Genomic DNA, 56916 nt, shown 5'->3' with positions numbered 1-56916 from the left:
ATCTTCGGGAAAAGCTGGTAGCGTTCAACCCACCTTGCGCTGGTTCGCCTGCGGATCGGGGGGCGGCAGGGTCGACTTGATCGCCACCGCAGCGATGCGGCCATCCTCGTCAAGCCGCAGCGGCTGGGAGAATTCGACGCCCATGCGATCTTCGCTGGCCCAGCGGCAGGTGGCGGTGACGGTGTGACCATCCGAAAGCTGGATGCGGAAGATCGTGCCGGGCGGGACGTTCCAGAGCCCTTCGACCAGCGCGCCGGTGAGTGACATGTTGCGCACCGTGCCGTTGTAGCGATGCCCACCGTGATCGAGCACGACGCGGCGCAGCATGGCCTGCCGCGCGGCGCGGGCCGAGCGCGGGCCGCGGGCAATCGCCATGAGGCCGGTGGCGAGGCGCGTCTGCGTGGCCGGGGCCGAAAGCGGGCGTTCGTAGATATAGCCCTGCACATGGCTGCAGCCGAGCATGCGCACGAGATCGAGTTCGTCGAGCGTTTCGACGCCTTCCGCGGTCGTTTCCATGCCGAGCGCTTCGGCAAGGCTGACGATCGAGGCGATGATCGCGCCGTTGCGGCTGCCCGGCTGCGTCGCGCCGCGCACGAACGACTGGTCGATCTTGATCTTGTCGAACGGCGCGCGCTTCAGATAGCCGAGCGAGGAATAGCCGGTGCCGAAATCATCGAGCGCGAGGCGCACGCCAATGCCCTTGAGCGCGCGGAACATCGCCTCGGTCCCCGTATCGTCACCCAGGAACACGCTTTCAGTGATCTCGAGCTCGAGCCGGTCGGGCATGACACCCGCCGAAGCAAGCGCGCTGGTAACCATCGATGGGAGCGCCGGATTGGCAAACTGAAGCGGCGAGACGTTGACCGCGACGCGCACATCATCCGGCCACTGGGCAAGATCCTGGCAAGCGGTTCGCAGCGCCCATTCGCCGATCGAGACGATGAGGCCGGCGTCTTCGGCAATGGGCACGAACTTGGCGGGCGAGATGAAGCCGTGCTGCGGGTGGTTCCAGCGCAGCAGCGCCTCGAACCCGGTGATCCGCTCGGTCGCGGTTTGCACGACGGGCTGGTAATAGAGCTCGAGATTGCCCTGGGTGATCGCGTCGCGCAGGTCTTCCTCGAGCTGGCGGCGTTCCTCGGCATCGCTGTGAAGATCGGCGGCGTAGAAGTGGAAGCGGCCGCGCCCGGCGTCCTTGGCAGCATAGAGCGCAAGATCGGCGTTGCGAATCAGCGCTTCGCTGGTGACGCCGTCGTCGGGCGCGAGCGCGATGCCGAGCGAAGCGCCGATCATCACGCGGCTGCCGTCGATCGAATAGGCCTGCGAAAGCTGCTCGATGATGCGTTCGGCAAGGTGGGCAAGCTGCTCGCGCATGATCTTGCCGGCAAGGATGACCTGGAATTCGTCGCCGCCGAGACGCCCGACGCGGCCGACGGTGCCGATGACCCGCTCCAGCCGCTGCGCCACCTGCTTGAGCAACGCGTCGCCCGCCGGGTGGCCGAGCGTATCGTTGACCTGCTTGAAGCGGTCGAGATCGAGCAGGAACACGGCGCAGGCGCGGTTCTGCTCGTTGGGCGCGGTGAGGATCTTCTCCAGCGTCTGCGACATCTGGAAGCGATTGGAGAGACCGGTCAGCGAATCGAAGTGCGCAAGGCGCGAGGCGTGCTCCTGCGAGCGGCGCTTTTCAGTGAGATCGGTGCCCGAGCCGCGGAAACCCTGGAAGTTGTTGAAGGCGTCGTACGTCGGGCGGCCAGTGACCGACCACCAGCGTTCTTCATCATATACTGCCGCGCGCACCGCGAGTTCGGTGAAGCTGGAGCGGGCCGAGAGGTGGAACGCAAGCGTGCGCTCGCCCTCGCCCGATTGTTCGGACAGGTTGAACAGTTCGGCGAAGGGGCGACCGATGAACTCCTCCACCTTGCGGCCAAGAACTTGGGCCACGGGGCGCGAGATGTAGGTGATGAGGCCGCGCCGGTCGGTCTCCCAGAACCAGCCCTGCCCGGTTTCCTCGTAATCGGCGAGGATCTCCTCGGCGCGGGTCTGGATGCGGACGCCTTCCTCCACCGCAAGGCGCACCTTCAGGTCGATTTCGCGCTGGCGAAGGTAGGCCGCCACTGCGATCACCCCACCGATCGCGAGCGAGAGAATGCCGCCAGCAAAATGCGTGACCCAGGTGACGCCGGACCACATCGCGACTTCGGCGGTGAGCATACCGGCGAGACGGCCCGATTCGGTGACGGTGGCGAGCAGTGAGATGGTGACCAGCAAGGCCAGCGCCTGAACCCACGGCACCACGCCGCTATCGGCCCACATCCCGATCGCGAAACCATAGATAAACAGCGGAATGCCGATCGAGGCGCCCATCAGCGCCATGCGCACGGAGGTCGGGTGATCGCGGCTTTCCTCGTAGGTCGAGGTGAAGCGGGCGACGAACAGCAACGCAGAGGCCAGCAGCGCGAGGAGCGGCGCGATGATCGGGCGCACCGAGAAGTTCGCCAGCGCGAGGCCGGCCACGCCGAGCACCATCGGCAAAGCCATGTGCGGCCATTCGCGCGCGATCAGACCGCGGCCCGGCCCGGTGCCGAACAGGAACGCCGCGCCGGCGACATCGGCCCGGCTGACCGGCGCCGTCGGCACGCGATCGCGGCGTCGCTGCGTACGCGCGAAATCGCGCGCGGCGCGCGTCGGCTCCGCCTGCGTTGCGGCTTGGTCCCCGGTCAATTCACTCATCAATCGTCAATTGCGCTTAACTGCTTTGAGAAACCGTTAAACGAGCCCCCATTCCGGACCTTTTTTCCTCAGATTTCCCTAGGTTTGCTTTTGCTCGCCACGCCCCGGTGCTAGGGGCTGCGCCAAGCCGTTGTTTTACCTTGGACCTAAGGATTCCGCGTGGCCACGACCGCCAGTTTTTCGATGATCGGCGTTGCCGGACGCCGCCTGAGGGTGGGCCAATGGCCCGTTACGGGTGATGCCAAGGCACCTGCTCCACGCCCGCTGGTGATCCTGAGCGGCATCGGCATGAACATGGAAATGCTGGAACCGCTGGCCAGCCGCCTGCCGGACCGGCGGATCATCAGCTTCGATATGCCGGGCATCGGCCAGTCGCCCGATCCGATCTTCCCCTACACGATCCCGCACATGGCACTGACACTGGCCGCGCTGCTCGACAGGATGCGGATCGATGTGGTCGATCTCCTCGGCATCAGTTGGGGCGGTGCAGTTGTGCAGCAGTTCGCGTTCCAGCACCGCGCGCGCACCGGCAAGATGGTGCTCGCAGCGACATCGGCGGGCGGCACGATGATCCCCGGCAACACCTCAATGCTCAGCCAGATGCTTGATCCGATGGAGTATACGGTCGAGAAGGCGCTGCGCCGCAATCTGGCGATGTTCTACAACGGCGGGGGTGCGGACCGCGTTTCGCTCAATGCCGCCACGGCGCCCTCCCCGCTCGGCTGGAGCTGCCAGCTGGCGGCCTTTGCAGGCTGGAGCAGCGCCGCCTTCCTGCCGCTGCTAGGGATGCCGGTGATGGTGATGGGCGATGCGGACGACCAGTTGGTGCCGCCCGCAAACGCTCATTTCCTCCACAACGCCATTCCCGGCAGCAAGCTGGAGATGACCGAGGGCGGCGGGCACCTGTTCATGCTGGCGCAGCCCGACGCCTTTATCGGGAAGCTGACCGGGTTCCTCGATTCCTGAGCGTTGACCGCAAGGCGATCCTCTGACTTAATCGCCCAGTTAAACGCGATGGCGACCATCAATGAGTCGGCCGCGCGGGGATAGAGGAGCCGAGAGATGCCGACCTATGATTTGATCGTGCGGGGGGGAACCATCGTCGATGGCACCGGCCGTCCGCGCTTCACGGGCGATGTTGCCGTGCGGGACGGACTGATTGCGGCGGTCGGCAAGGTAACGGGAACGGCCAAGCGCGAGATCGACGCGGCCGGCAAGGTCGTCGCGCCTGGCTGGGTCGACATTCACACGCACTATGACGGGCAGGCGACCTGGGATCAGGAAATGGCCCCAAGCTCGTGGCACGGCGTGACCACGGTTGTCATGGGCAACTGCGGCGTGGGCTTCGCGCCCGCCGCGCCGGACCGGCACGAGTGGCTGATCGGGCTGATGGAAGGCGTCGAGGACATTCCGGGCACCGCGCTCGCCGAAGGGCTCAAGTGGGATTGGGAAAGCTTCCCAGAATACCTCGACGCGCTGGACCGCCTGCCGCGCAGTGTCGATGTCGCAACCCACGTGCCGCACGGCGCAGTGCGCGCCTACGTGCTGGGCGACCGCGAGAAGCCGGGCGCTGTGCCGACCGACGAAGATATCGAGAAAATGGCGCAGATCGTCGAGGACGGCGTGCGCGCAGGTGCGCTCGGCTTCTCGAGCAGCCGCACGATCATCCACAAGTCGATCGACGGCGAAGTGGTGCCGGGCACCACCGCGACCGCGGACGAACTGATCCGCATCGGCCGCGCGATGGGCCGCGTGGGCCACGGCGTGTTCGAGATCGCCAGCGACCTGAAGCGCGAGTGGGACGAGTTCGGCTGGATGGGCGCGCTGAGCCGCGAGACGGGCCTGCCGGTGACGTTCGCGGCGCTGCAATCCATCGCCAAGGAACTGCCGCTTTCGGAGCAGATCGCGGAAATGGACCGCCAGAATGCGGCTGGCGCCAACATCGTCGCGCAGATCGCGCTGCGCGGGAACGGCATCGTGATGAACTGGCGCGGGACGGTGCATCCGTTCCTGTTCCGCCCTTCGTGGGCGGCGATTGCGGCAATGCCGTGGGAAGACCAGCTCGCGCACCTCGCCGACCCGGTGTTCAAGAACATCCTGCTTTCGGAAAGCAACGTCTATCCCGATACGGACATCGTCCACCTCTACCGCGTGATTGGCGAAGGCTGGACAGGGCAGTTCGAAATGGACGGCGATTTCGATTACGAACCGCAGGCTGATGCGAGCATCGCCGCGCGGGCGGCAGCGGCCGGGGTTTCGCCGGAAAGCTATGCCTATGATCTGATGCTGGCCGATGGCGGCACCGGTTTCATCTACCTGCCGATCCTGAACTACGCCGATGGCAACCTCGATTTCCTCGAGGAACTACAATCGCGCGATGACTGCGTGAACTCGCTTTCGGACGGCGGCGCGCATTGCGGGACGATCTGCGATGCGGCCTCGCCCACCTTCATGCTCCAGCACTGGGTGCGGGACCGGAAGCGCGGCGGGCGTCTCAGCCTTGAGCAGGCGGTGAAGCGGCAGTGCCATGATACCGCGCGGCTCTATGGTATGAACGACCGCGGGGTGATCGCACCGGGCGCACTCGCCGATCTCAACGTGATCGACATGGAGGCGCTGAAGCTGGGCAAGCCCTGGCTGGCGTTCGATCTGCCGGCAGGCGGCAAGCGTCTGCTGCAGAAGGCGGAAGGCTATCTCTACACGATCAAATCGGGCGAAGTGACCTTCGAGAACGGCACCTGGACCGGCGCAGTGCCCGGCGTGCTGGTGCGCGGCCCGCAACAGGCCGAAATGCTGGAGGCAGCAGAATAATGAGCATTTCCGCGATCCGCATCGGCGCCCCGGCGACGCTCGACACTCTGCACCTCGATCACCTGCCGGACGTGGGCGATCCCGGCCCCGGCGAGATCCGCGTGCGGCTGCGCGCCTCCTCGCTCAATTTCCATGACTTCGCGGTGGTGACGGGCATGCTGCCCGGTGCCGCCGGGCGCATTCCGATGTCGGACGGCGCGGGCGAAGTCGTGGCAGTGGGCGATGGCGTGACGGCCTATGCGCCGGGCGACCTCGTTGTCTCGACGTTCTTCACCAACTGGGATGACGGCGTGCCGCCCGCGACTGCCTTCACGACAGTGCCGGGCGACGGCATCGACGGCTATGCGCGCGAGGAAATCGTCGCCCCGGCAAACTGGTTCACGCGGGTGCCCAAGGGCTATTCGGCGGCGGAGGCAGCAACGCTGACCTGCGCGGGTCTTACCGCATGGCGCGCGCTGTTCGCGGACGGTTCGGTCAAGCCCGGCTCGACCGTGCTGGTGCAGGGAACGGGCGGCGTTTCGGTCTTCGCGCTGCAGTTCGCCAAGGCGGCAGGTGCGCGGGTGATCGCGACGAGTTCATCCGATGCCAAGCTGGAACGCATGCGCTCGCTCGGGGCGGACGAGCTCATCAATTACAAGGAAGTGCCGGACTGGGGCGTCAAGGCGCTGGAACTGACCGGCGGCGCGGGGGTTGACTGCGTGGTCGAGATCGGCGGCGCCGGAACGCTCGACCAATCGATGACAGCGGCGCGCGTGGGCGGCCATGTCGCGCTCATCGGCGTGCTGGCGGGCTTTGCCGGGCCGGTGCAGACGGCGATGCTGATGTTCAAGAACCTGCGCGTCCAAGGGCTGACAGTGGGCAGCCGGGCCATGCAGCTCGACATGATTGCGGGCATCGAAGCCAACGGCATCCGCCCGGTGATCGACAGCCACTTCCCGCTGGCGGATCTGGCCGGAGCCTTCCGCCATCAGGCGAGCAACACCCACTTCGGCAAGATCGTCGTCGATATCTGAATGCGCTCAGGCAGCGTGGCGCGTCGGCACCACGCTGCCCTGACCTGCCCCTTGCAGCGCGAACCGGCCAACGGGGGCCTTGCCCACGTCCGGGAAGCGCGCCTTGTCGTCAGAGCCGATCGAAAAGAAGGCGAGTTTTCCTGCGATGTCGCGGCTGTCCATCGTCGTGATCCATCCGTTTTGTATCCGGATCGGATACATCAGAAGCAGTTCGCAAGATGAAGGGGACTGCTCTGTGTCACTGCCTCGCAGGTGACAAACAATCCGCACCCGCAGCGGACCGGTAAGCCCCGAAATTCCAGCATTCCAGCGTTGCGCCCGCCCGCGAGGCATCCATGCCGATGAGGGCAGGAACCCATGCGGGAGGCCCAAGGAGCCCCCCGCAGCCGGGATCAGACGCGCATCGGCATCAGGACATAGAGCGCGGCGGACTTGTCGTCCTTGCGGATCAAAGTCGGCGCGCCGGCATCGGCGAGGTGCAGTTCGACCATATCGCCGTCGATCTGGCTGAGGATGTCCTTCAGGTAATTGGCGTTGAAGCCGATCTCGAAGCCCGCAGCGCGGTATTCGGCGGCGATTTCTTCGGCCGCGGTGCCGTTTTCCGGGCTGGTGACCGAGAGCGTGACCTTGTCGTTCTCGAGCGCCATCTTGACCGCGCGGGTCTTCTCGGTGGCGATGGTGGCAACGCGGTCCACGCCTTCGAAGAAGCTGCGCGGATCGAGGCGGAGCAGCTTGTCGTTCCCGGTGGGAATGACGCGGCTGTAGTCCGGGAAGGTGCCGTCAATCAGCTTGCTGGTGAGCACGACGCCGTGTTCGCCGCCGAGCGTGAAGCGCACCTTGCTGGCGGAGAGATCGACGAGGACGGCGGTATCGAGCACGTCTTCGAGCAGCTTGCGCAGTTCGCCCACGCATTTGCGCGGGACGATCACGTCCGGCATGCCCTCGGCGCCATCGGGCCGGGCAATGGTATAGCGCGCGAGGCGGTGGCCGTCCGTCGCCGCTGCCTTGAGGACCGGCTGGGCTTCATCCGCCACGTGCAGGAAGATGCCGTTGAGGTAGTAGCGCGTTTCCTCGGTCGAAATCGCGAAGCGGGTGCGGTCGATCAGTTCGGCGAGAAGGCGAGCGGGGATCTCGAAGCTCGTCGGCAGATCGCCTTCGACGATCACCGGGAAATCATCGCGCGGCAGCGTGGGCAGCTGGAAGCGGCTGCGCCCGGCCTTGACGACCATGCGCCCTTCCGAAGCATCGAGGCTGACCTGGCTGCCATCGGGCAGCTTGCGCGCGATGTCGAACAGGAGGTGCGCCGAAACGGTGATGGCGCCGGGGCGCTCCACTTCGCGCGCGGGCATCGTCTCAATGATCTGGAGATCAAGGTCGGTTGCCATCACGCGCACCGAGCTATCGGGCGAAGCCTCGATCAGCACGTTCGAGAGGATCGGAATGGTGTTGCGGCGCTCCACCACCGATTGCACGTGGGACAGGCAGCGTAGCAAGGTCGCGCGTTCGATCGTGGCCTTCATTCTCGTCTCGTGTCCCCTACCCGGGCCGGTCCGCATGAAGGACCGTCAGGGCCGTCTAGCTGGCATCCCAGCGCGGACGGAATCGCCCGGCGAGATGGGTTGTTGCTGGACTATCTTCCTTAGCGAGCGCCCCAGCGCGGGCAAGCGCCAGCCGCCTCCGCAGCGGCGAAGCTGTGCATAAATGCAGCGAAAACGGCGGGTTTGCCCGTGCGGCTCAATCGAGGGCGCGAAGCGCGTCGAACATCTGCGCGGTGGCGGCGATCCACGCGGTGATGAGGCCCCAGCCGACCGGGGTCACCTTGGCTGGATCGTGCCCCGCTTCGGTGAGCGCGGTAGAGACGCGGCGGAGGTCTCCCTGCGTAACCTGCGTCGCCGGATTGTTGGCATTGCCAGGTCCGATATCGAGCGCCTTGTCGATCAGATCGGACGGAATCCCCTCGCGCTTCAGGCGCCCGTCGAGTCCGTCGCGCGCCATGCGGCCGAGCGCGTAGCCGAAGTAGGCTTCGCGCTCCTTGTCGTTCAGGAACTGATCGGCGGCACAGCGATCAACGAGGGTGTGCAGCGTATCGAGCGCGGGCTTGCTGCGTGTCTCGTCGAGCGTGAGCATGCCTTCGGCGAGCTGTGCATCAAGGCCTTCGGGCGCGGCGATCACCGCGCAGGCAAGCGCCTGGGGTGCCCGCGCCTCGGCCGAGAACGGCACGGCAGAGAGCGGTATGGCGGCAAGCGCCAGCAGGAGCAGCGCGCGCCGCATGGGCCTGCTCAGGACAGCATCGCCATGCCGCCGTTCACGTGCAGCGTCTGCCCGGTAACGTAGCCGGCATCGCGGCTGGCGAGATAGGCCACGGCCGCGCCGATATCCCCGCCCTCGCCCATGCGGCCCATCGGGATACGCGCGTTGAGCGCGTCCTTCTGGGCGTCGGGCAGCACGTCGGTCATCGCGGTGCGGATGAAGCCGGGGGCGACGCAGTTCACGGTGATGCCGCGCGTGGCAAGTTCCTGCGCGAGGCTCTTCGACATGCCGACAAGGCCGGCCTTTGCGGCGGCATAGTTGACCTGCCCCGGATTGCCGGTGGCGCCGACAACGCTGGTCACCGTGATGATGCGGCCAAAGCGCGCCTTCATCATCGGCTTGGAGGCGGCGCGCATCAGGCGGAAGGCGGCCTCAAGATTGACCTTGATGACGGCGTCCCATTCCTCGTCCTTCATCCGCATCGCGAGGTTGTCACGCGTGATGCCGGCGTTGTTGACGAGGATATCGATCTTGCCGAGCGTGTCGATCGCGGCGGGGACGAGATGCTCGACCTGCTCGGTGTTCGAGAGATCGCAGGTGATCTCGACGTGATCGTGACCGTACGTGTCGTTAAGCTCCTCACGGAACGCGCGCAGCTTCGCCGGATTGGTGCCCGAAAGCGCGAGGCGCGCGCCCTGCCTGGCGAGGGCATGGGAGATGGCGGAACCGATCCCGCCGGCAGCGCCGGTGACGAGGGCGGTCATGCCGGTCAGATCGAAGAGGCGGTGTTCCATGGCTTAGAGCTCCTTCGCGAAGGCTTCGATATCGGCCATGCCGACCACGCTGGCAACTGCAACGTCTGCCACGGAGCGGCCGATCATCGGGCCGACGACCTTGCCGCCGAGTTCGGCGAAATGCGTGACGCCTGCAGCACCCAGCGCAATCATGCTTTCGCGCCAGCGCACGCGGCCCGTGACCTGCTCGACGAGGAGGCGGCGGACTTCGGCGGGATCGGTTACCGGCGCGGCGGTGACGTTGGCCATCAGGGTGACGCGCAGCGCCCCCGGGGGCGTGCGCTCAAGCGCCTCGGCCATCGCATCGGCGGCGGGCTGCATCAGCGGGCAGTGGAATGGGGCGGAGACGGGGAGCGCGATGCCGCGCTTGATGCCGTGATCCTTCACTTGCGCGATGGCGCGCTCGATCGCGGCCTTGTGACCAGAAAGGACGACTTGCCCCGGATCGTTATCGTTGGCGACGGTGCAGACTTCACCTTCCGCAGCAGCGGCAGCGAGCGCGGTGGCCTTTTCGATATCGGCGCCAAGCAGCGCGCACATTGCGCCGACGCCGACCGGCACGGCGGCCTGCATCGCGGAGCCGCGCAGGCGCAGCAGGCGCGCGGTGTCGGCAAGGCTGAACGCGCCCGCAGCGCAAAGCGCGGTATATTCGCCGAGGCTGTGGCCCGCGACGAACTGGGCTTTGTCGGCCAGCACGAGGCCGCATTCCTTTTCCAGCACGCGCAGCACGGCGATGGCGTTGGCCATGATCGCAGGCTGGGCATTGGCGGTGAGCGTCAGTTCGTTTTCCGGTCCTTCGGTCATCAACGCGAAGAGCTTCTGGCCCAGCGCGTCATCGACTTCCTCGAATACCTCGCGCGCGGCAGCACTGGTGGCGGCGAGTTCTGCGCCCATGCCCAGCTTCTGGCTGCCCTGCCCCGGAAAAACGAATGCCCGCATCAACACACTCCTGCTGTGAAGGAGCGCGCCTAGTGATTCGCGGGGGGTCCCTCAAGCCCGAATGCGACAATCTTGTTATCAACATCGTGCCCGATATCGGCGCGGCCAAGGTATGGAATGCCCGCGCGGGCGCACCAATCGCGGGCGATGGCTTCCTCGTCCGCACCGAAGTCGACATCGTTTTCGGGGACGTCACCCACCCGGCCAAGGCGCAGGCCTGCCGCGCCGCGCAGGTGCGCAGTGAGGTGAAAGAACAGCCTGTCGACCGCGTAGAGGTGCTCGGAAACTTCCTCTACCATCACGACATGGCCGGCGAGATCGGGCATCAGGGGCGTGCCGCAGAGCATTGCCAGCGTGGTGAGATTGAAGGCGGCGCGGGGGCGTCCGTCTTGCGCGCTCTCCTCTCCGGAGCGGTCTCCTGTGAGCCAGCGCAGCGTGCGCAGCACCGCCGCAACACCACCTTCGCGGCGGATATCGCCGGGCATGGGGGCATGGACGGGACGGCCGATCCCGGCGCGATAGAGCGCGGCGAGAAGGTAGCCGGTATCGGAATAGCCGAGGAAAACCTTGCTGCGCGCTGCCTCGTCGAACCGGGCGATGGCGGCCTCTGCAATGCGGTTGGAGCCATAGCCGCCGCGCGCAAACCAGACCGCATCGCAGGCCGGATCATTCGCGCACTCGGTCAGCGCGGCCAGACGCTGGGCGTCGGGGCCGGCGAAATGACCTTCTTCCAGAAAGCACTGCGGGTGAAACACCAGTTCGATGCCCGGCACTTGCGCGGCGAGCGCCGTGACTGCCGCCGCATCGGCAGGCGTGATCGGGCGAGCGGGCGCGCAGATGGCGATACGGGGCATGAGCCTTCCTAACCCGGTTGCGCTGCGCCGCAAGGGCGCATACCGCACGCAGCATGAGCACGGACGGCATGGCAGACCTCACCGCACATCCCTGGTTCTTCTGCGGCATCGGCGGATCGGGGATGCTGCCGCTGGCCCTGATCCTCAAGGGCAAGGGCGCGCGCATTGCCGGATCGGACCGCAGCCGCGATCAGGGGCGCACGCCGGAAAAGTTTGCCTGGCTGGAAAGCCTGGGGTTTGAACTGCACCCGCAGGATGGCAGCGGAATTACCTCGGCCGAGCAGATTCTTGTCGCTTCGGCGGCGGTGGAGGACACGGTGCCCGAAATGGTGCGTGCCGCCGAACTGGGCTGCCGCAGGATGCGCCGGGCGGAACTGCTTTCCACGCTGTTCAACGCCGCACCGCTGGGCATCGCCGTGGGCGGAACCAGCGGCAAATCGACCGTGACGGGGATGCTCGGGTGGATCCTCACCGCCTGCGGGCGCGATCCGACGATCATGAACGGCGCGGTGATGAAGAACTTCGCGGGGCCTGACGCGCCCTTTGCCAGCGCGCGGGTCGGCGGCGTGGATGCTCCGTTCGTATCCGAAGTCGACGAAAGCGACGGTTCGATCGCGGCCTATCGGCCCGGCATCGCGGTGCTCAACAACGTGAGCCTCGATCACAAGAGCCTCGAGGAACTGCGCAGCCTGTTCGGCGATTTTATCGCGCGGGCGGGAACGGCGGTGGTCAATCTCGATGACGCGGAGAGCGCCGCACTGACCAGCCGCGCGTTAGGCGGTGCGCTCACTTTCGGCATAGGGCCGAGCCGCGCGGACATCGGCGTGGTGGACGGCAGCGTGGACGAATCGCCGCTGGGGATTACCGCCACGGTCGAACTGCGCCGAACCGGCGAGCGCCATGTGCTGGAGTTGAAGGTGCCGGGGCGGCACAATCTCTCCAACGCACTGGCAGCGCTTGCCGCCGCCCATGCCGCGGAAGTACCGCTGGCCGATGCGGTGCGGGCGCTCGGCGATTACGCGGGGCTTGCCCGGCGCTTCGATGTGGTAGGAACCAGCCCTGGCGGGGTGACGGTGATCGACGACTTCGGCCACAATCCGGAGAAGGTCGCGGCAACCCTCGCGACGCTGAAGGCGCATCCAGGCCGCGTGATCGCGTTCTTCCAGCCGCACGGCTATGGTCCGCTGCGGCAGATGGGCGGCGAACTCGCCGAAGTGCTGGCCACGCGCCTCAATGGCGATGATCGCACGATCCTGTGCGACCCGGTCTACTTTGGCGGAACGGTCGATCGTTCGGTGGGCAGCGAGCGCATCGTCGAACTGATCCGTGAGCACGGCGGCATGGCCGAGCATATCCCGGCGCGCGCCGATTGCGGCGCGCGGATCGCTGAGCTTGCCTTGCCCGGAGACAGGATCCTCATCATGGGCGCGCGCGACGATACGCTGTCCGCGTTCGCCCGTGATCTATTGGCCCGCCTGCCCTGAAACGAGGGCACCGCGCGATAGGTTCAACCGATTGAACCGATGGCATCAAGCAAGGATGTCGTCAGCCGCAAGCCCTTCGCCGTCAAGCTTACGTAGCGGCGGCGGGCATCTTCCTGATCCGCCACGCGCACAATCAGCCCTTCGCGCTCAAGCCGCGCAATCCAGCGCAGCACGGTGGTGGAAGGCAGGCCTGCACCGGCGCAGACGCTGGATACCTGCAACGCCGTGCGGGTCTTGCGGGCAATGAACAGGTCGAGAAGGATATCCCAGCCCGGCTCTCCGAAGAGGCCCTTGATCGGGCTCGCCGTATCGCGGCGGCGGCGCGCTTCATACAACAGTTTGCGATGCGGAGAGTTTCCGCATCCAAATCGACATGACCGTCCAAAGCCAACTCCTCGCTTTCCAAGGATACGTTCGCCGCCAACCTCCTTCGCCCCGCCGCTGGGTATCCGGAAATCTGGCCCTGACTGGTTTCAACGGTCAGTTCTTGTCGTTGCGCGACCCTTGGGGATTCTAATGATCGATGAAGTCTCGATCCTGCGATATATGTAACCATGTTGCGCAATATTGGTAAGCCTGCCGTTAAGAAATATAGTCCGAATCGGTTTTAACTTTAGTTATTCTCCATAACTCAATGACGACAGGATGCTGATACATAACAAGGACCGGGCCCTGCCACCTGCCACTTGGCAGAGCGCCCCGCCTGCGGCATGACCGCTCCATGATCGGATTTCGCCGCTCCCGACCCGATGCGAAGGACGCTCCCGCACACGCCAGAGTGGGCGAACGGGTGCGCGCGAGGCTCGATGCCGATCCCAGTGTCTACCGCCTGCCGGTCGATGCGATCGAGATTTATGGCGTCGCTGACTTCTTCACCGCCGAAGAATGCGCGCGGCTGATCGGCATGGTCGATGCGGTGGCACGGCCCTCACCGACATATCACAACAATGCCGACAGCGGACGGACGAGCTATAGCGGCGACGTCGATCCGGACGATCCGTTCATCCGGATGCTGGAGCGGCGAATCGACGACCTGCTCGGCATCGAGCACGCGCACGGCGAAGTGATCCAGGGCCAGCGCTATGAACCCGGCCAGCAGTTTCGCGCGCACTTCGATTACTTCGATACTTCGGCAAGCTACTGGCCGACCGAGGAGGGGCGCGGCGGGCAGCGGACGTGGACGGCGATGGGCTACCTCTCGGCGGTGGAGGCAGGCGGCGCCACCGAATTTCCCAAGGTGCCGATCTCGGTCCCCCCCCAGAAGGGCGCGCTGCTGGTGTGGAACAACATGGCGCGCGACGGGAAGCCCAACCCGCTGACCCTTCACGCCGGCCGGCCGGTGGAGCAGGGGGTGAAGTATATCGTGACGAAGTGGTACCGCGCCCGGCCGTGGTATTAGGCGGGCGCGGTACCCGCTGTCATTTCTTGACCACCGGCGTGATTTCCAGTGCGCCCGGTTCGACAATGTTGACGCCCGAAAACACGATCATCCCGCCGCGGAATTCGACCAGATTGTAGTCCTTGTAGCGCCCCAGATCGAAGCCCCGCCACTTCAGGGGCTTGCCGACGAAGGGCAGCATGCCGTTGGTGGCGATCTTGGCTTCGTCGTTGCGCGGGAAGGGCTGCGAGCGGTCGAGCAGCATCACGTTGACTGCGGTATCGAGTTCGGACGTGAGCAGTTCCTTGAGGGCGGCGCCATCGTTTGCGGTCAGGCTCGCCAGTGGCAGCGCCTTTCCTTCGCAGCAGAAATACTTGATCGTCTTGCCGGAATCGCCAGCAGTCGCGACCTTGGTCTTGAGCACGATGTAAGGGCGGACATCCTCGGTCTTCTTGACGAACGTGAGGACGACATAGGGCGTAACCGTCATCGTGCTACCGCCCGGCTGGGGCGTGAAGGTGAAGGCGTTCTTGAACTCGTCACCCGCCAGGATCGTATTGGTCATGTCGATCGCCTTGGCCCGGACGTCGAAACGCAGGTCATCCTCGACATTGCGGACCTTGGTCGTGCCGGCCTCGGCATTGACCGAACTCTGCACCAGCAGGCCGACCACGCCGAACAGCATGCCAATGCCGCCACCGCCCTGATAGCCCGAGACGACGACATTGCTGTCAGGGATGCGGTGAACGCCCATCGGCAGATCGCTCATCCCGTTCGCCCCCTTTTCGGAGAAAACGATGGCGGTCGGCCCTGCGGGAGCTGTGCTGGCGGGCGCCTCAGGAGCCGCCGTTTGCGCTGACGCTGGCGCGCTCGCCAGCAATGCGAGAATCGCAAGATACTTCATCAAAGGTGTCCCCCCCAAAAAACGCTGACTCGAGCGGCCGCCCCCGGCCTTTGCTCGACCGCGAAATCAATCGTCTGCTGGCAATTCCACGCCGTTCAACGCCTCCGCGATCAGGCGGCGCGTCCCCTCGATGCCGTAGAGCGCAATGAAGCTGCCCATGCGCGGGCCCTGGCTGGAGCCCAGCAAGGTTTCGTAGAGCGCCTTGAACCAATCGCGCAGCGCACCGATGCCGTAGTGCGGATCCTTGCCGATCTCGTAGACGAGGGTCTGGAGATCCTCGGCGGTGGCGCTGTCGTCCGTAGCGGCGAGTTCGGCATCGAGCGCGGCGAGCGCGGCGGCTTCGTTGCGTTCGGGCTTGCGGCGCTTCAGCGTCGGAGCGACGAAATCGCGGTTGTAGGCGAGCGCCGAGGTGACGAGCGTGTCCAAGGCCGGGTGCGCGGCGGGATCGGCGTTTTCGACATAGTTGCCAAGGTACGACCAGACCTGCGCCCGCGTTGCCTGCGCGCCGAGCACGCCGACGAGGTTGAGCAGGAGGCCGTACGTGACGGGCAGCGTGTCCCCTGCCCCGCCCTGATCGCCGTTGGCGCGCAGGAGGTGCCAGACCGGATTGCCGAGCTGCTGTTCGATCGGCTGGCTGGGCAGTTTTTCGCGGAACTGCCAGTATTCATCGACCGCGCGGGGAATGATCCCGGCGTGGAGCGACTTGGCGCTCTTGGGCTCGCGGAACAGGTAGAAGCCGAGGCTTTCCTCGCTGCCGTATTCCAGCCACTGCTCGATGGTCAGGCCGTTGCCCTTGGACTTCGAAATCTTCTCGCCGTTCTCATCGAGGAACAGTTCGTAGATCAGCCCTTCCGGGCGCTTGCCGCCGAGGACCTGCGTGATGCGGGCGGACTGGGTGACGCTGTCGGTCAGGTCCTTGCCGCACATCTCGTAATCGACCCCGAGCGCGCACCAGCGCATTGCCCAATCGACCTTCCACTGCAGCTTGGACTTGCCGCCGAGGATCGACTGCACGACCATTTCGCCCTGATCCTCGAAGCGCACGAGGCCGGCCTCGGCATCAACGACTTCGACCGGCACTTGCAGCACTTCGCCGTTCTTCTCGCTGATCGGGAGGACCGGCGAATAGGTGCGGCGGCGTTCTTCGCGCAGGGTTGGGAGCATGATGTCCAAGATCGCATCATACTTACGCAGCACGTTCTTCAGCGCTTCATCGAAGGCGCCGGAGTTGTAGCGGTCGCTCGCGGACACAAATTCGTACTCGAAACCGAAGCGGTCGAGGAAATCGCACAGCATCGCGTTGTTGTGGTGCGCGAAGCTTTCATGCGTGCCGAAGGGATCGGGAATGCGGGTCAGCGGATGGCCAAGCTTTTCGGCAAGCACCTGCTTGTTGGGCACGTTGTCCGGCACCTTGCGCAACCCGTCCATGTCATCCGAGAAGGCGACGAGGCGTGTGGGATGGCCGCCTGTGAGGGTTTCATAGGCGCGGCGGACGAGCGTGGTGCGCAGCACTTCCTGAAACGTGCCGATATGCGGCAGGCCCGAGGGGCCGTAGCCAGTTTCGAACAGCACGGGGACGAGATTGCCGTCCGCATCGCGCTTGCCGCCGGGAAAGCGTTTGACCAGCTTGCGCGCTTCCTCGAACGGCCAGGCCTTGGAGGTCTGGCTGGCGGTGAAGATATCCTGCGGCGCGGCGGTTTCAGCGTTTTCCATAGCGCCGTCCCTTTTGCGGATGGCCTCCCAAAGCGCAAGGGAAAGCAGCGCAAGGAAAAGCTTGTGCGGCGGGCCGCCGGGTCGCTACCGAATAGCCAAAGACGATTTGGGAGACAGTATGGAATACGATGAGGTCATGCTCGGACGGCGCAGCATCCGGGGCTACAAGCCCGACCCGGTGCCGCAGAAGCTGATCGAGGAAATCCTGGCCATCGCGATGCGTGCGCCGACTTCGATGAACACGCAGCCGTGGAATTTCTACGTGATTACCGGCGAGCCGCTGCAGCGCATCCGGCAGGGCAACACCGAGCGCATTCTGGCCGGCGAGCCGGATTCGCGCGAGTTCCGCAAAGGCCAGCCCTTTGCGGGCGTGCACCGCGAACGGCAGATCGGCGTGGCCAAGCAGCTGTTTTCGGCGATGGGCATCGCGCGCGATGATGCGGCGATGCGGCAGGACTGGGTGCTGCGCGGTTTCCGCCAGTTCGACGCGCCGGTCTGCGTGATCGTGACCTATGACAAGGTTCTGGAAGGCAGCGACGATACCCCGTTCGATTGCGGCGGCGTGGTCAATGCGCTGGTCAACGCGGCATGGTCGCGCGGGCTCGGCACCGTCATCAACAGCCAGGGCATCATGCAGAGCCCGGTGGTGCGCGAACATGCCGGGATCGCTGACGATCAGGTCATCATGAAGAGCATCGCGCTGGGCTGGCCGGACGAGAGCTTCCCGGCGAACGCAGTGGTTTCGGAACGCAAGTCAGTGGCGGAAGCAGCGACCTTCGTCGGCTTCGAGTAAGCGTAACGCAGCAATAACCGCTGCGTGTCATTATCAAGGTATGATGATGACACCGCAGCCCTCGCAAGATCTCGATTCGATCCTGCGCCGCGAATTGTTGACCGGGGAGCGCCTGTTGTGGAGCGGCAGGCCTCAACCCGGCAAGCTGAAGGCGGCCTTCGCCATCTGGTTGTTCGCAGTGCCATGGACAGCCTTCGCGCTGTTTTGGGAGGCGATGGCGTTCCTGCCGTGGATGGCGAGCACGCATACTCCAGCTGGCATCCAGTGGAGCTTCGGAATCATCTTTCCGCTGTTCGGCCTGCCGTTCATCGGTGTCGGCCTTTCGATGCTGTGGATGCCCTTCAAGGCGCAGCGCAAGGCCGCGCAGACGATCTATGGCCTCACCGACCGGCGGCTGCTGCGGGTTTCCGCCACGGGCAAGCGCGAGAGCGCGAGTGTCATGATCGATCAGATGGGGCCGATCGATGTCAGCGCCGACGCCGATGGGTGCGGCACCTTGCGCGTCCAGACAGGCACCAGCCGCGACAGCGACGGGGACCGCGTGACCGAGCGCTTTGAAGTGCTCGCCGTGCCCGGTGTAACGCGGCTGGAAACCTTGCTGCTGGAACAGCGGAGCCGGGCGGGCTGAGGTCAACAGGCGCACCCCCAGCCCCTCCCTCCTTCGACAAGCTCAGGATGAGCGGGAGGGGAGCGAAGCTTACTTGAGCAGCGAGAGGACGTTCTGCTGGGCCTGGTTGGCCTGGGCAATCATCGCGGTCGAGGCCTGGCTCAGGATCTGCGCCTTGGCCATCATCGTAGTTTCGGCCGAGTAATCGGTATCGAGGATGCGGCTGCGTGCATCAGAGAGGTTCGTCACGTTGTCGGTGAGGTTGTTGATCACCGATTCGAGGCGGTTCTGGCCCGATCCGAACTCGGCACGCGCGACGTTGATTGCAGTGAGCGAGGCATCGACGTTGTCGATCGTGGTGCCGGCCTTCGTCGCCGAGCTGACATCGATCGCCTGCGGGTTTGTCGTCGAATCGTAGGTGGTGTTGGTGCCGCCAAACAGCTTGGTGCCATTGATCGCCTTGCTGCGGAGGTCCACCGTATCGGTGGTGTTGCTGCCGGTCTGGATCGAGAAAGTCGCATCGTCCGAACCGTCAGCAGCCGGCGCCGCACCGATCACGGTGAACAGATTGGTGCCGTTGAACGTGGTCTTTTCCAGCACTTCGCTGATTTGCGCGGTGAGGTTGGCGACTTCGGACTGCATCGAGGTGCGGTCGGTGTCGGTATAAGTCTCCGACTTCGCCTGGATCGCCAGTTCACGGATGCGTTGCAGCATCGCGGTAACTTCGTTGAGCGCGCCGTCAGCGGTCTGCGCAAAGCTGATACCGTCGTTGGCGTTACGGATCCCCTGCCCCATGCCCCTGATCTGCGATGTCATGGTCGTGGTGATCGCAAGGCCGGCGGCGTCGTCCTTGGCGCCGTTGATGCGCTTGCCGGTCGAAAGGCGCTCCATCGCGACACCCGACATCTTGGATGCCATGTTGGAAGCGTTGGAAGCGCGGATCGCGCTGATATTGGTATTGATGACTGCCATGATGCCCATTCTCCACTATGGGATGAGGCGCGGTGGCCCCCGTTCATGTCCCGCAAGGCCAGAACGACCGAACCTTGCCGGGTTTAAGGCAAGCGCCCTGCAAGCAGGTGTGACGCCCATGGGGGAAAGCACGTAAGGCCACGGCTTGCCCCGCCCGGGGCTTTCCTCTCTAGTGGATGTCATGGCTGCACCCTCCCTCCCCGCGATCCACGCCAGCCACAGTGGCTGCTGGCTGCGGGGACCGCTTCAGAACGGGCTTTGGAGCACGCGCCCGGTGGGCAAGGGTGAGGCGATCATGGCGGCGGCCGATACCCCGCTGCTGCTGCTGAATGCGCCGCTGATCGCCAGCCGTCTGGGCTATCCCGATCTCTCCGGGCTCGATCTGCTGGAACTGTTTGCGTTCATCCATCCGGCGCAGTTCATGGTGCCAACGCCAAAGGGCCTGGCGCAGGCGCTCGGCCTTGCCGAGCCGCGCACCGACGATGGCGTGCCCGAGTTGTTGCAGGCGGCGGCGCAGGTGCTGCTCGCGACCTGCGAGGATCCGGCCTGGGCCGAGCGCGAGGGGGCATGGAGCGCGCTGCAATCGCTGGTGCGGCTGCGTTGGCCCTGGGCCGGGCTGCTTGCCCCGAGGATCGCCCAGCCGCAGCGCGCCGAGCGCTGGCTCTTCACGCGCTTGCCCGAGTGGGAGGAAGCACCCGAGCGGCCGCAGCCTGCGCAGATTGTGCTGGACGAGTACGCCATTGCTGCGCGTCTCGCCGAACTGACCGGGAGCGGTGCGGAACAACGTCCGGCGCAGCAGGCCTATGCGCGGGCGGCAGGCGCGATGTTTGCGCCGCGCGGCCAATTGCACCAGCCGCACATGGTGCTGGCGCAGGCGGGGACCGGCACGGGCAAGACTTTCGGCTATCTCGCCCCCGCCTCGCTCTGGGCGCAGCAATCGGGCGGAACGGTCTGGGTTTCGACCTATACCAAGGCGCTGCAACGCCAGCTCCGGCGCGAGAGCCGCGCGGCGTTTCCGCCTGAGCGTGCGGAACGGACCGGCCCACCGGTGGTGGTGCGCAAGGGGCGCGAGAATTACCTCTGCCTGTTGAATCTGGAAGATGCGCTGCAAGGCGGCTTTACCGGGCGGCCCGCGATCATGGCGCAGCTCGTGGCGCGCTGGGCGGCCTATTCGCAAGACGGCGACATGATCGGCGGCGATCTGCCGGGCTGGCTCGGCACGCTGTTCAGAAAGCGGGGAATCACCGCACTGACCGACCAGCGCGGCGAATGCGTCTATGCCGGGTGCCCGCATTTCCGGAAGTGCTTCATCGAACGGGCAGCACGCGCCTCCGCCGGGGCGGAACTGGTGATCGCCAACCATGCCCTCGTGATGATCAACGCGGCCCGTGCGCGCGAACCGGCGCAGCGGCCGACGCGGATCGTGTTCGACGAAGGCCATCACGTGTTCGAGGCGGCGGACAGCACCTTTGCCTCCGCGCTGACGGGCGCGGAGACGGTGGAGCTCAGGCGCTGGGTCATCGGCCCCGAAGGCAGCCAGCGCGGGCGGCGGCGGGGCCTTGCCGCGCGGCTGGCCGATGTGGCAAGCTACGACACGGACGGTGCGCGCGCGATTGCCGATGCGCGCGAGGCAGCCAGTGCGCTGCCGGGCGACGGGTGGCTGGCGCGGATTGTGGAAGGCGCGCCATTTGGCCCCATCGAGGACCTGCTGGCAGAGACCCGCGAACTCGTCCTCGCGCGCGACGAGAGCGGCGGGCAGGAAGCCGGTTACGGACTGGAGACCGAGGCGGCCCAGCTTGGCGGCAGCTTCATCGAAGTGGCTGGCCGCGCGCAGGAAGCACTGGAGGCGCTGCGCCAGCCGCTGGTGCGGCTTTCGCTGCGGCTGGAGGCCTTGATCGAGGACGCGCCGGACTGGCTCGATGGCCCGGCGCGAGCGCGGATCGAAGGCGCGCGCGGGGCGATTGGCTGGCGCACCGATCTGATCGCCGGATGGATCGCGCTCCTCGCGCGGCTCGGCGGCCCGGGCGATCCCGAATTTGTCGACTGGCTGGCGCTGGAACGCTCCGAGGGGCGCGAGTGGGATATCGGGCTGCACCGGCGCTATCTCGATCCGATGAAGCCGTTTGCCGAGGCCGTGCTGGCCGGTGCGCACGGGGTGATGATGACCTCCGCGACGCTGACGGACGGCGCCGAGACGCAGAATGGAGACTGGTCGAACGCGGTGGAGCGCAGCGGCGCGCCGCAACTGGGCGTGCGGCCCGAGGTGTTCGCCGCGCCGAGCCCGTTCGACTATGCGAAGAATGCCGAAGTGCTGATCGTGACCGACGTGCCCAAGGGCGATATTCCGGCGCTCGCCAATGCCTATGGCCGGCTGATCGAGGCTTCGGGCGGCGGCGCGCTGGGGCTGTTCACCGCAATCCGGCGGCTGCGCGCGGTCTATGGCCGGATCGCTGACCGGCTGGCGCGCGGCGGGTTGCCGCTGTTTGCCCAGCATGTCGATCCGATCGACACGGGTACGCTGGTCGACATTTTCCGCGATGATCCGCGCGCCTCGCTGCTCGGCACCGATGCCCTGCGCGACGGGGTGGACGTGCCGGGCCATTCGCTGCGGCTGGTGGTGATGGAGCAGGTGCCCTGGCCCAAGCCGTCCATCCTTCACCGTGCGCGGCGGCTGGCCCATGCGGAGAAGTTCGGGGGCGATAGCCGTGGCGGTGGGCAGGCGCACGACGACCGCATCATCCGTGCGCGGCTGGCGCAGGCTTTCGGCCGGCTGATCCGTACGGGGAGCGACCGAGGGCATTTCGTGGTGCTGTCGTCCGCGTTCCCCTCGCGCCTGCTGAGCGCTTTCCCGCCGGGTACGCCGGTGCGCCGCGTGACGCTCGATGCGGCTTTACAAAGCGTCGCGGGCAGTGTTTCTGGCGGCGCGGCTGCACCTGCGGCAGTGGACCAAACCGACGAGACTCACCCTTGAAAAAGCTCGCTCTTCTGCGCCACGCGAAGTCCGACTGGTCCGACGCGCGGGCGCGCGATTTTGATCGGCCGCTGAACGAGCGAGGCGTGCGCGGCGCGCGCGCGATGGGCGAATACATCAAGAGCACCTGCCTCACCTTCGAGCGCATCCTTGCCTCGCCCGCCGTGCGGGTGGCAGAGACGATCGAGGAAGCGAGCAAGGCTTGGGGGCATACCTTCCCGGTCGAGTGGGACCGGCGAATCTACCTCGCCAGTTCGGCAACACTGATCGACTTGCTGCGCGAGCTATCGGGCGAACCAGCCAGCGTGCTGATGATCGGGCACAATCCGGGGCTGGAAGACCTCATCTTCGATCTCGTGCCTGACGACGGCACCAGCCCGCTGCGCGAAGAAGTGGAAGTGAAATTCCCCACCGCAACGTTCGCGGTGATGGAACTCGCCATCGACCGCTGGGCGGATATCGACGAACGCTGCGCGAAGCTGGTGTCGATGATGCGCCCGCGCGATCTGGACCCGGACCTGGGGCCGACGCTGAACGATTGAGGCTTGAGGATTCAGGCCGACGCTTCGGCGCGGGACATCAGCAGCTCAACGTGTTGCCACGGCTGTCGTGACCGCTCCATTCCTCGATCCAGTCGAACTGATCGAGCGACGGACGCTTGGCGGGAGCAATCGTGATCATGCTCGCCTTTTCCCTGTCGTCCGAGATGGCCGCGTGGGTGTATCTGGCCTTACGAGTCAGATAATTCGCGCTTAGCGTTGTGATCTCGCCGCCGGTCACCCCGGCACAATCCAATCCGATCAGCCTGAATGCCTTGCCATCCCAGCGAAAACGCAAGCGATCATAGCCGCGCAAGTGGCCGAAATTCAAGGTCAGGACACCCCGGCGGATATCAACCGAGCCATCATCCGGAGCATCATCGCCGTGGCTGGGCGCAGTCTCGTTGGGAAACAGATCGCGCTTTGAGTAGACAAGATCATAGCCGTTCGGGCGTGCGAGGCCGATGGCGAGAACGTAGGGGTTGGTATCGTCCAAGGGGTAGTTCGACCCCGGCGGAAGGGGCTTGATCCTGTCCCTTGCGGTAGACCGCATCAGCACCGCGACGTCCGGTTTGGCATCACCGTCAAGATCACCGCTCTTAAGCGTGACCTGTTTCCATCCGGGCTGGACGATATCCTCCACGCTGGGCGCGAATGACGGCAGCGCTGCGGGTCGAGCATCAGGCGGATTGGCTGCAGTGGCGCACGTGGCGGCAATCAGGGCGGCCGTGCAGCAAAACGAAGTGGCGAGTTGCAAGGGCCCTGCCTCTCATGTCAGCTGCGCGTCAGTGCCGAAGCCTTCAATCCTCCAGCGAGGCGGCCAGACGTTCGCGGATCGTTTCGAGGTGGCGGCGCAGGATGCGGATGGCGGCGATGATTTCATCTTCAGCCGGCATCGGTGCGGCGGGCGCGGTAGCTTCAGGTGCGGGCGCGGCGGCCCGAGCGGGCTTGGCCCCGCCCTTGCCCGAAAGCGCCTGACGTGCGCCGCGGATCGTATAACCCTCGCGGTGGAGCAGCTGGTCGATCCGGGTGACGAGCGCAATGTCTTCAGGGCGATAGTAACGCCGGCCGCCCGCGCGCGTCAGCGGGCGGAGCATCGGGAACTGCTCTTCCCAATAGCGCAGGATGTGCTGCTTCAGGCCAAGCGCCTTGGCTACCTCGCCGATCGTGCGCAGCGCATCAGGCTCCTTGCCATCAGCGAAGGCAGGAGCAGTGTTCGGCACAGACCCTTCGATTTCAACTGCTTGCTGCAATCCGGTCCTTCAGCATCTGGCTTGCGCGAAACGTCATTACGCGGCGCGGGGTGATGGGTACTTCCACACCAGTCTTGGGATTGCGACCGACGCGTTCTGCTTTGTCTCGTAACAGAAAGGTTCCGAATCCGGAAATCTTTACGTTTTCGCCCTCGGCGAGCGCCTCGCACATGTGATCGAGAATGGATTCAACCATCCCCAGTGAATCAGCCCGCGAAAGCCCGACGCGGCGATTGATGCTCTCTGCAAGATCCGCGCGAGTGAGTGTTCCTACCGAACGCATCCTCGATTCCCCCAATGTAAAAAGCGACAAGCCAGCTTGACACAATACAGTGTCCGCAACGCTTTACAATCCGCTTTACACATTATTTTATCGGCCAATGCATTGGTCTGCAACGAAAACTGTAAGGGAAAAGTTTCCGAACCGGCACGATCAAACGCGGATGAGGCTTGCTCCCCACGTAAATCCGCCGCCCATGGCCTCGAACATGACGAGATCGCCGGGCTTGATGCGGCCATCGCGCACCGCAGTGTCAAACGCGAGCGGCACCGAGGCAGCGCTCGTATTGGCGTGGCGGTCGACCGTCACGATGACCTTTTCCTCGGGCAGGCCCAGCTTGCGCGCCGTGGCATCGAGGATACGCGCGTTGGCCTGGTGCGGGACGACCCAGTCAATCTCTGCAGCGGTGTAACCGGTTGCCACGAGCACTTCCTCAAGCACGGCGGCAAGGTTCACCACGGCGTGACGGAACACTTCGCGGCCCTTCATGCGCAGCTTGCCGATGGTGCCGGTGGACGAAGGCCCGCCATCCATGTGCAGCAATTCGTTGTGCGCGCCATCGGCATGGAGACGCGTGGCGAGAATGCCGGGGGCTGCCGGATCGCTCTCGTCGGTTTCGACCGCCTCGAGCACGACCGCACCCGCGCCATCGCCAAACAGCACACAGGTGGCGCGGTCTTCCCAATCGAGCAGGCGGCTCATGGTTTCCGCGCCGATCACCAGCGCGCGCTTGGCCATGCCGGTGCGCAGCATCGCGTCTGCCGTGCCGAACGCATACAGGAAGCCCGAGCAGACCGCCGCGACATCGAACGCGATGCCGCCGCGGCAGCCGAGTGCGTTCTGGACGATGGTAGCGGTGGCCGGGAAAGTCTGGTCCGGACTGCAGGTGCCAAGCACGATGAGATCGATCGAGGCAGCCTCGATCCCGGCGGCTTCAAGCGCCTTGCGGCAAGCCTCGGTGGCGAGCGTGGCAGTCGTCTCGCCCTCACCCGCGATGTAGCGGTTGCGGATGCCGGTCCGCTCGACGATCCACTCGTCGGTCGTATCGACCATGGTCGACATTTCGGCATTTGAAACAGCGCGGGACGGCAGGGCCGAGCCGCTGCCGCGAATGACGGAACGCAGCGTCATGCCGGGCCTCCCGGTGTTTCCGGCGCAGGCCGAACGAGGGTAGCTGCGCTACGCATGGCGTCTTGCCCCACTTCGGCAAGGTCGGCCGCAATCCGCTCGGTCAGCCGCTCAGAGAGGAGCCGCGCGGTTACCGCGACCGCATGAGCAACGCCCAGCGCCGACGCACTTCCGTGGCTTTTCACGACAACACCGTTGAGACCAAGGAACACCGCACCGTTATGATTGTTGGGATCGAGATGATGCTTGAGCAGCTCGGTCGCCGGTTTTGAAATGAGGAAGCCGAACTTCGAACGCAGCGAGCTGGAGAAGCTGCGACGCAGAAGATCGGCCACGAAGCGCGCTGCGCCTTCCATGGCCTTCAGCGCGATATTGCCGGTGAAGCCATCGGTGACGACGACATCGACATCGCCGCGCGAAAGCTTGTCCGCCTCGGTGAAACCGTCAAAGCGGAAGGCAAGCGCTTCGCCGGCCTGCTTGAGCATGGCGGCGGCATCGCGCAGTTCATCGGTGCCCTTGATCTCCTCGGTGCCGATGTTGAGCAGACGCACGCGTGGTTCGGACTGACCATGGACAATGCGGGCATAGGCCGCACCCATGATTGCGAACTGCACGAGATTGCGCGCATCGCATTCGGTGTTGGCACCGAGATCGAGCATGACGAGATCGTGATCGCCCAGCGTCGGCACGAGCGCGGCGAGCGCGGGGCGATCAATGCCCGGCATCGTGCGCAGCGCTACCTTGGACATGGCCATGAGCGCGCCGGTATTGCCCGCGCTGACCGCAGCACCGGCAGCGCCGCTCTTCACCGCATCGATGGCAAGACCCATCGATGTGGTACGCGCGCGGCGGAGCGCCTGCGTCGGCTTTTCATCGCCCGCGACAACGCTGGGCGCATGCAGAATCTCGGAAGCAGAGCGCAGGTTGGGGTGGGCTTCGAGCGCCTGCTTGATGGCGGTCTCGTCGCCAACCAAGAGGAACTTGAACTGATCGTGCTGGCGACGCGCGAGTGCTGCGCCTTCGACCATGACGCGCACGCCCACATCGCCGCCCATCGCATCTACGGCGATACGCGGCAAAGCCATAACCCGGCTGTCTCCCCCTCAGCCGAGATCAGAGGCCGACGGCGATGATCTCGCGGCCGTTGTAGTGCCCACAGGCACCGCACAGCATGTGCGGGCGCTTGAGTTCACCACAGTTGGAGCACTCGTGGAAGGCTTCAGCCTTCAGTGCATCGTGGCTGCGACGCATGCCCCGGCGGGAGGGCGAGGTCTTTCTTTTGGGGACGGCCATCTCGGCACCTGTTCCTGATCTTGAAGTCGTCTGTAGGCAAGCGCGATAGGCAAAACCCGCCCACTGCACAACCCCTGTCCGAGAGCCTGTTAAAGGCGGCCCGAGATGAGTTCGGCAGCAAGCTGGAGTCGCCAATCGCGGGCGAAGGCGCGCCTATACGGATTTCTGGATGCTTTGCAAGCGCGAGGCCGCTACGACAAGCGCGGGGTGTGACAACAAAAACCTTGAGGGGATAACACGATCATGAACTTGCCCATCACGCTCAGCGCCGTGGCCGCCGCCGCGCTGATCAACATCTGGCTTTCGATCCGCTGCGGCCAGGTGCGCACGTCCGAGAAAGTTTCGGTCGGCGATGGCGGAAACGAGAAAGTCATCCGGCGCATGCGCGCCCATTCCAACTTCACTGAAAACACGCCGATGGTGCTGGTAATGATCGCCGCGCTCGAATTCGCGCACCCGGGCAGCACCGCGCTGGCAGCAGTGGCTGGCCTGTTCATGTTTGGCCGCGTCGCTCACGGGATCGGCATGGATGGCGGCAGCCTGGGCATTGGCCGCATGATCGGGACGCTCATCACGCTGCTCGCCCAGCTTGGCCTTGCGATCTGGGCAATCATCAGCGCGCTGGGATAACCGGCGCTTACTGCATCAGATTGTAATCGCTCACGAAGCTGTTGGTCTGACGTTCCCGGCCGAAGGTGCTGTTCGGCCCATGGCCGGGAACGAACATGATATCATTGCCGAGCGGCCAGAGCTTTTCGGTGATCGAGGCGATCAGCTCGGCATGGTTGCCCATGGGGAAATCGGTACGCCCGATCGAGCCCTGGAAGATGACGTCCCCGACCACGGCAAAGCGCGAGGGCTGGTGGACGAACACGACGTGGCCCGGCGTGTGGCCGGGGCAATGGATCACATCAAGCTCGACCTCGCCAACGGTGACCTTGTCGCCATCGCCCAGCCAACGGTCCGGCTCGAACACTTCGCCCCGAATCCCCCAGCGCTTGCCATCCTCATCGAGACGCGAAATCCAGAAGCGGTCCGCCTCGTGCGGGCCTTCGATCGGCACGCCGAGTTCCTTGGCGAGCACGCCGGTGATGCCGCAGTGATCGATGTGGCCGTGCGTGACGAGCAGCTTCTCGATCGTGACGCCCGACTTCTCGATCGCCGCGCGCAGGCGTTCGATATCGCCGCCAGCGTCGATGAAGGCGCCCCGCATCGTCTTGGTGCACCAGATCAGCGTGCAGTTCTGCTGGAGCGGGGTGACGGGGATGATGGCGGCCTTGAGCGGCTGCTGCGGGGCGGTTTCGGTCATGGGGCCAAATTGGAGGCTGGCACGCGCCAAAGCAAGAGGCAGCGGGCCTGTGAAAAATCCTAGATCCGCCCCCCCTTCCACACCACCCTGCCGAGTACCGCAACATCCGCGCGGGCGCGCTCCATGCGGGGATAGGCCGGGTTATCGCTGATCACGAGCAGCGTACCGGCGGGGCCGGACTCGAGCCGCTTGACCAGCAGCACGTCGTCCAGCCGGATCACGTGAAGCCCGCTGCGCAAGGGGCGCGGGGAACGGTCGACGAGGATCTCATCACCATCGCGCAAGGTCGGCTCCATCGAATCGCCTTCAACCTCGATCACGCTGAGCATGCTGGGCTCCAGCCCCTGCTGGCGCAGCCAGCGGCCGGAAAAGCGCAGGCGGTCTGTCGGCGCGGCATCTTGCGCCAGGCTCCCGGGACCGGCCGAAGCGCCTAGCGGAAGGCGCGGAATATCGGCCCAATCGGCGTTTCGGACAGGAGCTCCTACCCCAACCGTCACGACCGTATCGCGCGGGGGCGCCCCAAGCTCGGCTTCATCTACACCGAAGAATTCAGCGAGCGTGCGGCGATCATTCTCCTCCAGCTTGCGCGGGCTGCCCTTGCGCACGAACTGCTGCAGGTAGGCCGCGTTGCGTCCGAGCAAACCCGAGAGCGCGGCGAGGCTCACCCCCCGTTCCGCGGCCAGCGCGACGAGGCGCGAACGGGCCGGGTCCATCGGGGATTCACCGGCCAAGGATTCACCGGCCTTTTGCGTCTCGAATCGGGAATTCACGGCCTTGCTCCATATTCGAAGGATTTTTCCTAGATCTGTTGGAATAATCCGTCAACATAAGAAAAATCTTATAACGACTCATCGGGTCCATTTTTTACCTTCGGAGGTCTCGCCATGCTGATACGCAAGATCGAACGGTTCATTTCCCAACACGGCATGCCGCGCACCAAATTCGGCCGCCTCGCCGCGCACGATCCGCGCTTCGTCGATGATTTGCGCAATGGCCGCGAACCCCGTCCCGCAACACAAGCACGCGTGGAACATTTCATGAACAACTACCGGAGTGCCAGCCATGTGGCTTGATCTTTTCGTCTCCCCCTCACCCATCGAGCGCAAATCCGAAGCCGGGGGGATGGCCCACCCGCGCGTGCGGATCAGCCCCTCAGAACGAATGCTGCGCGCCCTGATGGCGCTGGCCGGCCCGCATGCGGAACTGATGGAGCACAGCGAGGCGCCATGGGCGAGCGTGACCTTCGCCGGCACGCGGCACTCCATCGTGCTGCACTATCAGGGCTGGGAAGCCTGCGATGCTGCGGAAGAGCTCATGGCCGCGCTGCCCGAGCACGAGTTCACGATCCCGCGCACACTGGTTGCCGATGCGGCGGTGGTGCGGCTGGACCAGAACCTGCTGCCCGAACCGAGCATGACGCTGGAACTGGCGCTGCTGCTGCTGGACGATGCCTGAGGGGTTGAGGCAGCTACCGATCACCCCCGCACCCCCGCTCCGCTCATCCTGAGCTTGTCGAAGGATGCCGGCACGACCGCTGCGGTTGGTACTTCGACAAGCTCGGCACGAGCGGTTCAGGCGGGATTGAAGGGATCACGCAACCGCTCCTCAGGGCCGCGCCGCCATCAGTTGCGGCGCGGTCCTGGCGCCGACCCAGAGCGACATGTCGACCGTGTTGCCGACCTTGAATGGCGCACCGGACTTGTTGAGGAAGAGCTCCTCCATTTCCTGACGGTTGAACGGGCGCGAACCTAGGCGGCCGAAGATCGCGATCTGGCCGCCGGTCTCGTCCACGCCCCGATCACGGTCGAGGCCCTTGGAAAGCGCCAGCGCCGGGCTTGGCGTGTGGGCCCAGGCGATCAGCTCGGGCTTGGGTTCGGGCGAGAAGCCGTAGAAGTTGGGCTGGCTCGCCGGCGAGGTCAGCTGCAGCACCTTCACCCCGTTGATCCCGTCCGCCACGTAGGCAAACAGCGAGGCGTTGGTGGAGGCGACGATGACGTCCTCCGCATCGGTCAACTGGCCGCCTGCGGTGAAGGCCTGATAGATCGAAGGCCGGGTCGGCGCCGTGATATCGACGATGACGAGGCCCTGCTTCTTCGCCGCAACATAGGCGTAAGTGCGCGCGAGATAGACGCGGCGCGCATCCTCGAGCGGCACGGTGGCCGAGGGGACCGGGACCGGCTTGGCGAGGTTGGTCACGTCCATCAGCTCGAGGCCGTTCGCCGTCGTCACCCAGAGGTAGCGGAACTGCATCGCCGTGGCGCGGGGATCGCGCAAGGGCACGACCGAGGTGATCTTCGGATCAAGGCAGGTTTCACCGCCCTTCTTGTCGGAGACTTCGCATGGGGCAGCAGGCGACCACGGCTTCGTCAGGTGCACCGTCACCAGCGCCTTGTCGGTGACGATATAGGCATAGTCACCCGCGAGCGTGATGTGCCGCGCGCCCTTCAGCACGCCGTCCGGATTGAAGGTCAGCGCGCGGTGGAAGAAGTTGTTGCGGAACTCGCCATCGGCCAGCGTATCGACGTTGACCGCAATCAGGCCCTCCACCGCATCGGTGATGAAGGCGTAGTGATAGACCGGCGAGAACGGCTGCTCCTGGTTCGCCTCGCGCATGTCTGGCGTATTGCGGGTCGGCGCGATCGACTGGTTGGTCGGCAGCGCCATGCAGGTCGCGTTGGTCGTATCGATATGGGTGTTGTGGCCCAAGGGCGAGAACGGCGCGGTCACGATGCGTTCGGAGAAGCCCTTGTCGCCGATCGCGGCGATGTCATAGGCGCGGAAGCCGCCTTTCCCTTCGGCGACGTACATGTATTCGCCGCGCATCTGCAGGCAGTGCACCGCATCCGAGGTGCCCTTCGTGATGTTGGTGAATTCCTCGCGGCCGGTGGTCTCGCCCGCCAGATGCTTGTCGAAGATCGCGCCGCGGGTCCAGTTCTTGAGCTCGCGGTTGTTCTTCTCGACGTGCTCGCGGTAGAAATCGGGATAGGCGTAGCGGTGGAGGTAGCTGCCGATCACCGCCTGCGGCTCGTCCCATTCGGTCACGCGCACCGCTTCAAAGCCGCCGTCGAGACCGAACCACGCGTTCATGCCGACGAAGTTGACGTAGTTCGTGCCGAGCAGGAGCAGTTGCGCCATGATCGCGTTGTTGTCGTCATCCTTGCTGAGGTGACAATCGGTGCACTGCTTGGTTTCCTTGGTGCGCACGGTGTGCGGGAAGTGCGGTGCGAAAGCCTGCGAGGAATAGCCCGCCGAGGAGATCGGCGGCTGCTGCACGTAGATCCGCTCGCGGTTGATGTTGGTTGAGGAGAGGATCAGCGCCGAGGTCGAGCGGATCGGCGCGGTGATCGCCTTGCCCGATATCGGATTGCCCTCCGCATCGAACAGCACCGGATCGGAGCCGGAGGACTTGTTGCGCTGGTGCTTGCCGAGCTGGAACATGTCATCGCGCGCGACCTGCGGGTTATAGGTCGCGTAGTTGCGGGTGTAGTCTTCCTCGTACTTGTGCGTTGCGGACTTCCAGTTCGCCTCGATCGGCAGGTGGCAGCCGGCGCACGAGGTGGTCCACGAGAGGTGGCACGTGAAGCAGGCCATGTCGTCGTCGGCATGGGCGCGCTCGGCCTTTGGCACGCCGAGGCCGAAGCGGAACAGGCCGTCGTCGGCACCCGATTTCGCCATGAGCTTGGCGCGCGCGGCCTTGGGATTGAACACCGGCTTGCCGCCGGGCTCGATCACGCCCTGATATTGCGGATCGACCGATTCCTTGACGAGACTCACGCGCCACCAGAGCTTGGGATCGATGATCGAGCGCTGGATGAGGACGCGGCGGCCGTTTTCGGTGCTCCATTCGAAGCGGCGCTGGCCATCGGCATTGCGCAGCAGTGCAAGGTTCTCGCCTTTCTCCGGTGCGGCGAGGTTCGAGGTCATCAGCGTCGGGAAGGCATCGGGCGTGCCGTGGCAATCCTTGCAGCCGATCGAGACGGCATTGGCGACTTCGCCGTAGATCAGGCCGTTGCCGTGGCTGTCCTGCGCGAAATGGCAATCGGCGCACTGCATGCCAAGCTGCGCGTGGATATCCATCATGTGGACCGACTTGCCGGGATTGTCCGGCCCGACATCGACGAACTTGCCCTCGCCGCCCTTGCGCCACTTCTCCGGATCGTCCGGAGCGATGATGTGCGCCTTGTCGGTGCCATAGCTCGACATATCGCCATCATCGTCGAGCAGGTTGCCGCGCCGGTCGCGTTTCAGGATCGCGCGGAAGTTCCAGCCGTGGCCGTGGTAGTCGGCGAACTGGGTATCCTTGTTGTCCTTGTTGAGGTCATAGACGTTGCGCAGGAATTCCACATCGCGCCACAAGCCGCGCGGAGAGGCGCCCTCGGGGTTGCGATCGAGCACTTCGCGCTGCTCGGCCATGTTCGGGTGGAACTGCTTCTTGAACGCGCGCTGCCAGTCGGCATCGGTCGCGCCCGGGGGCTTCGGCGCGGTGTTCTCCGGCCCGGGCCACATGCGCGGCGCATCGGACTCATAGTCCCACATCGTGTAGCCGAGGAACGAGTTCAGGAAGATGTTGGGCTGGTGCATGTGGCAATTCATGCACTGCGCAGTCGGGATCGCGCGGGTGAAGGCGTGGACCAGCGGATGGCCGCGCTCGCGGTCTTCCATGGCGACGGGGCCAGCGGCATGGCCGCCATGGTCGAGCCCGGCGGCGGCATGGGCCTCGGCCTGGCTCATCTTGTGCTCGTCCATCGTGCCGTGCGGCGCGGGGCCTTCGGCGGGGGCGTAGACCAGCTGCTCGGCACTGGCGATGGCGCGGGCGCAATCGCCCTCGCGGTCGGCGCTTTCCTCAGGATCGGTCGCATCGCCGCCCATGTACTTGCCGTGGCCGCCAAGCACAGTGCCGCGCACGCGCGTCTCATGCCCGTGCTTTGCCGCATCGTAGCTGCCATAGCCGCCGCTGCGATGCTCGCCTTCGCGCAAGCTGTTGATCGTGGGATCCGCCGTGATCGTCTGCCCGTCGCGGCCGCATTTGGCATAGTTCAGGCTGTGGCGCGGCTCGCGGTCATTCGCATAGATCACGTGGCACGAGGCACAGCCCGATGAGCGATAATCGCCCGGCTGATCGTTGGTGCCCATCTGGAACAGGAACGGATCGTTGAGGCGGGTCTTGTGGATGTTGAGCACCGGGATCGCGACGCGCAGGCCGGTGGCGGGGCCGCGGTTCGATTGCTTGAGGTCCGGGCGGCCCGGTTCCTCCAGCCGCTGGATCGCGCCGGTCGAGTTGGGCAGGCCGATTTCGGGGAACTGCGGGTTGATCGTCCGGCCGCCGTCCTCGAACACACGGAAGATGTCGCCCGGCGGGATCGTGTGCCACTTGGGCAGCGGATAGAGGATGGGCAGCGCGCCGCGCGCCTTCTCAGCCGGGGTGACGGTGCCCCACATCGGCTTGCCATCGGTGCCGATCTGCTTCGAGGCGGACTTGAGCAGCGCAGGTTCGCCCTGACGCGTGAAGCTCTCGCCGAACAGGTAGTTCTTGAACGGCACGATGCCGTTGTTATAGGCCGCGCCGCCCCACAGCATGGCGCCCGTGCTCATCAGCGAGCGCTCTGACGCCTCGATGATCGACATGTGGCAGGCGCCGCAGGAATCACGGGCGACGCGGTAGTCGGACGGATTCACGAAGCGGATGAATTCGGGGCTTTCCTTTGCAAGCAACGCATAGGAACGCTTCGGGTTCGCCGAGCTCGGCCAGCCCCACGCCACTGGGAACTTCGGCAGGACATGCGCGTCCTTCATCGCCGCGACATAGTCCATCGACCCGCGCGCCCAGCGCCGGTCTGCCATCACCTTGGTGTTGCCGCCATGGCAATCGGCGCACGAAAGCACGACCGCGGGGCTGGCGTGCATGGTGCGGTGATCGCTCTTGGTATGGCAGCTGACGCAGCCCGAGTTCTGCTTGTCGACGTAGGCCCATTGCTCTGCCGCCGTATCGCCCGGCTGGCCGCGCGGTGCGGGCGGAGCGCGGGTATAGGCGATCTTCTGCGCGATTTCCTCGCCCGAGGCCCACAGCGCGGTGGGAACCCCCAGCGCGCCGAGCAGCAGCGCCAGCCAGGCCAGTCCTATCTTGCGGGGGATACGGAGGCGGGATGGCATGGTCAGTCGGTCGCCCATCAGAAAGCCAGCGTCAGGTTGCCGAGCACGGAATAGAACTGCTTGCCGTGGCCGCGCTGGTCGAACAGATCACGGAAGCCCTTGCCCGCCTTCAGCACCGCACCGGAAAGCCGGAACACCACGTTCTGCGCCGCCTTGGGCCGCCAGATGGTGGCGACCGAGAGATCCCAGCCGATCGAGCGGGGGATCGTGCCCTCGTTGCGCAGTTCCTGCAGCACGGCGGTGTTGGCGAACCACAGGTGATTGGCATTGGCCGTCAGGCGGAAAGTCGGCGTGAGATCGAAATCACCGCCGAAGCCTGCGAGCGCCGTGCCCGGATTGAGGTAGTTCGATTGCCCCTGCTCCTTCGAGGAGCGCAGCGAATTGAGGATACCGTTGCGCCCGTTGACGCCGATCACGCGCCCGCCGCCCGCGAAGGGGATCGTCTGGCGGATCCAGTAGGAGGTGTCGGCGCCGGCGAACTGGGGGTTCTCGAAGATCGCGTCGAAGCCCCGCTCGGTATTGTCATAAGGATTGCTATCGCCCGTGGCGTAGAGCGCCGAGGCACGGAAACGCGCCCAGTCGCGATCATAGCTCAGTTCCGCAGCGCCAAAGAAGGCGCGGATCTTCGCAGGCTCGCTGGTGAGGAAGTTGTTCCGATCCTTGCCGAACGCCCCGTAGAACTGTCCGGTCAGGTTGAGCCGGCCAATGTGGCCATCCACGCCGTAGCCGAGGTAGAGCACCCGGTACTTGCGCGGCCGCAGATCACCAAGCAGCGCGGGCCGCACCGGGAAGCCGTTGGCATCCGTCGTAATGCGCGTTTCCCGGTTGATGTTGTAGGTGACCGAGAACAGGCTGGTGAGGCCGACAAACGGGAAATCCTGCCGGTAGAGATTGCCGGTGAAGATCCAGTCCCGGCGCAGCGGCGCGGCGATGTTGTTGAGACCGGAGTTGGTCTCCTTCTCGATCCGCCAGAACGCCGCGAGATTGAACTGCAGGCGGTTGTTGTCACGGTTGCCGAACAGGCGCACGCCGAGTTGGTTATCGTTGAACAGGAAGCCGCGGAAGTCGGACTGGAACGGCTGGATGCCCATGCGCAGCGAGATGAAATCGAACCGGTTCGTATCGAAGGCGCCGAGGTGGTAGTCGATGAAGGCTTCCTGCAGCCCGATGAACCCGTCCGTGCGCTTGGTGCCCTTGGAAGGTTCGACATAGAGCACGCGCCGTTCCGGCACTTCGACGTGGTTGATGTTGCCCGCAATGGCCACGCGGTATTCGATGACCGGCGGCTTGAATGCAGTCTCACCCTTGAGCAGCGAGAAACCGGCGATGAACGTCTGCGAGAGGACGAGGCTGTTGCTGCGGCCGAAGGTATCGTTGGAATCGGGGTCGGTCGTCGTCTGGTTGCCGACCGGGATCGGGAAGCTGCGTGGCTCGACCACAGTATCTGACACCGCGTTGGCGATGAAGTACCAGTCGTCACCCTTGAGGAAGCCGGGCTTCTTGCCTGCGGCGAGCGGACGGTCGCCCTTCAGCGTGTTGTGGTGGAAGGGGTCTAGCTTGGAGTGGCAGGCCGACTTGAACCGCGAGGCCAGCAGCCGTCCGAACGTGTTGTCGCCCGTCGCCGCCGGGCACAGCGAGGAAACGATACGCCAGCGATCAGGCACGCCGGTATTGAGCACGAGATCGGAGGGCGAACCCTCCCCGTCCCACTTGTCGTAGAAAGCCTCGGGCGGCGGTGCGTTGACCGCGCCGGGATTGTCCTGCTCGACCTTGTCCGGGAGCGACTTCTGATAGCCCGGACGGCGGCGGCCATCGATCAGCGCGTCATCCGCCGTGGTCGGGCTGGCCGCTGGTGCAGGTTCAGCAGCCGGCGCGTTAGTGGCCGGCGTCTCCGGCGGTGCGCCCTCGGCCACCGGAGCGGCAAGCGCAAGCATCGGAGCGACGAGGGACGCGAAAAAGCTCACAATCCCTCGCACACATTCTGGATCGAGGTATCTAGGAAGGGCGCGAACGGACAGCTGATGTAGCGCAGCCGCACACCGACACCCACGTTCACGACGATACGATCGGACCGCATCGGTTTGGGCGCGTTGCCGATGCCGCCCACCTTGAGCCCACCGTTGTTGAGGCCGACGAAGCCGATCATGTTGTCCTGATCGATGCCGTCACCCGAAACGCCGATGGCGCCCACCAGCGTGTTGCCACGATAGATCGGCACGGAACCCGAGAAGATCTGTATGCCGTTGGCCAGCCGCTGCTGCCCGCTGGGCGCGAGCGGGATATTGGTGCAACGATTGGAGCCCAGGGTCTTCGCGATCAGCGCGGTCTGGAGGCCTGTGGCAAACGGGCTGAACTTCGCGATGGGCACCGAAAGCGGGCCATTGGGACGCCCCACTTCGCCATCCGGGAAATAGGGCCGAGAGAGATTGCCGATCGCGCGGTTGGAGAAAGCGGTCTTGCCGGTGAACGCGGCGGGATCAGCGAGGAAAGCCCGCGTTGCCGACACCGTCGAAGCCACGCCGGGATCTGGATCGGCCAGCAGCAGATCGCCCGCGCGGCGATTGGAGAAGAACGCAACCGTGCGCGCCTTCTGCAGCGAAACGTCGGTGCCGAAGATGGGCGCATCGGGGCTGCGCACGACACCCAGCGCGGTGCCCCAGCTATCGACCACCGAGATCGTCACCTGCGCCGGGGAGTTGAGCGGACGGCGGATCTGCGCGCGGGCCCTGCTCATGATCTTGAACGCTTCTTCAAGCACCGCGCGCACTTCGGTCGGCTTGAGCGCCGTCCCCACTTCGGCAGCATCGGCGCCGCCGCGAATCGGGAAGCGGTTCACGCCGTTGCCGTCGCTGAGGACGAAAGCCTCCGGATTGCTGAAGTCGCTCGCCTTGGCGAAACGGAAGCCGCTGCGTTCGGTGCCATAGGCAACGCCTGGCAGGATGCTCGTGCCTGCATAGTAGCCCGCAACCGCAATCAAGGCTCCGGCGCCTGCCCCCAGCGCCGCAAAGCTCGACTTCAGCGGGTGAAGCTTGCTGGTGCTCGCATCCGAAAAGCGCAGCGTCGTCCCGTCAACCGGAATGCGATCGGCGCGGATCGCGATCGGCGGAGCAAAGCCCTGCAGACCGGCGAAGGCGATGATCTCGTCAAGATCGTTGTCGAAATCGAGCACATTGGGATCGAACCCGTAGACCCCGTCCGCCATGACCCCGACGCCGCCCACAACGACGCCGTTCTTGTAGAGCGGAAAGCCGCCCGGGTCCGCAGCCAGCCCGAGCGGGGAACGCTTCGGGCCGATCATCGCCGTGAGTGGCGCCGAAGAACCCGGAAAGCGCGTGTTGAGATCGGAGCACGGCAACTGGCTGAACTGCACGCCGAACAGCGGACCGCTTTCAAGGCCCGGCGTGCTCGGCGCGGGGGGGAAGTGCTGCTGCACGATCATGCTGGCGGTGCGGGTCGAGAAGGCATTGCCGCCCGACGACAGATAGGCGCCAGTAATGGCCTTGGCGATCGCGCCTGCTTCCGATGGCAGGGTTGTCGGGATCTGCGACGGCGCCGTGATGCGCATCGTGGTTGCCGCGCCGGTCATGCGGTAGACCGCGAGCACGTTGCCAACCCGGTCGACGACGGCAATCGTCGCCTTGCGGCCGCGCGCGGTGGCTTCGCCTGCGGCCTGCGCGATCACCTTCTGGACGTCAGCAACTGTCAGCGCCTCAAGCCGCGGGGCGGTGAATACGGCGGCGGCTGCACTAGTTGCGGCCACCGGGGCAATGCCTGACAGCACGAGACCGATCAGCGCGAGCCAGGCCGCGAAATGCCCGGACAAGTTGCGATATGCCATCAGCGAAGACTCCGGATTGAACGGACCGCGCCGCCCAGCGCGCGGCGGAAGGCAATCGGCTGGAACCCGTTGGGATCGCGCACTGCGGCATAGGCCTGGTTGATCTGGATGCGCAGGTTTCCGGCGCTTCCCGGCGTCACCATCCCTGCGTTGACCATGCCATTGAGCAAGGTATCGAGCGCCATGACCGACTGGACCGAGCCCTCATAGTCAGTGAAGCGCTCGGAAATCGCATCGCTGGCGATCGTATCGATCACGGTGAAGGCCTGATCGCGGCTGAAGGCGGTGCTGGCAAAGCGCGTGGAGAGCGCCTCGGCCGCCTGCCTGAGGGACTGCGCCGCTGCCACTGCCTCGCTGCGGCCCACCCCCATCGCGCGGTGGAACGCCTTGCTGCGCGCATCGAAGGTCGTCGCCTCGGCCGGAGCGACGACTCGCGCGGCGGCCAGCAGCAGGATCATGTTCTCGTCGTTGTAGGGCGGCATGCCGGCGTGGATCGGCCGACCCGGATTGGGCACCGCGCTCACGTTCGCCTCATCGCTGTCGTAGATGCGGCGGTGGCACGAATGGCAATCGTAGAAGGTGAACTCGGGGAACACGCCGTCGTTCGCCTTGGCCGGCTGCATATAGAGCGAGAGCCCGCGCGAGACGGCCTCGGCCTGCCCGATCGCCCACATCTGCATCGAATTGGTCTTGTGACCCTTGCGGGTGACATAGTCGGCATCCTCGTCATGGTGCTGCTGCAGCGTGCTGAACAGGTCCATCTCGAACGAGATGCGCGGGTGGCCCGCCGCCATGATGCGGTGCGCGATGAACTGGCCCTGCCCGTCGCCCGAGAGGTGGCAATCGAGGCAAACCCCGGCGCGGACGCGCGGAACGGTCAGGTCGGTCATGCCCTGCGCCACATTGCGCGCATGGCTGGTGCCGACGGTGTAGTGCGTGGCGAGCCAGCCGCCGCTGGGGCCAGCGCCCGAATTGCCGTGGCATGCCTCGCAATCGACGCCGTCCGCCAGCTTTGCCGCGCCCTTCGAAGCATGGCAGCCGGCGCATTCGCGGACCACCCCAGCGCTGTCGAGCCCCAAGCGGCGGGCAATCGCAACCCCGCGCGGTTCGCCGATTACGCGCCAGGCGCGGCTGTGCGCGCCGGTGGGGGAGCTTTCTTCCTGCCAGCGGAGCAGTTCGTCCTGCCGGATCGGCGTGCCGCTGGCGACACTGCGGCCATGGCAGGTGGAACCCGCGCACGTCGCGACACCCATGTGCGCACGCGGCACGGCATCATCGGAAGCAGCCTCGGCCTTAAGCGGGGACGGGTAAAGCGCCAGCGCCGCGCCGAGCGCGAGCAGGACCACTGCAAGACACGCGAGTCCTGCCAGAAGCGGAGACCTTGCTCCGCCGCGAAGGGCAGCCTCAATCGGCCGCGCCAGTGTCGAAATGCCCCGCATTGCCCCTCGTTTCATACGACCGGCGCTTTGTGCGGAGGAACCATTACGGCCCTCACCGCGCGCAGGACGAGACCTAACAGGGCGACCCTTAAGCCATTGGTTACGCCAGACAGCGCGTGCCGTTCAAGCGCGTAATCGCATCAACTAGTTCGTTTCACCGCAGCGCGCCGCGCTGTCCCGCGCCGGGACGGCAAACCGCCCAATCGGTTCATCAGACGCGGCGGATCACGAGATTGCGGATCTCGCTCATGTCCTCCATCGCAAAGCGCACGCCCTCGCGGCCAAGCCCCGAATCCTTGACCCCGCCATAGGGCATGTTGTCGACCCGGTAGCTGGAGACGTCGTTGACCACGACACCGCCGACCTCGAGGTGATCCCAGGCCTCAAGCACCTTGTGAATATCCCGCGTGAAGATACCGGCTTGCAAGCCGAATTTACTGTCGTTGACCTCGTCCAGTGCCTCGTTCCAGTCGCTGAACTTCGAGAGGATCACGACCGGACCAAAGGCTTCCTCGGTATAGACATCCATGTCGCGCTTGCAGCCTTCGAGCAGGGTGGCCTCCAGCATCGCGCCCTCGCAGCCGCCGCCTGCAAGCAGCGTCGCGCCGCCCGCCACCGCCGCATCGATCCAGCTCTTCAGGCGCTGCGCTTCCTTGGCCGAGATCATCGGGCCGATGAAGGTGTCACGCGCCTTGGGATCGCCGGATATCAGCGTTTTTACCTTGGCAGCCAGCATGTTGCGGAAGGTATCGTAGATGCTTTCGTGGATAATCACCCGCTGCACGTGGATGCACGACTGGCCTGATTGGTAATACCCGCCAAATACAATGCGGGCGAGCGCGTGATCGAGATCAGCATCTGCATCGACAATCACCGCCGCATTGCCGCCGAGTTCGAGCACGACCTTCTTCTTGCCCGCCTTGGCCTTGAGATCCCAGCCCACCCCCGGCGAACCGGTGAACGAGAGCAGCTTGAGCCGCTCGTCGGTGGTGAAAAGATCGGCCCCGGCGCGGCTTGCGGGCAGAATCGAAAAAGCGCCTTCGGGGAGGACGTCGCACTCCGCCAGCACTTCGCCCATGATGATCGCGCCCAGCGGGGTAAGGCTCGCAGGCTTCATCACGAAGGGGCAGCCGACTGCGATGGCCGGGGCGATCTTGTGGGCAGCAAGGTTCAACGGGAAGTTGAACGGCGAGATGAAGCTGCACGGGCCGATGGGAACGCGCTTCCACATCCCCATGTAACCCTTTGCCCGCGCAGAAATATCGAGCGGCTGGACTTCGCCATAATTGCGCGTCGCCTCTTCGCTGGCGATGCGGAACGTATCGATCAGGCGGGTGACTTCGCCTTCCGCGTCGGCGATCGGCTTGCCCGCCTCAATGCACAGTGCATAGGCCAGCTCGTCGAAGCGCTCGATGAAGCGGCGCACGCAGTGGGCGAGGACGTCGCGCTTCTCGTAACTGGCGAGCCGCGCCATCGGCTCCGCCGCTCGGACGGCGCCGGCAATCGCCTCGTCGATCACATCCGGCGTCGCCAGCGCAGTGCGGAAGGCGACCTCGCCGGTGAACTTGTCGGTCACCACGAGATCGGAGTTGGGCTGCACCGCCTTGTTGTTGAGATAGAGCGGGTAGACGTCTTTGAGTTGAACCATGGTCAGCCTCTGGTGGGGGGCGAGCGCCCCGGTTCTCGTCATTGCGAGGAGCAAAGCGACGAAGCAATCCAGAGCGCAAGTGCGTGACGCTCTGGATTGCTTTGCTCCGCTCGCAATGACGAAGGTGGTGCCTACAGCGCCTTCGACAGCGCCTTGATGTCCTTGTTGAGGATCTGGTCGTTCTCCGAATAATCGACCGGGCAATCGATCAGGTGCACTCCGGGCGTATCGCGGCAATGCGCGAGGAGTTCCTTCAGGTGCGCCGAACTTTCAACGCGGTGGCCCTGCGCGCCATAGCTTTCGGCGTACTTCACGAAATCCGGATTGCCATAGGTCAGCCCGAAGTCCTCAAAGCCCATGTTGGCCTGTTTCCAGCGGATCATGCCGTAGCTGCTGTCATTCAAGATCAGCACGGTGAGATTGAGGCCGAGGCGGACCGCGGTTTCCATCTCCTGGCTGTTCATCATGAAGCCGCCATCACCGCAGATCGCCATGACCTTGCGCTCGGGATAGATCATCGCGCTCATCATCGCCGAGGGCAGGCCCGCCCCCATCGTGGCGAGCGCATTGTCCAGCAGCACGGTGTTGGGCCGGTAAGCCGTGTAGCCGCGCGCGAACCAGATCTTGTAGACGCCGTTGTCGAGGCAGATGATCCCGTCATCGGGCATCGCCGCGCGGATTTCGCTGACGAGGTGCGGCGGGAAGATCGGGAAACGCGCGTCAGCCGCCAGCGGCGCAGTGTGCGCAACTTCGGCGGCGCGGTATTCGAGCATCTTGCCGCAGGTCCAACTGCCGGAGGGCACGATGTCCTCCTTCATCTGCCAGATCGCATTGGCGATATCGCCGATGACCTCGATATGCGGGAAATAGACCGGATCGACTTCGGCGGTCTTGGACGAGACGTGGATCACCGTCGGCCCGCCATCGCGCATGAAGAACGGCGGCTTTTCAATCACATCGTGGCCAATGTTCACAATGCAGTCGGAGTCTTCGATGGCACGGTGAACGAAGTCGCCCGCCGAAAGCGCGGCGCAGCCGAGGAACTTCGGGTGCCGCTCGTCGATCACGCCCTTGCCGAGCTGGGTGGTGAGGAAGGGAATGCCCGTCTTCTCGATGAACTGGAGCAGCATGCGCCCGGTCATCGTGCGGTTTGCGCCTGCCCCGATAACCAGCACGGGAGACTTTGCGTTCTCCAGCGCCTCGACCGCTTGGCGCACCGATTTCGGATCGGCGCTGGGGCGGCGGACCAGGCTGCGCTTGAGGGGGCGCGAATCGGTGTGCTCGTCAGCGATGTCCTCGGGCAGTTCGATGTGAGTCGCGCCCGGCTTCTCTTCCTCGGCAAGGCGATAGGCCTCGCGCACGCGGCTCGGGATATTGTCCGAGCTTGCCATCTGGTGCGTGAACTTGGTGATCGGCCCCATCATCGAAACGACGTCGAGGATCTGGAAGCGGCCCTGCTTCGATTTCTTGATCGGCTTCTGGCCGGTTATCATCAGCATCGGCATGCCGCCAAGCGTGGCATAGGCAGCCGCAGTCACGAAATTGGTCGCGCCCGGCCCCAGCGTTGCGATGCAGACGCCGGTCTTGCCGGTGTGGCGACCATACGTCGCAGCCATGAAGCCCGCACCCTGTTCGTGGCGGGTGAGCACCAGCTTGATCTTTTTGGAGCGCGAGAGCGAATCGAGGAAATCGAGGTTTTCTTCCCCGGGCACGCCGAAGATGTATTCGCAGCCTTCTTCCTCAAGGCATTCGATAAAGAGATCGGACGCTTTCTTGCCGGAACCTTCGCTCATGTGATCGCTCCCCCTTCGGGAGTGCGCACCAGCGCCTCCCTCAACCCAATACGGTCGCGACCACACGGTGGTTACGGCACAGCGCCGCACCCCCTTGGCGCCAAGGGGTAACAAAGCCTCGTGCGGGAGTCACGCCCCGCGTTCAGCATCAGTAACCCAGCGCGAGATCAACCTGATGGGTGAGCGGTTCGCCGCGGTGGTAGCGGTCGAGATTGCCGAGGAAGCGCTCCACCGCGCGCCGGAACATCTTCCCCTGCGCGCGGCCGGAAAGGTGCATGGTGATGTGCACGTTCGGCATGGACCACAGCGCGTGTTCCGCCGGGAGCGGTTCGGGCGTGGTGACATCGAGGAACGCACCGCCCAGCTTCTGCGCCGCGAGCGCCGCCACCAGCGCATCCTGATCGACAACGCTGCCGCGAGCGACGTTCACCAGCACGGCCGAAGGTTTCATCGCCGCCAGTTCCGCCGCGCCGATCATGCCTTCGGTTTCCGCCGTGCCGGGGACGGCAAGGATCACCCAGTCGAATTCACCCAGCCGCGCGCGCCATTGATCGGGCAGGAGCGTGCCCTCGCCCGGTGATCGGCGCACCTTGGTCACTTCCACGCCAAAGCCCGTCAGCGCCCGGTCGACGCGCTGGCCGATCTCGCCATAGCCGAGGATCAGCGCCTTGCTGCCTGCCAGTTCGAGTTTGCCGGGCGAGTCCGTCAGCCACTCATGCCGATCCTGCGCACGCACCACCTCGCGGTAGCCCTTGGCGATATTGAGCATGCCCATCACGACATATTCGGCGATTGTGATCGCATTGATCCCCGCGCCGTTGGTCATTCGCACACCGCGTTCAGCCATCAGCGAGAGCGGCAGGCCGTCCACCCCGGCGTAGATGCTGGTCAGCCACTTGAGCTTCGTCGCCAGCCGGACCGCCTGAGCCATCGGGACCGTGTCTTCGAGATCGAACCAGCCGATCTCCGCCTCAGGCGCCATTTCCATCAGCTCGGCGGTATGGCGGAAAAAGCGCGGCTCGATCCAGTCCGGCAAGTGCGGCTGCACCAGCGGCGCGGCGAGCGCGTTCATCACGAGAATGGTCATCGCCCTCAATCTCCCCGTAGGTTATCTTTTTCTGTGCAGCGCCATGTCTGCTGCGGTGGTTTTCAGCAGGCTTGCGCGCAGACCGCCGCGGAACCCACTCGCAAAAATGTCATCGATCAGCCAGCGCCCGCCAGATTGCTTGAGCACGAAGCGCAGGCGCTCGGTCCGGCCGGGGGCGATGCCGAGCGAAACGCTGGCCATCACCCGGCCTCGGCCGAGCACACGGCGCGCCGTGATGCGCTCATGGAGGCCGCCCGCATCCCAGTCCTGACACTGGCAGAGCCAGTCGAAGTCGGAGAGGTCGTCCACTTCGTCACTGGGCGTCACCGCGCGCCATTTGGCGATCAGCGCCTTGAGGCGCGGGGTGAAGATCGGGCGCTCCCACGCGGCGTCCTTCATGTCGGCGCTGCGAAATGGCGCGTAGATCGCGGCAATGGCCGTCTCGGGCGTCGCGGCCGGTGCAGCCGCGAGGGCAAGTGCGGCGAGCAGGCTCATGGTGTGGCTCCATACAGCGCGCGCATCGGCGGGGTGTGCAGGCACTCGGCAAAGCTGAACGGACGCGTTTGCAGTGCGCCGACCTGCGCGGCGGCGGGATGGCGCGGGTTGAACAGCAGCACATCGCCTTCCGGCAAGACCCTGGACGGCAGCGCCGCTACCATCGAGCGGCGCTCGGTCAGCCAGCTGTTGACCCACACCCGGATGGCGGCTTCATCGAGCACCGCTGGCACCCGCTCCGGCTGTTCGGAAACTTCGATCCAGCCGAGCACAAGGTCTCGCTCCGCCTGCGCCGGATCAGCGGGCTGATAGCGCAGCGCGATAAGCACGGCGAGCGCGGCCTCGGACGCGAAGTGAACGACCGGCAGCCCCGGCGGAGAGTAGCGCCCACCGTGCTCGATCGCACCAGCGCCATCCAGCGCCGCATGGACCGCACGCGTGACGCGCCAGAGCTTCACGCCAGCTTCCACTCCCAGCCGAGCGGATCGCCGTCCATTACCTCGACGCCCTTCGCCGCGAGTTCATCGCGCAGCGCATCGGACCGGGCGAAGTCCTTCGCGGCGCGGGCCTCCTTGCGGGCGGCGAGGGCCGCTTCGATTTCAGCCTCGGTGATGGTCGCGGACTTGGGGCGGATGCGCAGATCGGCGCGCGAAAGTGTGGCGATGCCGAGGCCGAGGACGGCGTCCATCGTTTCGAGCGCGGCCAGCTTCTCTGCGGGATCAACCTTCTTCAACGCAGCGACCTCCTCCAGCACCGTGATCGCGATGGCTGTGTTGAGATCGTCGGAAACCGCGCCATCGAAGCGCTCAAGATGGGAAACGAAGACACGCCCCGGCACAGGTGCGGTGCCCTCCCCTGCCGGAATACGCGCTTTCAATTGCTCGACGGCCATGACCAGCCGCTTCAGCCGCGTGAGCGCAGCGCCGAGGCCTTCCCAGCTGAATTCCAGCTCGCTGCGGTAGTGCGCCTGCAGGCACAGCAGGCGGTAGGCGAGCGGGTGGTAGCCCTTGTCGATGAGCAGCTGGAGCCGCAGGAACTCGCCGCTCGACTTCGACATCTTGCCCGAACGCTCGACGAGGAAGTTGTTGTGCATCCAGATCTTGGCGCCGGAATTGCGCGGATCGTCGAGGCCGTTCGTGCAGCAATGCGCCTGGTTCTGCGCAATCTCGTTGGGGTGGTGGATTTCGCGGTGGTCGATCCCGCCGGTGTGGATGTCGAACGGGAAGCCGAGCACCGCGCCCGACATGACCGAGCATTCAAGATGCCAGCCCGGCGCGCCCTTGCCCCACGGACTGTCCCATTCCATCTGGCGCTTCTCACCCGGCGGGGTCTTGCGCCAAATTGCGAAGTCCTCGTCGTTATGCTTGCCGTCTACTGCCTCGATCCGACCTTCTCGAAGCCTGTCACCGGTCACTCGAACGCTATCAAGGATCAATTGTGCTACGTCATTCGTTTCGGCAGTGTCTGCCCATTCCCAAATACTAATGAGATCGCGATACTTTTTGAGCGCCTTACGAGCGTGCATAGCCCTCAACCCGGCTAAGAACTCCCGGGCAATCGCTGCAAACTCAAGCTTCAGAAGCGCAGTGTCATTAATCGTACTGAGCGATCTCAGTTTCGAACTTATGCTCATAAATTCAGACATTAAGTCATCTTCACGCGCCAGCCGCCCATAGTCCGCGACGGTCGAGACGTCGAAGTAAAGGCCGCTTTCCAGCTCGTAGCAGTGCTTGGCCGCGATACCCTCGGCGAAGGCGATCATCTGCGGCACGTAGTCCGTTGCCACCGTCCACTCAGCCGGCTGGCGGATATTGAGCGCGCGCACATCAGCCCAGTAGGCCTGCTTGTAGTGCTCGGCCACGTCCCAGATCGATTGCTTCTGGGCGGCGGCCATCCGCTCCATCTTGTCTTCGCCGTCGTCCGCGTCATCGGTCAGGTGGCCGACATCGGTGATGTTGATGACGTGGGTGAGCTTGTAGCCCTTGAAGCTCAGCGTCCGCCCCAGCACGTCAGCAAATACATAGGCGCGCATGTTGCCGATGTGCGGGTAGTTGTAGACCGTCGGGCCGCAGGTATAGACGCGCGCCTCACCGGCATGGACCGGCACGAAGGGTTCGGCGCGGCGGGTCAGGCTGTTGAAGAGCGTCAGCGGGGTGGTCGTTTCCATGCCCCGCGCTCTGCCAGCCTGCGCGCCTGCCGGTCAAGGGTGGGCCGCTTACTCCGGCGCCGCCGGGGCGTTCGCCAGCACGTCGATCTGCGCCGAGCAGCCCTTTTCCGCCAGCATTGCCGCCACCGCGACCGGATCTTCCGGCACGTCGGTCAGCAGACGGGTGGTGATCTTCACCGTCTGGCCGACAGGGCTGGTGAAGCGATACGTCTGCCCATCGACGACCGGCAAGGTCGCCACCGGCCAGAGCTTGATCGCGCTGGTGGCGCGGAAGGTGACTTCGGCGGGGGTATTGTCCGGGCCGTAGAGCGTGCCGTTGCCGGTCTCGGCGCGGTTCGGCCGCCACAGGACGACTTGCGCCGGATCGGCAATGCACACGGTGCCGCCGCGGCTTACGTCGACGTACCACACATTGTCGGGCCGCACCGCTTCGGTCGGCACTTCGGTATCGCCGCGCACGGCCCCGGTGCGCGTGCGCGCCCCGCCGCGGGCGACCAGCGCGGCGAGCGCAGTGTTGGCTCCGCCGGATGCCATGTCGCGGTTGACCGTGTTGTCGATGCGGAAGCTGCCGGGGCCGGACAGCACGCGCGAGCCGGCCTGATCGATCACGGTCACCTGATCGCCTGCCTTGAGGCTGACCGCTGCGCCTGCCGGCAGCTTGCGCCCCATCGGATAGGCCGCAGCAGAAGGCCCGGTCGAGCGGATCACCACGGCCTGCGCATGGGCTGCCACGCTCCAGCCAAAGCTGGCGCCGATCAGTGCTGCGGCAGCAAGGGTGCGACTAGCCAAGGACATAACTCTCTCCATCATCCAGTTCGCCGGCCCCGCCAGCGCTGCATCCTTGTGACCGACCGCTGCGATTCGCGCTGTGAGCGCCTGCACAGCGGGCCCGCTGATCCCCACTATGCGCCGCCAGACCGCCTTGGAAAAGCCGTGTTATCCTCCGCAGGGAACTGCTCAATCACGCTGCGCGGTCCCGGTGTTCACTGCTTCCACCGCATCGGCCATCAGCGCTAGCTGCGCAGTGCAGCCCTTCTCGGCCAGCAGCGCAGCGCGATCCACCTGCTGCTCGGGCAGCGGGCCAAGCAGGTGGATCGAAACCCGCACCGTATCGCCCGGCACATTGGCAATCGTATAAGTCCCGCCTTCGACAAGCGGCATCTCCGCCGCCGGCCACTGTCTTACGGCCACTCCTGCGGGCCAGTTGACCGAGACCTCGCGGCTCTCTCCGTTCCGCAGCGTGCTGATGGCCGGATCCTTGCGGGCGGGACGCCACAGCGAAGTCAGCTTCGGATCGCTCAGGCAATATTGCCCGCCCTTGGTCACATCGATGAACCAGATGTTGTGCGCAGCCTCAGGTTCGTCATTTTCGCGCACGGCGCCGGTACGAGTGCGAACGACACCGACCTTCGTCAGAACAGCGAGGGCGCCAAGCGTTCCCACATCCCGCCGCACCACGGCCTCGAACCGGAAACTGCCGGGCCCGAACAGGACTCGGGTGCCCAGCTTGTCCAGAACGGTGACCTTGTCGCCATTCTGCAGCAGCACGGCGGCATTGGCATCAAGCTTTCGGCCCATCGGATAACTGCGCGCCGAAGGGCCGGTCGAGCGCAGCACGATCGCCTGGGCAGCCGCCGAACCGGTGCACAGCGCGGCAAGGCCCAGCGCGATGATGCCGGTGATCGCCCTAGCCCAGCCCATAACTCTCCCCGGGCGCGGTTTCCTCAAGCCTCCGCACCAGTGTCGCAAGCGCGGGATCCTGCTTGGCAAGCGGCGCGACTTGCCCTGCAAGCACCTGCAGGGCCGCAGCATCGCCCGCCGCGTGTGCAGCGACCAGCGCAGCAGCCAGCCGGCCTCCTTCATCATCGCCATCGCCGACAAGTTCGAACACCTCAACCGGCGTGGCGCGCCCGCGAAGCGTCACGCTCCCCATCGGGCGGAACGACGCGAAACCGACCTGTTCAGCAACTTCGCGGCTTGCCAGCACGGTTGTACCAAGCGGCTTGTTGGCGCTTTCGAGGCGGGCGGCGGTGTTCATCGCATCGCCGAGCGCCGTATACTGGATCCGCCCTTCCCCGCCGAAATTACCCACAATCGCCTCGCCATAATGCAGGCCGACGCGGGTGCGGCCGATCGGCGGTACACCCGCCGGAACACTCCGGCGAAACGCCTCGCCCGCCTCGTACATGGCGCGTGCCGCCTTCACCGCGCGCGCTGCATCGTCCTCATAGGCGATCGGCGCCCCCCAGAACGCGACGACCGCATCGCCGACGAACTTGTCGAGCGTACCGCCGTGCGCCAGCACGACCGCTGACAGCCGGTCGAGATAGTCGTTGAGCAGGCGCGCGATCATTTCCGGCTCGACCGCATGGGTCAGCTTGGTGAAGCCTTCGAGATCAGAGAACAGGCAATAGATCGCCCGCTTTTCGCCGTGCAGCGAAAGCCGGTCCGGGTTGCGCAGGATTTCGGCAGCGACCGAGCGCGGCAGGTATTTGCCCAGCGCGCCTTGCGCAAATTCGCGCTGCGCCGCGTTGATCGCCCGCAGCGCCGCGCCGACCGCGGTATAGGCGATGGCCCAGCCGAGCGGCCAGCCGACCGCCGGCAGGTTGAGCGTATCGAAGCCCGCGCGTTGCAGGAGGAACGGAAAGGCGAGAAAACCCGCCAGCTGGGCAATTACCGCCAGCGCCAGTTGCCATGTGCGGACCCGTACTGCCGCAGTCGCCGCACCAAGCACGACAGCGATCAGCGCGCCAAGCACGCGCGCCCACTGCGGCAGGGCGGCCGGGAGAGCCTTGTCGAGCAGCTGCGCCAGCATTGTGGCGTGGATCGCGACCCCGATGGTCTGCTTCTCGCCCATGATCAGCGTGTTGGTGCGCGTGAAGGGCGTGTCGATCTTGTCGAAATCCGAGAAATGCGCGCCGATCAGCACATAGCGGCCGCGAATCTGCGCTTCCGTCAGCGCCGCCGTGTCCGGATCGGCGAGGAAATCGATCGGAATCTCGTCAAACACCGGCCTGTCGCTCGATGCCGGACGCCGGAACCGGATCGCCCCGGCAAAATTGCCGAAGCGCGGATCGGCATCGGCGGTGTGCTCGGTCATCGCGACGGAGAGCAGCGATGGCATCCCGGCCTTGTGCGTCGGCCAGCGGCGCGACACGTTATCGGCATCATTGTCGAGCAGGATCGAAGCGGGCTGAACCGTTGGCCCACGCACGGCCTGCATCGTTCGGCGCAGATCCTGCTCCTGCTCCCACGAAATGAATTCCGGACTGGCCTTGCTGGTGGCGAAGGCGAGGTAAACCGGGACCGGAATATCCTTGAGCGCCGCATGGAGCAGCGGATCATCGGGCTGTGCGCTATCGAGCAGCACGTCGACGCCGACCGCCTTGGCGCCGAGCTTGCCGATGTTGACCAGCGCCTGCGCCATCACGGTGCGGTCGACGGGTGATATCTTGCCGGTCTTGCGGTTGGTATCGGGCGTGTAGACGACCAGCGTGATGCGCTTGTCGGAATCGACCGGCTTGGCGAGCGCGGCCACGCGCACATCGTAAAGCGCTGCTTCCGCATTGGTGAGCTGCGGCAGCTTCCAGCTATTCAGCGCGACAAACAGCGCGGCCGCGAGCAGCAAAGCGGCAATCGCGAGCCGGAGCGGGCCGAGTTGGCGCAGCCCGCGCGCCAACCCTTGTGCCGCATCTCCGGATCGCGCTGCCACTCGCGCGGCCCCCTCAGAAGCCGAGGAACTTCACGTTGCCATCCACCGGCTCACGCTCGCGCGGGAAGTTGTTCACCGGAGCTTCCTCCTCGCGGTAGCCGATGGCGATACCGCAGAAGAAGATATGGCTTTCATCCGAAACGCCAAGGAAGTCCTTGATCAGCTTGGCATACACGGAAAGAAATTCCTGCGGGCAGCTGTCGAGCCCCTCGCCGCGCAGCAGCAGCATGACCGTCTGCAACCACATGCCGACATCCGACCACTGCGGCGGCCCCATGCGGCGATCGAAATAGCACAGCAGCACGGCAGGCGCGCCGAACGAGACGAGGTTGTCGCCCATGAACTTGGTGCGGGCCTCCACGTCCTCGCGACCGATGCCCATCGCGGCGTACATTGCCTTGCCCACGCCGTGGAGACGCGCCTTGCATTCGGGGATCACTTCCGGATCGTCCCAGCTGTACTCGCGCGGGTCCTGCGGCGGCGTCACCGCCATCTTCGCCTGCAATGCCTTGAGCGGCTCGCCGGTTACGATGGTCGCTTCCCACGGCTGGAAATTGCAGCCCGAAGGTGCCCAGCGTGCGGTGTCCATCACGCGGCGCAGCACATCGAGCGGAACGGGCTTGTCCTGGAACGCGCGGACCGAACGGCGCGTGAGAACAGCTTCGGCAACATCCATTGACATCAAATTCCCCCTGAAATTACAATTAGATCAATCGTCATCTTCGAAAAGGCCAGCAAGCTGCTCGACCATCGTGCCGCCAAGCTGCTCTACGTCCATGATGGTAACCGCGCGGCGATAATAGCGCGTGACGTCATGGCCGATGCCGATGGCGACGAGCTGAACCGGTGACTGCTTCTCGATCCAGTCGATCACCCGGCGCAGGTGCTGTTCGAGATAGCCCGCAGAGTTCACCGAGAGTGTCGAATCGTCGACCGGCGCGCCGTCGGAAATGACCATCAGGATGCGGCGGTCTTCCTGCCGCGCCAGCAGGCGCGTGTGCGCCCAGAGCAGCGCCTCGCCGTCGATGTTTTCCTTGAGCAGCCCCTCGCGCATCATCAGGCCGAGGTTCTTGCGCGCGCGGCGCCAAGGCTCATCCGCCTTCTTGTAGACGATGTGGCGCAGATCGTTGAGACGGCCGGGATGCGCGGGCTTGCCGCCCGAAAGCCACGCCTCGCGCGATTGGCCACCCTTCCACGCGCGGGTCGTGAAGCCGAGGACTTCGGTCTTCACACCGCAGCGTTCGAGCGTGCGCGCCATGATGTCCGCGCTGATCGCTGCGATGGAGATGGGGCGTCCGCGCATCGAACCCGAATTGTCGATCAGCAGCGTGACGACGGTATCCTTGAATTCGACGTCGCGCTCGATCTTGTAGGACAGCGAATGGCCCGGCGAAATGACGACGCGGGCGAGGCGCGCCGCATCGAGCAGGCCCTCTTCCTGATCGAAATCCCACGAGCGGTTCTGCTGCGCCATCAGGCGGCGCTGGAGCCGGTTGGCCAGCCGCGTGACGATGCCCTGCAGGCCCTTCAGCTGCGCATCGAGATAGGCGCGCAGGCGGGTGAGCTCTTCCTCGTCGCACAGCTCGGTGGCCGAGACGACTTCGTCGAACTGGGTGGTGTAGGACTTGTATTCCCAGCTTTCCGGCAGATCGGTCCACGGCCGGTTGGGGCGCGTGGGCAGCATGCCCTCGTCGCCTTCGTCGGCCTTGTCGGCATCGGCGGTGTCTTCCGAGGTCTCTGTCTGGTCCTGCTCTTCGCCCTGCTCGTCGCCCTCGGTCGTGTCGCCGGCGACTTCGCTGGGCTGCTGCTCGGCGCCATCATCGGAGGCGTCGGGCTGGTCCTCAGCCTGATCGTCGGCCTGCTCGCCTTCGTCCTCATCGCCGCCGTCATCCGCCTCGTCGGTGGACTTGGTCAGATCGAGATGGCCGAGCATTTCGAGCGCAAGGTTCTGGAAGGCTTTCTGATCGCCGAGCAAATCGACGAGGCCTTCGATATCCGCCCCGGCGCGCGCCTCGATCCAGCTACGGACCATCGCGGTGCCGACTTCAGCGGCGGCAGGCACGGCCTGTCCGGTCAGCTTCTCGCGCACCAGCATGGCAAGCGCAGTGGGCAGCGGCACATCCTCCGGACGGATCGCGCGCGAAATCGGATCGGACGCGAGGCGCATGGTCGTCGCGGCATCGAGGTTGCCGCGGATGCCGGCATAGCCATCCGAACCCAGTGCTTCGTAGCGGACCTGCTCGACCGCGTCATAGCAGGCGCGGGCCAGCGGTTCGACCGGCGCGCCGCGCCCGTGCAGCCCTTCGTCATGCAGCCTGAGCTTCAGCGCCATGCCATCGGCGAACCCGCGCGCCTCGGCCACTTGCGCAGCCGGGAGCGCGCGGCCAGGCATCGGCAGGCGCAGGTTCGTCCCTGTCTGGGTCGGCGCATCGGCCGTCCAGGCAACTTCGAGCTCGGGAACATCCGCCACGGCCCGCGCGGTGCCGGCAAGCACCGAGCGGAACTGGTCGAGAGGGCTTTCGTCAGGCAATGCTTGGTACGTCCATCATTTGGCGATCAGCCGATGCTCTGCCCCGTCTTGGCCCAGTCCGCAAGGAACCCTTCGATGCCCTTGTCGGTCAGGACGTGCTTGAACAGGCCCTTGATGACGGCGGGCGGCGCGGTGATCACGTCGGCGCCAATCTTGGCGCTTTCGAGAACGTGGACTCCGTGGCGGATCGAGGCGACGAGGATTTCCGTGCCGAACGCGTAGTTGTCGTAGATCAGGCGGATGTCGCGGATGAGGTCCATGCCGTCGAAACCGTTGTCATCGTGGCGGCCAACGAAGGGCGAGATGAACGACGCGCCCGCCTTGGCGGCGAGCAGCGCCTGATTGGCCGAGAAGCACAGCGTGACGTTGACCATCGTGCCTTCGCTGGTGAGCGCCTTGCAGGTCTTGAGGCCATCGATAGTGAGCGGCACCTTGATGCACACGTTGTCCGCGATCTTCCGCAGGATTTCAGCCTCGCGCATCATGCCGGCGTGATCGAGCGCCACGACTTCGGCCGAAACCGGACCCGAGGTCAGCCCGCAGATCTCGCGCGTCACTTCGATGAAGTCCCGCCCCGCCTTGGCGATCAATGAGGGATTGGTGGTCACGCCATCGAGCAGCCCGGTGGAGGCAAGGTCGGCGATTTCGGCAGTGTCGGCGGTGTCGACGAAAAACTTCATGGGAGAGTGCTCCTGTACTCGATTCTTCCAACCCTATAGCGCGCGGCGGGCGGCTGTGTAGCCTGTCATTCTTCCCCAAGCGGATGGCGGTGAGGCTTTGCCCCCAAGGCCAGCAGTCCCTAGATGGGATCCATGACCCGCGTGCGCTGCATCGTTTTCAACTCGGCGCTCGGCGCTCTGGACTACCGGCTGCCGCCCGGGATGGACGCGCCGGCGGGCAGCGTGGTGGTGGTGCCGCTGGGGCCCCGGCAGATACTGGGAGTCGTTTGGGACGAAGGCGAACTGCCCGGTGAAGAGGGCAATGATCCCTGGCCAGAACACAAGCTGCGCGCCGTGCTGGAAGTGCTGCCGGTGCCCGCGCTCCCCGCTCCGCTGCGGCGGCTGATTGCATGGGCGGCTGATTACTATCTCGCCCCGCTCTCCGCCGTCGCACGGATGGCGCTTTCGAGCAGCGCGGCGCTGAAAGGCAGCGGCACCGTCACCGAATACCGGCTGACCGGCGAAGAACCGGCGCGGATGACGCCGCAGCGGCTGCAGGCGCTCGATCTGCTGCACGGCGAACAGGCGACGATGCGCGAGCTGGCCGAGATCGCCGGTGTATCGGAAGGCGTGCTGCGCGGGATGGTGGGGCAAGGCCTGCTGGAGCCGGTACTGGTTGACAGCGACCGCCCATACCCCGCGCCCGATCCGCACTTCGCCGAGCCGGAACTCGCCGAGCAGCAGGCAGAAGCTGCGGCGGAAATGGTGGCGGCGGTGGAAGCGCATCGGTTCCAGCCGTTCCTGCTCGATGGCGTGACCGGTTCGGGCAAGACCGAAACGTATTTCGAGGCGGTGGCGGCGGCGCTGGAGGCGGGGCGACAGGTGCTGGTGCTGCTGCCCGAAATCGCGCTGACGGCGGCGTTCCTCGGACGGTTCGAAGCGCGCTTCGGCACCCAGCCGGTGACATGGCATTCCTCGCTCAAGGCTTCGGAGCGGCGGCGCGCGTGGCGGCAGGTGGCGTTTGGCGGAGCAAAGGTGGTGGTCGGCGCGCGGTCGGCGCTGTTCCTGCCGTTTGCCGATCTCGGGCTGATCGTGGTCGACGAAGCCCACGAGATCGCCTTCAAGCAGGACGACGGGGTGCGCTACAACGCCCGCGATGTCGCAGTGATGCGCGGACACTTCGAGGCTGTACCGGTGGTACTGGCGAGTGCCACCCCGGCGCTCGAAAGCCTGCAGATGGCCGAAGCCGGGCGCTACAAGCGGCTGGTGCTGCCGAGCCGGTTCGGCGGGGCTCAGTTGCCAAGGATCGAGGTGGTGAACCTCACTGAATTGCAACCGCCGCGCGGGCGCTGGCTGGCGCCGCCGCTGGTTGAGGCGCTGCAAGACCGGCTCGGCAAGGGCGAGCAGAGCCTGCTGTTCCTCAATCGCCGGGGCTACGCGCCGCTGACGCTGTGCCGACACTGCGGGTTCCGCTTCAAGTGCCCGAATTGCTCGGCATGGCTGGTCGAGCACCGCCTGTCGCAGCGCCTCGCCTGCCATCACTGCGGACATGAAGTGCCCCCGCCGCCGGTCTGTCCGGAGTGCGGGGAGCCGGATTGCCTCGTCGCTTGCGGCCCCGGTGTGGAGCGAATCGCCGATGAAGTGGGCGAACTTCTGCCGGGCGCGCGCGTTGCCGTTGTCACCTCCGACACGCTGGCGAGCCCAGCCGCAGCGGCGGAGTTCGTGGCGCAGGCGGAAAGCAAGGCTATCGACGTGATCGTAGGCACGCAGCTCGTCACCAAGGGCTTCCACTTTCCGGAGCTGACTTTGGTCGGCGTGGTCGATGCGGACATGGGGCTCGACGGCGGAGACCTGCGCGCGGCGGAGCGGACCTACCAGCAGATCGCGCAGGTCGCGGGGCGGGCGGGGCGCGGGGCCAAGCCGGGCGAAGTCCTGATCCAGACGCGGCACCCCAAGGCAGCGGTGATTGCTGCGCTGGCGAGCGGGGAGCGCGATGCGTTCTATGCGGCCGAGACCGAGGCGCGGCGCGAAGCGGGGGCGCCGCCATTCGGGCGCTGGGCAGCGATCATCGTCTCGAGCGAAGACGAGGCCGAGGCGCGTGATGCTGCCCGCGCCATCGGCGGCGCTCGGCCAGATGAGCCGGGCGTGCTGATCCTTGGTCCCGCCCCTGCCCCGCTTTCCCTGCTGCGGGGTCGATACCGCTACCGCCTGCTCATCGCGGCGCGCCGCTCGGCCGAAGTGCAGAAGCTGATCCGCGCCTGGCTGGCCCAGTTGCGGTTCCCGCAGGGCGTTCGGGTCGCGGTCGATATCGATCCTTACTCTTTCGTCTGATCGGCGAAGCGAACCGAGCCGATGGCGTGATCGGGCGCCAGCGGAATGAGGACATCTGCACGCGGCGGCAGGTCAGCCAGAAGATGCCGCGTCAGGCGTTCGTAGTGCATCACGAAGCGAGCGATTTCGGCATCGGACATGCCGCTGACGGTGCGGGCGCGCAGTTTCGCTTCCTGCAATTGCCGCCAGCCAAGGACCGCCTCGAAGCAGGGGGCTTGCAGCATGATGGTGAGATCGGGCGCATTGAACAGCGCGCGGTAGGGGCCAGCCAGCGCCGTGTTGACATGGCGGCGCCAGATGCCGGCGGGGTCTTCCTCGGCCTCAAGCCGGTTGATCGGGGCGATAAGATCTGCCTCGGCCTGCGGACGAGCCGCCACGCACCAGCCTTCAAACAGGAGGACATCGGGCGGCGCGGCAAGGCGCGGCCATGCGGCTTCGGGCGCGCGGTCATCCGCCGCCTTGTCGAAGCGCGGGAGGACGAGCCCGCCATGCCCCGCCCGCACCCCGTCCAGCACGGCGAGGCCAAGCGCGACATCGTGCGTGCCGGGTACGCCGCGTGTTCCGAACAGGGGGTGGACATTGCGCGCAAGGTCGGTCCGTTCCGCCCGCGTCAGATAGAGGTCGTCGAGCGAGAGCGTGGCGGCTTGGAGATCGCATTCGCTGGCGAGCAGCGCTTCGAGCATACGGCACAGTGTGGACTTGCCGCTCCCTTGCGAGCCGCTGACGCCGACGATCAGCGGGCGGCCTTTCACAGCGCGGCGCGCGGCAATCCACGCGGCGAGCGGGCGCCAGTGCCGATCGATCGTCGTGCGGTAGCTGGTGGGCAGGCGTTCGGCTTCGATCAGCGCGGCGAGCGCTGGGGAAAATCCTGCCCCATTTGATATCGGCACGCCTGCTTCCTCCCGCTTGGCCTCTATCCGTGATTTTGTGGGCCGGTTCCAGTCTCAGCCCAAGGCGCCGCACGTTGCAATCGCTCCGATCGGAGAATATAGAACGAATATTCTAATAAAGGGATGACCGGGGTGGAATCGCGCAGAAGCATCATGAAGCTGGGC

Annotated in this window: 51 protein-coding genes (2 of these 51 running past the window's edge); 15 read left to right on the top strand and 36 right to left on the bottom strand. The window is 65.4% G+C overall.

What is annotated here, in order from left to right; all coding sequences use genetic code 11:
* On the top strand, window positions 1–21 hold the 3' portion of the coding sequence (locus NSE01_RS08985) for a DUF4197 domain-containing protein (protein WP_147159254.1). 780 nt of this gene lie to the left of the window's left edge; only the last 21 of its 801 coding nucleotides appear in the window; its start codon lies beyond the left edge, outside the window; it ends in the stop codon at window positions 19–21.
* 3 nt (window positions 22–24) lie between these two features.
* Here the strand turns inward: NSE01_RS08985 and NSE01_RS08980 are convergent, their stop codons facing one another.
* Window positions 25–2727: an EAL domain-containing protein gene (locus NSE01_RS08980; RefSeq protein ID WP_147159253.1), complete on the bottom strand. Its 2703-nt coding sequence runs from the start codon at window positions 2725–2727 to the stop codon at window positions 25–27.
* Window positions 2728–2886: 159 nt separating this feature from the next.
* Here NSE01_RS08980 and NSE01_RS08975 point away from each other — a divergent pair, with 159 nt between their 5' ends.
* The 3 genes from NSE01_RS08975 to NSE01_RS08965 all read left to right on the top strand — a co-directional run bounded on the left by NSE01_RS08975 (window position 2887) and on the right by NSE01_RS08965 (window position 6551).
* A complete protein-coding gene (locus NSE01_RS08975; RefSeq protein ID WP_246135124.1) occupies window positions 2887–3693 on the top strand; it encodes an alpha/beta fold hydrolase in 807 nt (268 codons plus the stop codon).
* 96 nt (window positions 3694–3789) lie between these two features.
* On the top strand, window positions 3790–5538 hold the full coding sequence (locus NSE01_RS08970) for an N-acyl-D-amino-acid deacylase family protein (protein WP_147159252.1): 1749 nt from the start codon (window positions 3790–3792) through the stop codon (window positions 5536–5538).
* Between the two features lie 5 nt (window positions 5539–5543).
* Window positions 5544–6551 carry a zinc-dependent alcohol dehydrogenase family protein gene (locus NSE01_RS08965; RefSeq protein WP_147159399.1) on the top strand — a complete coding sequence of 336 codons (1008 nt, stop codon included), beginning with the start codon at window positions 5544–5546 and terminating at the stop codon, window positions 6549–6551.
* 6 nt (window positions 6552–6557) lie between these two features.
* Here NSE01_RS08965 and NSE01_RS21270 read toward each other — a convergent pair whose 3' ends face one another.
* The 6 genes from NSE01_RS21270 to NSE01_RS08940 form a co-directional block, all read right to left on the bottom strand.
* Window positions 6558–6713: a hypothetical protein gene (locus NSE01_RS21270; protein ID WP_170233797.1), complete on the bottom strand. Its 156-nt coding sequence runs from the start codon at window positions 6711–6713 to the stop codon at window positions 6558–6560.
* Window positions 6714–6943: 230 nt separating this feature from the next.
* Entirely contained in the window at window positions 6944–8071 is a 1128-nt protein-coding gene (gene dnaN / locus NSE01_RS08960; protein WP_147159251.1) for a DNA polymerase III subunit beta, read from the bottom strand.
* Window positions 8072–8285: 214 nt separating this feature from the next.
* Entirely contained in the window at window positions 8286–8822 is a 537-nt protein-coding gene (locus NSE01_RS08955; protein WP_246135123.1) for a hypothetical protein, read from the bottom strand.
* 8 nt (window positions 8823–8830) lie between these two features.
* Window positions 8831–9595 carry a 3-oxoacyl-[acyl-carrier-protein] reductase gene (gene fabG, locus NSE01_RS08950; protein ID WP_147159250.1) on the bottom strand — a complete coding sequence of 255 codons (765 nt, stop codon included), beginning with the start codon at window positions 9593–9595 and terminating at the stop codon, window positions 8831–8833.
* Between the two features lie 3 nt (window positions 9596–9598).
* Window positions 9599–10534 (bottom strand): ACP S-malonyltransferase, encoded by a 936-nt coding sequence (fabD, locus tag NSE01_RS08945; protein WP_147159249.1) that lies wholly within the window; start codon window positions 10532–10534, stop codon window positions 9599–9601.
* A 29-nt stretch (window positions 10535–10563) separates the two neighbouring features.
* A complete protein-coding gene (locus NSE01_RS08940; protein WP_147159248.1) occupies window positions 10564–11388 on the bottom strand; it encodes an LD-carboxypeptidase in 825 nt (274 codons plus the stop codon).
* A gap of 68 nt (window positions 11389–11456) precedes the next feature.
* Between NSE01_RS08940 and NSE01_RS08935 the strand changes: the two genes are divergently transcribed.
* Window positions 11457–12872, top strand: coding sequence for a glutamate ligase domain-containing protein (locus NSE01_RS08935; RefSeq protein WP_246135122.1), 1416 nt, complete (start codon window positions 11457–11459; stop codon window positions 12870–12872).
* Window positions 12873–12895: 23 nt separating this feature from the next.
* Here the strand turns inward: NSE01_RS08935 and NSE01_RS08930 are convergent, their stop codons facing one another.
* Window positions 12896–13207 carry a winged helix DNA-binding protein gene (locus tag NSE01_RS08930; protein ID WP_246135121.1) on the bottom strand — a complete coding sequence of 104 codons (312 nt, stop codon included), beginning with the start codon at window positions 13205–13207 and terminating at the stop codon, window positions 12896–12898.
* Between the two features lie 386 nt (window positions 13208–13593).
* On the opposite strand from NSE01_RS08930, the gene NSE01_RS08925 reads away from it, so the two are divergent.
* Window positions 13594–14271 carry a prolyl hydroxylase family protein gene (locus NSE01_RS08925; protein WP_147159246.1) on the top strand — a complete coding sequence of 226 codons (678 nt, stop codon included), beginning with the start codon at window positions 13594–13596 and terminating at the stop codon, window positions 14269–14271.
* A gap of 19 nt (window positions 14272–14290) precedes the next feature.
* Here NSE01_RS08925 and NSE01_RS08920 read toward each other — a convergent pair whose 3' ends face one another.
* Together NSE01_RS08920 and NSE01_RS08915 are read right to left on the bottom strand one after the other, a co-directional pair.
* A complete protein-coding gene (locus tag NSE01_RS08920) occupies window positions 14291–15154 on the bottom strand; it encodes a hypothetical protein (RefSeq protein WP_147159245.1) in 864 nt (287 codons plus the stop codon).
* Between the two features lie 66 nt (window positions 15155–15220).
* Window positions 15221–16867 carry a lysine--tRNA ligase gene (locus tag NSE01_RS08915; RefSeq protein WP_147159244.1) on the bottom strand — a complete coding sequence of 549 codons (1647 nt, stop codon included), beginning with the start codon at window positions 16865–16867 and terminating at the stop codon, window positions 15221–15223.
* A gap of 118 nt (window positions 16868–16985) precedes the next feature.
* Between NSE01_RS08915 and NSE01_RS08910 the strand changes: the two genes are divergently transcribed.
* Window positions 16986–17660, top strand: coding sequence for a nitroreductase (locus NSE01_RS08910; protein WP_147159243.1), 675 nt, complete (start codon window positions 16986–16988; stop codon window positions 17658–17660).
* 46 nt (window positions 17661–17706) lie between these two features.
* Complete coding sequence (locus NSE01_RS08905) at window positions 17707–18288, top strand: hypothetical protein (protein WP_147159242.1); 582 nt, start codon at window positions 17707–17709, stop codon at window positions 18286–18288.
* 69 nt (window positions 18289–18357) lie between these two features.
* Here the strand turns inward: NSE01_RS08905 and NSE01_RS08900 are convergent, their stop codons facing one another.
* Entirely contained in the window at window positions 18358–19239 is an 882-nt protein-coding gene (locus NSE01_RS08900; RefSeq protein ID WP_147159241.1) for a flagellin N-terminal helical domain-containing protein, read from the bottom strand.
* 181 nt (window positions 19240–19420) lie between these two features.
* Between NSE01_RS08900 and NSE01_RS08895 the strand changes: the two genes are divergently transcribed.
* Together NSE01_RS08895 and NSE01_RS08890 are read left to right on the top strand one after the other, a co-directional pair.
* A complete protein-coding gene (locus NSE01_RS08895) occupies window positions 19421–22210 on the top strand; it encodes an ATP-dependent DNA helicase (protein ID WP_147159240.1) in 2790 nt (929 codons plus the stop codon).
* Window positions 22207–22752 carry a SixA phosphatase family protein gene (locus NSE01_RS08890; RefSeq protein ID WP_147159239.1) on the top strand — a complete coding sequence of 182 codons (546 nt, stop codon included), beginning with the start codon at window positions 22207–22209 and terminating at the stop codon, window positions 22750–22752. Before NSE01_RS08895 ends, NSE01_RS08890 begins: the two co-directional genes overlap by 4 nt.
* Window positions 22753–22789: 37 nt before the next feature.
* On the opposite strand, the gene NSE01_RS21265 is transcribed toward NSE01_RS08890, so the two are convergent.
* The 6 genes from NSE01_RS21265 to rpmF form a co-directional block, all read right to left on the bottom strand.
* The gene (locus NSE01_RS21265) at window positions 22790–23506 is read right to left on the bottom strand and encodes a hypothetical protein (RefSeq protein WP_170233796.1); all 717 of its coding nucleotides are present in this window, start codon (window positions 23504–23506) and stop codon (window positions 22790–22792) included.
* A gap of 43 nt (window positions 23507–23549) precedes the next feature.
* Entirely contained in the window at window positions 23550–23972 is a 423-nt protein-coding gene (locus tag NSE01_RS08880; protein WP_174812022.1) for a MerR family transcriptional regulator, read from the bottom strand.
* A gap of 13 nt (window positions 23973–23985) precedes the next feature.
* Window positions 23986–24285 carry an integration host factor subunit alpha gene (locus NSE01_RS08875; RefSeq protein WP_147159236.1) on the bottom strand — a complete coding sequence of 100 codons (300 nt, stop codon included), beginning with the start codon at window positions 24283–24285 and terminating at the stop codon, window positions 23986–23988.
* 150 nt (window positions 24286–24435) lie between these two features.
* The gene (locus NSE01_RS08870) at window positions 24436–25413 is read right to left on the bottom strand and encodes a beta-ketoacyl-ACP synthase III (RefSeq protein WP_147159235.1); all 978 of its coding nucleotides are present in this window, start codon (window positions 25411–25413) and stop codon (window positions 24436–24438) included.
* Entirely contained in the window at window positions 25410–26495 is a 1086-nt protein-coding gene (gene plsX / locus NSE01_RS08865; RefSeq protein WP_147159234.1) for a phosphate acyltransferase PlsX, read from the bottom strand. Before plsX ends, NSE01_RS08870 begins: the two co-directional genes overlap by 4 nt.
* A gap of 28 nt (window positions 26496–26523) precedes the next feature.
* On the bottom strand, window positions 26524–26703 hold the full coding sequence (rpmF, locus tag NSE01_RS08860) for a 50S ribosomal protein L32 (RefSeq protein WP_054121704.1): 180 nt from the start codon (window positions 26701–26703) through the stop codon (window positions 26524–26526).
* Window positions 26704–26946: 243 nt separating this feature from the next.
* Between rpmF and NSE01_RS08855 the strand changes: the two genes are divergently transcribed.
* On the top strand, window positions 26947–27333 hold the full coding sequence (locus NSE01_RS08855) for an MAPEG family protein (protein ID WP_147159233.1): 387 nt from the start codon (window positions 26947–26949) through the stop codon (window positions 27331–27333).
* A 7-nt stretch (window positions 27334–27340) separates the two neighbouring features.
* Here the strand turns inward: NSE01_RS08855 and NSE01_RS08850 are convergent, their stop codons facing one another.
* Both NSE01_RS08850 and NSE01_RS08845 read right to left on the bottom strand, forming a co-directional pair.
* Window positions 27341–28012: an MBL fold metallo-hydrolase gene (locus NSE01_RS08850; RefSeq protein WP_147159232.1), complete on the bottom strand. Its 672-nt coding sequence runs from the start codon at window positions 28010–28012 to the stop codon at window positions 27341–27343.
* 59 nt (window positions 28013–28071) lie between these two features.
* Window positions 28072–28725 (bottom strand): S24 family peptidase, encoded by a 654-nt coding sequence (locus tag NSE01_RS08845; RefSeq protein WP_147159397.1) that lies wholly within the window; start codon window positions 28723–28725, stop codon window positions 28072–28074.
* A gap of 171 nt (window positions 28726–28896) precedes the next feature.
* On the opposite strand from NSE01_RS08845, the gene NSE01_RS08840 reads away from it, so the two are divergent.
* Window positions 28897–29085 (top strand): hypothetical protein, encoded by a 189-nt coding sequence (locus NSE01_RS08840; RefSeq protein ID WP_147159231.1) that lies wholly within the window; start codon window positions 28897–28899, stop codon window positions 29083–29085.
* Entirely contained in the window at window positions 29075–29467 is a 393-nt protein-coding gene (locus NSE01_RS08835) for a hypothetical protein (RefSeq protein WP_246135120.1), read from the top strand. Before NSE01_RS08840 ends, NSE01_RS08835 begins: the two co-directional genes overlap by 11 nt.
* Window positions 29468–29617: 150 nt before the next feature.
* Here NSE01_RS08835 and NSE01_RS08830 read toward each other — a convergent pair whose 3' ends face one another.
* From NSE01_RS08830 to fsa, 16 genes are all read right to left on the bottom strand, one after another.
* Complete coding sequence (locus NSE01_RS08830; protein ID WP_147159230.1) at window positions 29618–34162, bottom strand: LVIVD repeat-containing protein; 4545 nt, start codon at window positions 34160–34162, stop codon at window positions 29618–29620.
* Window positions 34163–34179: 17 nt separating this feature from the next.
* Window positions 34180–36096, bottom strand: coding sequence for a hypothetical protein (locus tag NSE01_RS08825; RefSeq protein ID WP_147159395.1), 1917 nt, complete (start codon window positions 36094–36096; stop codon window positions 34180–34182).
* A gap of 26 nt (window positions 36097–36122) precedes the next feature.
* A complete protein-coding gene (locus tag NSE01_RS08820; RefSeq protein WP_147159229.1) occupies window positions 36123–38000 on the bottom strand; it encodes a heme-binding protein in 1878 nt (625 codons plus the stop codon).
* A complete protein-coding gene (locus NSE01_RS08815; protein ID WP_147159228.1) occupies window positions 38000–39439 on the bottom strand; it encodes a multiheme c-type cytochrome in 1440 nt (479 codons plus the stop codon). The genes NSE01_RS08820 and NSE01_RS08815 overlap by 1 nt, the downstream gene beginning before the upstream one ends.
* A gap of 211 nt (window positions 39440–39650) precedes the next feature.
* Complete coding sequence (locus NSE01_RS08810) at window positions 39651–41087, bottom strand: aldehyde dehydrogenase family protein (protein ID WP_174812021.1); 1437 nt, start codon at window positions 41085–41087, stop codon at window positions 39651–39653.
* Window positions 41088–41218: 131 nt separating this feature from the next.
* On the bottom strand, window positions 41219–42880 hold the full coding sequence (locus NSE01_RS08805) for an acetolactate synthase large subunit (RefSeq protein ID WP_147159227.1): 1662 nt from the start codon (window positions 42878–42880) through the stop codon (window positions 41219–41221).
* 148 nt (window positions 42881–43028) lie between these two features.
* Window positions 43029–43967, bottom strand: coding sequence for a D-2-hydroxyacid dehydrogenase (locus tag NSE01_RS08800; protein WP_147159226.1), 939 nt, complete (start codon window positions 43965–43967; stop codon window positions 43029–43031).
* A 21-nt stretch (window positions 43968–43988) separates the two neighbouring features.
* Entirely contained in the window at window positions 43989–44462 is a 474-nt protein-coding gene (locus NSE01_RS08795) for a DUF3828 domain-containing protein (protein WP_147159225.1), read from the bottom strand.
* Window positions 44459–44920 (bottom strand): RES family NAD+ phosphorylase, encoded by a 462-nt coding sequence (locus NSE01_RS08790; RefSeq protein ID WP_170233795.1) that lies wholly within the window; start codon window positions 44918–44920, stop codon window positions 44459–44461. Before NSE01_RS08790 ends, NSE01_RS08795 begins: the two co-directional genes overlap by 4 nt.
* Window positions 44917–46629 (bottom strand): cysteine--tRNA ligase, encoded by a 1713-nt coding sequence (locus NSE01_RS21745; protein ID WP_246135119.1) that lies wholly within the window; start codon window positions 46627–46629, stop codon window positions 44917–44919. The genes NSE01_RS08790 and NSE01_RS21745 overlap by 4 nt, the downstream gene beginning before the upstream one ends.
* Window positions 46630–46677: 48 nt before the next feature.
* Complete coding sequence (locus tag NSE01_RS08775) at window positions 46678–47424, bottom strand: hypothetical protein (RefSeq protein WP_147159223.1); 747 nt, start codon at window positions 47422–47424, stop codon at window positions 46678–46680.
* 162 nt (window positions 47425–47586) lie between these two features.
* Window positions 47587–48330 (bottom strand): hypothetical protein, encoded by a 744-nt coding sequence (locus NSE01_RS08770; protein ID WP_147159222.1) that lies wholly within the window; start codon window positions 48328–48330, stop codon window positions 47587–47589.
* Complete coding sequence (locus tag NSE01_RS08765; RefSeq protein ID WP_147159221.1) at window positions 48317–50341, bottom strand: adenylate/guanylate cyclase domain-containing protein; 2025 nt, start codon at window positions 50339–50341, stop codon at window positions 48317–48319. Before NSE01_RS08765 ends, NSE01_RS08770 begins: the two co-directional genes overlap by 14 nt.
* Before the next feature lie 13 nt (window positions 50342–50354).
* Window positions 50355–51023: a nitroreductase gene (locus NSE01_RS08760; RefSeq protein WP_307725971.1), complete on the bottom strand. Its 669-nt coding sequence runs from the start codon at window positions 51021–51023 to the stop codon at window positions 50355–50357.
* 27 nt (window positions 51024–51050) lie between these two features.
* A complete protein-coding gene (gene cobT, locus NSE01_RS08755) occupies window positions 51051–52871 on the bottom strand; it encodes a cobaltochelatase subunit CobT (RefSeq protein WP_147159220.1) in 1821 nt (606 codons plus the stop codon).
* Between the two features lie 26 nt (window positions 52872–52897).
* Complete coding sequence (gene fsa / locus NSE01_RS08750; RefSeq protein ID WP_147159219.1) at window positions 52898–53551, bottom strand: fructose-6-phosphate aldolase; 654 nt, start codon at window positions 53549–53551, stop codon at window positions 52898–52900.
* Between the two features lie 132 nt (window positions 53552–53683).
* Here fsa and NSE01_RS08745 point away from each other — a divergent pair, with 132 nt between their 5' ends.
* Window positions 53684–55861 (top strand): primosomal protein N', encoded by a 2178-nt coding sequence (locus tag NSE01_RS08745; RefSeq protein ID WP_147159392.1) that lies wholly within the window; start codon window positions 53684–53686, stop codon window positions 55859–55861.
* On the opposite strand, the gene NSE01_RS08740 is transcribed toward NSE01_RS08745, so the two are convergent.
* Window positions 55846–56751 carry a kinase gene (locus tag NSE01_RS08740; protein WP_246135118.1) on the bottom strand — a complete coding sequence of 302 codons (906 nt, stop codon included), beginning with the start codon at window positions 56749–56751 and terminating at the stop codon, window positions 55846–55848. The two genes, NSE01_RS08745 and NSE01_RS08740, sit on opposite strands and share 16 nt — an antisense overlap.
* Window positions 56752–56904: 153 nt before the next feature.
* Here NSE01_RS08740 and NSE01_RS08735 point away from each other — a divergent pair, with 153 nt between their 5' ends.
* A protein-coding gene (locus NSE01_RS08735) for a family 43 glycosylhydrolase (RefSeq protein ID WP_246135117.1) crosses the window boundary here: on the top strand, window positions 56905–56916 show its beginning. Its footprint extends 1599 nt past the window's final position; the window shows 12 of its 1611 coding nt (coding positions 1–12); its start codon is at window positions 56905–56907; its stop codon lies off the right edge, out of view.

Origin of the sequence: Novosphingobium sediminis (genome assembly GCF_007991615.1) — a bacterium.
Taxonomy (GTDB): Bacteria; Pseudomonadota; Alphaproteobacteria; order Sphingomonadales; family Sphingomonadaceae; genus Novosphingobium; species Novosphingobium sediminis.
This window is presented reverse-complemented; position numbering and strand designations above follow the sequence as displayed.

What these genes read in the sequence shown, in the direction of transcription:
- NSE01_RS08980 (WP_147159253.1), bottom strand. Translation starts at nt 2,727, where the DNA reads ATGAGTGAATTGACCGGGGACCAAGCCGCAACGCAGGCGGAGCCGACG.
- NSE01_RS08970 (WP_147159252.1), top strand. Translation starts at nt 3,790, where the DNA reads ATGCCGACCTATGATTTGATCGTGCGGGGGGGAACCATCGTCGATGGC.
- NSE01_RS21270 (WP_170233797.1), bottom strand. Translation starts at nt 6,713, where the DNA reads ATGGACAGCCGCGACATCGCAGGAAAACTCGCCTTCTTTTCGATCGGC.
- dnaN (WP_147159251.1), bottom strand. Translation starts at nt 8,071, where the DNA reads ATGAAGGCCACGATCGAACGCGCGACCTTGCTACGCTGCCTGTCCCAC.
- NSE01_RS08955 (WP_246135123.1), bottom strand. Translation starts at nt 8,822, where the DNA reads ATGCGGCGCGCGCTGCTCCTGCTGGCGCTTGCCGCCATACCGCTCTCT.
- fabG (WP_147159250.1), bottom strand. Translation starts at nt 9,595, where the DNA reads ATGGAACACCGCCTCTTCGATCTGACCGGCATGACCGCCCTCGTCACC.
- fabD (WP_147159249.1), bottom strand. Translation starts at nt 10,534, where the DNA reads ATGCGGGCATTCGTTTTTCCGGGGCAGGGCAGCCAGAAGCTGGGCATG.
- NSE01_RS08940 (WP_147159248.1), bottom strand. Translation starts at nt 11,388, where the DNA reads ATGCCCCGTATCGCCATCTGCGCGCCCGCTCGCCCGATCACGCCTGCC.
- NSE01_RS08935 (WP_246135122.1), top strand. Translation starts at nt 11,457, where the DNA reads ATGGCAGACCTCACCGCACATCCCTGGTTCTTCTGCGGCATCGGCGGA.
- NSE01_RS08925 (WP_147159246.1), top strand. Translation starts at nt 13,594, where the DNA reads ATGATCGGATTTCGCCGCTCCCGACCCGATGCGAAGGACGCTCCCGCA.
- NSE01_RS08920 (WP_147159245.1), bottom strand. Translation starts at nt 15,154, where the DNA reads ATGAAGTATCTTGCGATTCTCGCATTGCTGGCGAGCGCGCCAGCGTCA.
- NSE01_RS08915 (WP_147159244.1), bottom strand. Translation starts at nt 16,867, where the DNA reads ATGGAAAACGCTGAAACCGCCGCGCCGCAGGATATCTTCACCGCCAGC.
- NSE01_RS08910 (WP_147159243.1), top strand. Translation starts at nt 16,986, where the DNA reads ATGGAATACGATGAGGTCATGCTCGGACGGCGCAGCATCCGGGGCTAC.
- NSE01_RS08905 (WP_147159242.1), top strand. Translation starts at nt 17,707, where the DNA reads ATGACACCGCAGCCCTCGCAAGATCTCGATTCGATCCTGCGCCGCGAA.
- NSE01_RS08900 (WP_147159241.1), bottom strand. Translation starts at nt 19,239, where the DNA reads ATGGCAGTCATCAATACCAATATCAGCGCGATCCGCGCTTCCAACGCT.
- NSE01_RS08895 (WP_147159240.1), top strand. Translation starts at nt 19,421, where the DNA reads ATGGCTGCACCCTCCCTCCCCGCGATCCACGCCAGCCACAGTGGCTGC.
- NSE01_RS08875 (WP_147159236.1), bottom strand. Translation starts at nt 24,285, where the DNA reads ATGCGTTCGGTAGGAACACTCACTCGCGCGGATCTTGCAGAGAGCATC.
- NSE01_RS08870 (WP_147159235.1), bottom strand. Translation starts at nt 25,413, where the DNA reads ATGACGCTGCGTTCCGTCATTCGCGGCAGCGGCTCGGCCCTGCCGTCC.
- plsX (WP_147159234.1), bottom strand. Translation starts at nt 26,495, where the DNA reads ATGGCTTTGCCGCGTATCGCCGTAGATGCGATGGGCGGCGATGTGGGC.
- rpmF (WP_054121704.1), bottom strand. Translation starts at nt 26,703, where the DNA reads ATGGCCGTCCCCAAAAGAAAGACCTCGCCCTCCCGCCGGGGCATGCGT.
- NSE01_RS08855 (WP_147159233.1), top strand. Translation starts at nt 26,947, where the DNA reads ATGAACTTGCCCATCACGCTCAGCGCCGTGGCCGCCGCCGCGCTGATC.
- NSE01_RS08850 (WP_147159232.1), bottom strand. Translation starts at nt 28,012, where the DNA reads ATGACCGAAACCGCCCCGCAGCAGCCGCTCAAGGCCGCCATCATCCCC.
- NSE01_RS08845 (WP_147159397.1), bottom strand. Translation starts at nt 28,725, where the DNA reads ATGGACCCGGCCCGTTCGCGCCTCGTCGCGCTGGCCGCGGAACGGGGG.
- NSE01_RS08840 (WP_147159231.1), top strand. Translation starts at nt 28,897, where the DNA reads ATGCTGATACGCAAGATCGAACGGTTCATTTCCCAACACGGCATGCCG.
- NSE01_RS08835 (WP_246135120.1), top strand. Translation starts at nt 29,075, where the DNA reads ATGTGGCTTGATCTTTTCGTCTCCCCCTCACCCATCGAGCGCAAATCC.
- NSE01_RS08830 (WP_147159230.1), bottom strand. Translation starts at nt 34,162, where the DNA reads ATGCCATCCCGCCTCCGTATCCCCCGCAAGATAGGACTGGCCTGGCTG.
- NSE01_RS08825 (WP_147159395.1), bottom strand. Translation starts at nt 36,096, where the DNA reads ATGCTTGCGCTTGCCGCTCCGGTGGCCGAGGGCGCACCGCCGGAGACG.
- NSE01_RS08820 (WP_147159229.1), bottom strand. Translation starts at nt 38,000, where the DNA reads ATGGCATATCGCAACTTGTCCGGGCATTTCGCGGCCTGGCTCGCGCTG.
- NSE01_RS08815 (WP_147159228.1), bottom strand. Translation starts at nt 39,439, where the DNA reads ATGCGGGGCATTTCGACACTGGCGCGGCCGATTGAGGCTGCCCTTCGC.
- NSE01_RS08810 (WP_174812021.1), bottom strand. Translation starts at nt 41,087, where the DNA reads ATGGTTCAACTCAAAGACGTCTACCCGCTCTATCTCAACAACAAGGCG.
- NSE01_RS08805 (WP_147159227.1), bottom strand. Translation starts at nt 42,880, where the DNA reads ATGAGCGAAGGTTCCGGCAAGAAAGCGTCCGATCTCTTTATCGAATGC.
- NSE01_RS08800 (WP_147159226.1), bottom strand. Translation starts at nt 43,967, where the DNA reads ATGACCATTCTCGTGATGAACGCGCTCGCCGCGCCGCTGGTGCAGCCG.
- NSE01_RS08795 (WP_147159225.1), bottom strand. Translation starts at nt 44,462, where the DNA reads ATGAGCCTGCTCGCCGCACTTGCCCTCGCGGCTGCACCGGCCGCGACG.
- NSE01_RS21745 (WP_246135119.1), bottom strand. Translation starts at nt 46,629, where the DNA reads ATGGAAACGACCACCCCGCTGACGCTCTTCAACAGCCTGACCCGCCGC.
- NSE01_RS08775 (WP_147159223.1), bottom strand. Translation starts at nt 47,424, where the DNA reads ATGTCCTTGGCTAGTCGCACCCTTGCTGCCGCAGCACTGATCGGCGCC.
- NSE01_RS08770 (WP_147159222.1), bottom strand. Translation starts at nt 48,330, where the DNA reads ATGGGCTGGGCTAGGGCGATCACCGGCATCATCGCGCTGGGCCTTGCC.
- NSE01_RS08760 (WP_307725971.1), bottom strand. Translation starts at nt 51,023, where the DNA reads ATGTCAATGGATGTTGCCGAAGCTGTTCTCACGCGCCGTTCGGTCCGC.
- fsa (WP_147159219.1), bottom strand. Translation starts at nt 53,551, where the DNA reads ATGAAGTTTTTCGTCGACACCGCCGACACTGCCGAAATCGCCGACCTT.
- NSE01_RS08745 (WP_147159392.1), top strand. Translation starts at nt 53,684, where the DNA reads ATGACCCGCGTGCGCTGCATCGTTTTCAACTCGGCGCTCGGCGCTCTG.